This window comes from Pseudoalteromonas sp. OOF1S-7 (assembly GCF_022347765.1).
Taxonomy (GTDB): domain Bacteria; phylum Pseudomonadota; class Gammaproteobacteria; order Enterobacterales; family Alteromonadaceae; genus Pseudoalteromonas.
In genome coordinates this window covers 1-57,671 of the sequence record NZ_JAKRFZ010000025.1, presented here as the reverse complement: position 1 = coordinate 57,671, position 57,671 = coordinate 1, and the positions used below count along the sequence as shown (strand labels likewise).

The window sequence follows — 57,671 nt, the reverse complement described above, 5'->3', positions numbered from 1 at the left end:
TGCGATTGGCACCGGCGTCCAGCTGGGCATAGCTCAGTGTCTGCCCGTCGGGCATCTCAATGGCAATGGCCTCGGGCGTCAGCTGAGCCTGGTGGCTGAATTGCTGATGCAGGCTCAGCTCTGTGTCATAACTGACTGGACTGTGTGATGTCCCCAACAGCCACTGCTGCTCAGCATCGCCTGAGAAGGGCAAATCGCTCAGCGCACAATCCAGTCCATGCTGGCTAAGATAAGCCAGTGCACGCTGATACCTTTGCGCGATGGCATCAATCTCTGCCTGGTTAAAATAACGATGGTTAAAATCGATTTGCAGTTCCAGATCGGTGTCATTGTTATCCCATACCGTCAGCGTAAAAGGGATTTTTTCGGCGTTGGCATTAAGGTAGTGGAATCGCGCCGGCTGATTTGAGAAATGAATATCGGCAAAATTCAGTGTCAGGTAGTTAAAGCTAAAATCAAAAAAACTGCCCTGCTCACCACTGTGTTGCTGGTCTTTCAGTAACTGACCCAGAGGATACTGTTGATGCCGATAGGTGGCCTTTTGCGCCTGCGCAACCTGCTTCACCAGCTCGCTCATGACACGCAGGTCCTGCACTGAGATCAGCAATGGGCTGATGCTGGTAAACACCGACAACTTTTGTTTTTGCAGTGCGGTTTTACGGTTATGACTCGGGTTACCGAACAACAGTGCTTTTTGATTGGTATGCAACGAAAAGTAATAGGCTAATGTGGCCAGCAACACCTGTGCAGCACCCAGCTTAGCGTGTTTGGCGTGCTGGTTGAGATTATCAAATACCGCTCTGGAAAGTGGATAAATGGCACGGGTACTGCGCTGCTGGTCCCCCTCGCTATGGTGACGCGGAGCCAGTCGCTCTCTCTGGTAACTGGCGAGATAATCTTGCCAGAAGGTGGCATCTTTTTGATATTTAGTACTGTCCCGATAGGCATTATCCAGCTGAGCGATTTCTTTGAGTGATAACCTGGCATCGTCCTGTATTTTTTCGCTGTTGTACAAAGCGGCCAGTTGCTTAACCCATATCGCAAAACCAAATCCGTCCATTGCCAGGTGGTGGCTTAGTCCAACATACCAGTGCTGCTGCTGAGATATTCTGAGCAAAAACCCTCGGGCCAGTTGTGTGTCAAAAATCGCTTGCGTTTGTGCAAAGCGCGCGTCAAGCCAGGCTTTAGCACTCTGTTCAGCATCTGGTTCGTTGCTAAAATCGATCACAGGCAGGCTGTCATCTACGTCTTGACTCAGATAAACGGCAAACGTTCCGCTTTGCTGACTAATGCGCATCGCAAACGCTTCGTGACTGCGCACCAGAGCCTTATGCGCCTGTACCAGTTCAGTACAGTCAATGTTGTCACACACGATATAGCCACCAATATTGTAAATGGCACTATCCGGGAAATAGAGCTGATCTAATAGTATATCGCGCTGGGAGGCGGTTAATTGCCATTGAGAATGTGTCATTTTACGCTCCTACCTCTGCCAGGAAATCGTTTTTGGCAGCCTGGTTTAACTGTAATTTGTCGAAATATTGTGTGTATGAGGCCTGCTCTACAACCTGACCGCTTTCCATCACAATGACTCGGTCGGCCAGCTCGAAGTACTTGTCATCATGGGTGATGGCGATTACCAGCTTCTGCTTTGTTTTCAGGCTGGGCAAAATGCGTTTGTAAAACACCTCTTTGAAAATTGGGTCCTGATCGGCAGCCCACTCATCGAACAAATACACCTGTTTGTCTTCCAAAAAGGAGACTAATAACGCCAGTCGCTTGCGCTGACCATCGGATAAGGACACCGTCGAGAAGTAACCATTTTCTATCGTCACTTTGTGGTCCAGGTGTAATAACTTCAGGTAATGCTGGATCTGCTCCATGGTGTCGTTGTCCAGCTCTTTGAGGATTTTTGCGAACAGGTAATAATTTGAATAAATTGCGCTGATCTCTTGTCTGTAACTTTCGATATTGCCGTTGTCGAGTGCAACGTCGTCAAAGTAGATGTGTCCGCCTACGGCCTGATAGTGCAAGGTCAGTAACTTGCTGAGGGTCGACTTCCCGGAGCCATTAGAGCCAACGATGAAGACAATTTCGCCACGGTTCAGTATCAGGTTAATGGGACCAACGGCAAAGCCAGCCTCATCCTGATCACCGGGATAAGCAAACTCCACATTATCAAATCGTAAAGTTTGCCAGTCGGGGACTGGTGAAACCTGATACTCGATTTGCTCTTCCGGCAATGCATTGAGTAGCGCGTTGAATTTTTTGTATGAAATCGTCGCCATCATTAATTGCGGCAGGGCGTTAAGAAGTACGCTAATGGGGCCGGTGACATACAGCAACGCCATGATCACCGCGACCAGTTCGCCACTGCTGATAGAGTGGTAATTTACGAACACAAAGCACAATGCTCCGATAACAAAGAAACAGAGTAAATCACCAAAATTGATAGTGGATATCAGGACAGACTGTGCCGTTTTCTCATTTTTAAGAATATTGGCTTCGTTATTAAGTAATGCATCCTGATGGAAATAAGCCCTTTTCTGAGCATCAAGCTTTAATTCCTTTGCACCGGATATCAAACCATTAACCCCTTCCTGAATAGCATCTCGATATTCCCGGGCGCGAGTAAGCAGCTTATTGCCAAAAAACATGGGGATTTGATAGGCCAAGATGCCAAACGCGATGGCAATCATCACCATTTTAAATACCGCGTCGTTGAGATAGACAAGGAATCCCAGCATACCAACCAGAGTCACCAGGTTAATCAGTAGCAGGGGTAATGCGCGCGCACCATTGATGATCCTGGGCACATCCAGATTCACCGACGCAACCAGTTTAGACGACCCCATTTTCTCAATTACGTGCAATGGCGTTCTGGCAATTTTATCGTAGAAGCTGACCCTGAGCTGCCTGGCAACATCGGTTGCAACGCGCTGCAGTAAGATCTCTGAAAGGCTTCTGATGATCAGGATAAAAGTACAAGCCAGGAAAAATAACGCCGCCAGTTTATAGTTGGCTACTTCCAGTAAACCGTAACGTGCATGTGGTATTTCTGCTAGCTGCAGACCGGGTGCCGGACGTTCAATACTCATTAATACGAAGGGGATTAACCCCGAATATAAAATCCCCGAAATGGCGCCCAGCAACACAGAGATAAACACACGATTGGGGTAGCTCTCACTAAATATTTTTAATAAATTCACGGTTTACTCCTGCCCTGTTTTTGGAATGAGTGTTAGCTTGTGGGTGGCCTTTGCGGGCAGTTCAAATGAAATGTACTGACCCTGCGCAAACTGAGCGACCATATCGTCATAATGCTGGCTGGCGACCTGACCAGACTGTCCGGTGGAATTCATAAACTGATAACGCCCGCCCATGTCGATAACTTGTCTGAATCCCGCACCATAGTTTTGAATAAAGCCACTGTCTTGTTCGTAAAACCCCGCAGCAACATTAACCGTATTACTGGAACCACCGGTTGCCACTTCTCGCGAGAACACGGTGTTGAGGTGCTTCACTTTGCCAAACGGCATATGGTCATAGCGGGTCGTCTGAAACTTGCCCCATTGCCAGTCCTCGATTTCATCGCCGTGTAGCTTGCTGTTCATGATTAATGTCCTGTCCAGTGCGCTGAGCAAAACTGTGTCACAGGACTCAATTTCCAGTGTGTTGGAGTCATCACAGAGCGGGGAGTCTTGTAACAGCAATTCGGCTAGTTGGTCATAGCTCAGTCGCCCGCGCAGCCCGAGCAATTGTCCCGTGGCCGCTTTTTCATTCCATGCGGGGATCAGTTCGTCATTTAACAGCACCCGATAAATCTGCCTGGACCAGGTATAGAAAAGCGTCGCGGCGATGCTGTCGGCTGTTGCTTCCCCCTGCCAGGATGACAGTTGATCCAACGCTTCTTGTTGCCAGAGGTCTTCAGCCTTGACCGTTTCCATGACCGCTTTAAGCCGGGTGACTGTCAGATCCTTTACATCCATTTGCATTAGTTTGATGTAATCAAGATCCAATGGCTGTTCGTCCAGCAACTGCTCAATGCGATTGGCACGTGCCGGATCCGCAAAGCTGGAAGAAACATGATAGGGGTAATCCTGCGCGACATTGCGATTGTTGGCATTGATGATGTAGCCTCTTGGCGGATTCAACTCGCTCGGCATCTCATCTTTTGGAATAAAACCCTGCCATACATCTCCGTGAGCGGCACGTGTAGCCGGTAATATCCCAGTCCCCTGCTGTCGAATCGGAATATTGCCAGCACCGGTAAAGCCAATGTTATTTTGTTTATCGACATAAAAAAGGTTCAGGCTGGGTGATGCGATTTGATCGGCAGCGGCCTTAAACTCAGACCAGTTTTGTGCCCGGTTTATGTGGAAAAAGCCATCATAAGTCGAGTCTTTTGCTTGTAGCGCTGTCCAGCGTAAAGAAACAGCCTGAGGCAAACCGGTCTTGCTGATCACCGGACCTGTCAACGTTTCTTTGATCTTCAGTTCAACATCCCGATAGGCTGGCTTAAGTACACTTGGAAAGTCGCTTTTAACCTTGATGTATTCCGTGCGAGAAGTAAAAGGCAACCATTGCTGTTGATAGCGATAGAGATTAGGGTCATCCGGATGCACCTGCTCTACAACCAGGTCTTGCAAGTCAGCTTCCATATTCGTGCCACCCCAGGCAATCTGATTATTCTGACCAAAAACAATCACGGGCAATCCGACCAAACTCATCCCCTGGAGCAGATTATCTGGCACATCTTGGGAAACGGCATACCACAGAGACGGGATCTGAAGTCCCAGGTGCGGGTCGTTTGCAAGTATGGCGTATCCGGTCGCACTTTTTTCGGCAGACACGACCCAGGCATTACTCCCTATGTGTTTCCCCCCCACCTTATAATCTTTTTCTAGTTGTTTAATGGTGTGATGCAGTCCGGATAAACTCGCAACCGGCCCTTGCGCAAGCGGCTCAACAGGCTGTGATATGTCTGATTCGAAAAACTGAGTAAACAAGGTTTTGGGTAACGTTCTCAGGGCAACACTGCGTTGGATCTCTTCTTCCAGATTGCCCGACATGCTGAGCGAAAACATCTTCATCCAAGCCAGGGAGTCCTCGACACGCCAGGGCTCAGGCGTGATCCCAAGCATAGTAAACTCCACCGGTAATGTAGGCTGTTGGCGCAGGAAATCATTGATCCCTGCCGCATAAGCTTGTAACGACGCCAAAGCCTGCTCAGACAAATGCGCCTTGCTGTGCTCAGCTACCGCATAAAGCCCCAGTGTGCGTACCCAAACGTCGTAATTGAGACTCTCTTTACCAAAAACCTCACTCAATTTTCCGGCACTGAGTCTGCGCTGTAATTCCAGTTGCCACAGCCGATCTTGTGCGTGCAGATACCCCATCGCAAAATAAGCATCCGCCGCTGAGCCAGCCTCAATATAAGGCACACCATGTGTGTCGCGTGTTATCACAACCGGCTCATGAACTGTTGCCGCAACTGTGTTTGCACCTGTCGGTGGTAAGGCTGAAAGTACCTGTTGCTGGTATGCCACATAGGCACACAGTACGGAAGGTGCCAAAATAAACGTGCCAAACCGGCACAACAAAGGGTGTCGTGTAAACCAATTTTTAATTTGCATGTATTTATTACCAACGGAGGGTTAAGATCTCACGCATGAGATCATTGCTACTGATAAAACGCTGTTGCAGGTCAGGGCTGCCCCTAAAGCTGACCGGGATCAGCTATCCACTCTAGTATTTAACCTGTGTCAGTTTAGGCTTGGAGGCTGAGCATCATGCTCGACGGCCATCATCTGGTGACTTTCTACAAATGCCTTTATGTCATCAAGCAAGCGCGAACGTCGGCCCGCTTCTGAGATATAAACGCCTTCTCTCATATCGGCAGAACCCAGGTTGTATCCTTTCTCAAACGCCCACTCAATGATGCTCATATCTATATTCATATCTTGACTCCACCGCTTGTAAACTGCGTTTTAAATTTATTCTGCTGTGCTGTGTGTCGATTTAAGACTTCACACCAGAGCAATTACTTAGTATGGTTCACATGGTGCATCGTTAACCTTTGAGTGTATACCTGTTAGATCTACCAACTAAGGTGTTCACCCTTTACCTTTAGCGTCGTAAAAGGCTCCTAACCCTATGAATAAAAATAAATTAGACCAACTGATGTTGGCTAACGTTAACAGTCGTGAAGCGCTCAATTCTGAAACTTTTGAGTACAAATCCCTGTTCTTATCTGCTGTCGCTCCCGATCCACACAATGCACGATTTCTGCCCGCGAAATTTATGGAGGATGAACATGCCAGGCAATTTACGTCTCGTTGGCTCACTAAAAACCAGCTAGTAGAAATGTATGACTCAAGAGATCACGTACTGATAGGAAAGAATTGCATTGTAAACTGCTTTAATTATGGCTCCGCACAGTGGAAAAAAGCCAATCAAACGCTGGAGTCTGTCCTTGAGCTGGCAGAGAACATCTCCGTTGCAGAAATCATTCAGGTTCCCACTGTGTACCCTTTAGAACACGGCAAGTACCAAATTCTAACGGGGCACCGACGCTTTTTTGCCATGGTTTACAGTAAAGGTTACGACTCAAGCGCTCAATTTAAAGTGTACGATGCTAAGCCATTGCTATCGAAAGTGAAGCAGTTTCAGGAAAATGCCAGCCGAGATGACTTACCCCAATACGGTAAACTGCAAGCGTTTTTAAGTGCTATGCAGGAATTGGAGAGCCTCAGCCTGGCAAAACTCAAAATCGGCGAAAAGAAGCTGACCGTCAAAGAGATGGCAGCTAATCTGGGGATCTCCATGGGAAGCTTTGACAACTACAATGTTCTTACTCGGTACAAATGTGTCATTGAGGCATATGAACAAGGGTTGATCAGCCTGCCTTTTATCAATGTCAAAAAAATCGTTAAGCAAGTTGAGAATCAATATTACAGTGAGTTTGATAAAACATTGTTAACAGTCACCGATAAAGCGGAGATCAACAAGCGGATAAATGCCAAACTCACCGGAGAAAAATTACCCGTCAAACCTCGTGAAAAAGCCTTCAGAATAAAGCCAATCCAAAGTATAGAAACAGTAAAAATGCTACTGACTCACAATATTACCGAAGTCGTTGATGAGATTGACTGGCACGCGCTTGAATGGGGTAATCGTAAAGCGGTCTCTGACATACTGACTAAGGCTATCGAAATTTTGGACAGTAAATGCAAAGCCTCTGAAGACTGACATGACTGTCGGTAAACAGTGGCACACACTGGCGGCGGTTCCGTCAGAGTTCCAGGCGTCAATTGTCTCCAGCCGACAGATACCTGTACTGCAACAGTGACCCGGATTTTTGTTAAATTCTTATCTCGCCATGACCTGCTATGCGGTTTTGAATCCGTGATATTGTAAGAATTTATATCTTGACCTGACACAGGAATGACTCACTACAAAATTTTAAATACACATAAAATTCAAAAAGATAAGATAAAAAGTATGCCACAACCCTTCCTTTTACATTTATCGAAAATAAATATAACACTTGTAAATCAAAAGCCCTTCTCATCTTTCTGTTGAGTTTTTACATGACTATATATATAGTCTGAATGCTTGACATAATCCTAATAACAACAAATTCAGGACAATGAACGAAGTCAGCTTCTCTAGAACAGTTAAATCGATCACTCTTGGCTCCTGGAAACTTGACCCTAAACGTCAGGTACTCACTGACGGAGACATCGAAAAAGAGCTTGAGCCCCTGCTCTTTCGCATTATCAGCTATTTGATTTTAAACTCAGATACTATCATCACTCGGCAAAATCTGGTGGAGGATGTCTGGTGTCAGAAATATGTTGATGATAATGCAATAAACAGAGCAATGTCTGAACTCAGGAAAACCCTGAAATCGGAGAATCAGAAAGGGATGATAGTTAAAACCCACTACAGAAAGGGTTATAGCTTAGCCATTGAGCCTTTTGTTGAGTATCATCAAACTGAATCTACTGAGAATACAAAACTTAATCCTGCCGTTTCAACCGAGATAAAAGCAAAAGCCATCACCGCTGAACCGCCTCACAGGCGTAAGAAGACCTCCTGGGTGTTGGGTGCTCTGTTCAGCACTCTGGCCGTTTCTATCAGTGTCGCGTTGCTCAGTCAAAACAATGATCCAGACAACGTGCCGGTTAATGCCATAGAAAAGCAGGTACAGGAAACGGTCTTATCATGGGTCAATGGCCGCTATACAAGGCCAAATATCTCACCCAATAAAAACTTTGTTGCCTTCTCAATTATTCAAAAAAATAGCCAAAATTACTCTCTCGTCGTAAAAACTTTGCAAACAGGCCACGAAAAGCGCCTCGCTGAGGACGGGACTAATTATTTCCCGATCGGCTGGTCAGCTGATTCTAATAAAGTTTTTTACCGGGCCATTAACGGTGAACAATGTGAGGTATGGCTGATCAATGCCAGCTTTGACGGAACCAATCAGTATTTATTTGACTGTAGCTTGCAAGGCTTCACCGGTGCAGGTGTCAGCGACGGCAGACTCATTTATTCCAAAAGCGGCTACCGTGATCGGGATGAACTCGCAGCACTTGCCAGCCGAGATATCTCAACAGGTCAGGAATATCAGATTACTTCGCCAAATTTGAATTCTTATGGCGATAGATTTCTTACTTATCTACCTGATTTAGAAGTTATTATTTTTGAAAGACATCACTATCAGGGCAGCGAATTATATATGACAGATCTTGATGGTGGTAACCAGGTCAAACTGTATGATACGGACAATCGGATCTGGTCGTTGTCTTATGAGAAGAAACACAACGCTCTGATCTGGTTTGATAATGTAGAAAATATTCTGTTTACTTATTCACTGGATAAGAAAAAGGTTATCTCAGCGGCAAAACTACCCAATACGGTAAAATATGCAAGCAATCAGCCTCTTTCTCACGATGAATTGCTAGCGGTTACCTATCCATTTTTACAAGATGTATACACATTAAGCCCGCAAGGTGGCGAGCTGCACCCTCTGATTAACAGCGAGTTTGATGACATTCACGCTGCTGACTTTGAAGACAGCGTGATTTTTTTACGCCAGCAAGGTGGCCTGCGCAGTATTTATCGTAAATCTCCCGATGGTCAGTACGAAGCCCTAGCTCTGCCTGCGTCGAATTATGAATCAATTCATTACAGTGCGCAAAGACAAGAATTACTGGTCCGTTACAACAATAAGCTTGAAACGTATGACGCCAAGACGTTAGAACTTTCCGATTCAATTAGTGTTGACGGCACTATAGTATCGGCAGAGTACCTTGAAGAGGATAACATTGGGTATTCGGTTGTGGATGCAAAAACCCTGAGAGGAAAAGCCTTTATGCACTCTCTGGATTCTGACAAAAGTATTGCCTTACCTATCGAACGTCCGTTGTGGTTTGGACAACTGAATAGTCAGTTTTATGCCAGCTTATCGTCACATGACGAAGTATCTTTGTACGATATCAATACCGGCGAAAAGGCTGACCGAATTGAGCTCTCAAAAGCCAAGTACAAGCACTCAATAACCGCTGGAAATGGTGCTTTGTACCACTCCGATGGTGAAACCGTGTTCAGGATTAATTTTGGCGAACAACAGCCCAAACAGGAAATATACAAAGTTGACAGCTCCAGTTTTGTTATCGACAGGATCCGCTTTTCTCAGAAAACGAATGCCCTTTACCTGGATATCATTGAAGTGGTAGAAAACCAACTCGTCAAAGCCGACATCACAGCGCCACTGTGATCTGGCATACTGGGGAGAGTCCTCCCCAGCAAAAAAATTGATAACTAACATCATTTTAAAAGCCAGCCTGTGTAACTAAATCAGATTATTGATAATGCACTTTACTATTGCCTGCTGTCGGTTTGTGCTATCTGTTTTTACAATACAGTTTGATAAGTGAAAATTAACCGTACGCTCTGAGATACCCAGTATCTGGCTGATTTCCCAAGAAGTTTTCCCTTCACAGGCCCATATTAAGCAGTCTTTTTCTCGTTTCGTAATATGTAGTTTTTTGACTCTGCAGCGTAACGCGGCCTGAAGCAGATAAGGTGAGATAATGGTCCAACACCAGTCCACAAACTCAATACTCTTCTGTTGGCAAAAACTGTCCGGAATATCGAATACCAGCCCACCATAAATGCCGGTCACACCACGCATTGGCATCACATATACTTGACCTTGCTGACGGCTATGCGTAAGTATGCCGGACAATGGCAGCAAACGAATACCAGATTTACAATGCTCATAAATAGCATGGTCAGACATTTCGTCAGCCAACTCGGTTGAAATTTCACCATAGATATTCTCTTCATATGACGACGCTGATACCGGACAGAAATCGATAAAACCCAGACAGTCGTAGCCCGACTCTTTTGATATAGATTTTAGTGTATTCGTTAATTCTTCAGCGATACTAACTTGTTCGAATTTGGCAATCATCTGTTTAATTTCATGTTGAGTGTCAAACAGTCCAAGGATGGTATTTTGTTGCATTGTTATGTCCTCAAGTGGCCCCGTTAAGCAGAGCATGTTTAATCATTTGATGGGTCCATATTGCCCCAGCAACAACACACAATCAAACCGCCACGAAATTTATTATATCAAACAATTTCAATCATTTAGCAAAGTTCCTTATGACTAAGTAGCGGCTAAATATTGATTAATAGCACCTCGCGGAGAGTCCCGTAATCTATCCATCTCATAGCTTTTTTGTTAATAATTATTCCCATCAGCAATTCGCTTTCCTGCTGCGTAGTCAATGTCATTTTCCCCTGCATACGCGCGCAATTTGTTTTCGCAGACACACCCGAACAGCACCTTTTCGTGCTCTTACAGGAGTCATGGTAAAAGATATGTAACCCTGAATATTTAAGTCTTGCCGATTGATTGTGAGCTTGCCTGGTTATTGCAATATTTGTGGCTGCGGGTGTAAACATCGGGCACGAGCCATTGAGCCAGGCTGAGCCATGCCGGATCAATTGCACAGTATGGCTCGCCGCACCGGTTTGGCGCAGTGAAAGATAGTAATACCAGTGCTACTCAATGAAAGAAATGCGGGACACGGTCCTGTAAGAGATGCAATCAAAAGTGGTGTTTCAGACTGCTCATCAGCGTGGCAAACAAGGCGCACAATGATCAAGCCAGGCCCCCCTTATCTCTGTTCAGATAGTAATCTCTCGCGACAACAGACTCACTAAACAACAAACAAGTCGGGCACCATGCCAGTATATTTAAAAATGTCTAGAAGGTAACAAGGTCCACATATTTGCATGTGGACCCTTTGAGAAGCACGAATTAACGCGAAGGAGAGAAAAGTGATAGCCAGCCACACGGGCTATTTGTATTTGGAGTGGCTAATGCTCCGTACTGTTGTCAGGAGCGCTCTGAGGGCTTATAAACATGCCTGCACAGACTGATGCAGAGCGAAATTGCCGCCGCCAATGGTCTGCTGTAGCTGACCATATTCTTCTTTTTTCAGTTGCATTGAGACGAGTAAACTGTTTTTAGCAATATCATCAACCCTAACCTCGATAGGCCGCGCATCCGAACACAACCACAAACTGGAGTTTGTCTGAATCTTCTGAAAAGCTTTTGTATGTTCGATCTCTTTTGGCTCAAAGTAGTGAGCGCCAAAAACCCGCCGACTTTGTATCCGCAGTAACAACTCACCAGGGGCAAACACTTTGCCCGGCTTGGCATTTGGGTTGACATAGTCAACATAGCCATTTTCGTTGGAAACTAGAGCTTTAGTCTCTTCGCTACCTTCAGTGACATACTGTAACATTATCTTTTTTTTTGCTACTTCACTTCCCACACTGATAGCCAGCTTTAAAACTCGCCCGGTTTCCCTGGAGTAATGATATTCGTTGGCTGGTTCTTGTAATACGAGGTTACCCGGAACAGACTGTAACCCCACCCCCATTGCCAAGACTAAATAGGATCCCATCAATTTAAAAACTCCTGTTGTTTTCTACAATTGGATTAACCACTTATTTTTTTAGGGTTAATCAAACCAACCTGAGTAATACTATCTGTATCTGTACCACCTGCAATCAGCTTTGTTTGGCGGTTATCTTTAATTTCGTTATTTGTTAAGTTTTTCAGTTTCTTTGTTTTAAGTGTAAGCATCGTGCTGGTCTCATTTTAATTTGTATCGAATTTAATTTTCAAAGTTGAACACCGTTTTGGTGATGCAACTATCATTGACCAGAGAGCGCAAAAAACCTAGTTATGAAACCTTATACTTAACGATAACAAACAAACACAAACCATTGATTATTAAGCATATAAAAACACATTACCGAGACCTTTTCATGCTGTAAGATTTGTATTCCCCGGAACAGCCCAACATCAAGTTCACAATATAAAATTAAGCCCGAAAAACCCTCTAATGACAAAAAATAAAATGGAAAATTTTGAGCAAAGCCAATTTAAACTCCACTTTAATGTATAAATTTGACAGGCCACCCCCAAGCGATAACTTATATTCACGTTTCTGACGGGTTTATTTTCCGGAGTCAATATCCCATATTTTTGTTTGGTTCAATAAACCACGTTAATTTGGCTAGTCAAGACACTTACTGATACATTTGAATACCCTTTCAAATAATTCACTATAAAGCAGAGGTGTCACGATAGTAACAAGTGATTTATTGCCTTAATACTCCAGCCACATGGTATACAGAGATCAGACGCCTTAAGAACAATAAATAGAGCAGCTACAGAGCCAAGCAGGCTACGCAAATAATGCAGAAGGTATAGCCAAAACGACCGCTACATTAAAACGATAATACGCAATGACTCGGTGAAACGACGACCCTCAACAACCAGGTGTGCAATAGTCAACTGTTTGCCTGGTCAACGGAAATAAACGTTGCGATAGGGTATAAGTGATAATGAAAGATGTGATGAAGTACTAATTCAACGAATTGGAATCCAAAAGTAACGACACAACGAGGCTGCTGCCAGTGGTCGGTTATCGAGTACCCAAGCATAAAGTGGTTTACTGGATTGCGATTGTGACGGGAAGTTATCTTAAGATGTGTACAACTTATTCTGCGGGTGTTTGGGTGATCTCGCCCCCTCTTTAAAGGTCAAAGCGTATACGGGGAGTGAGTCTGTTTCGCACTACGAGCAGCCGGGCCTGTCTTACGGCAAACAAATCATAAACTGCCAAGTGGTCGCAGAGACTGAAAAAGCCTCTTGCCAACCTTAACTGTTCTAGCTCAGACTAGACCTGACAAAGCCACGTTTAGACATCTCTGTTGCCTCTCATCAAGGCTTGATATTGTTTATGACCTGTTACCATAGCGATGAGGCTCAGGGTGCTGTTGGATCTTTTTGTGTAATGCTGTCCGTGTCTATTTGCCTGGCGACTCCCCCAACGACAAACTGAGTTCTACCAGGACCAAAGAGTTCTTTTGCAGTAAGGTGTTTTAACTTTTTAGCTTTCAACTTAAGCATGACCAGAATTCCTGTTGTAATAACACATTAGATTTATCTTAAACTTATCGCGCTCACCCATCCGGTGACATATCTAACCTTAGCGAATCCCCTATCAATACACTAATTATCAAAGCTTATCGTTTTTCATAACAATTAATTTTAGTTTATTGATTTATATAGATATAAAATCAAATCAGTCAGTTTGAAAAAACCTAATATTTCATACAGTGGCTAATATCGAGTGAAAACCACTCAATTTTCGAAGGTGTGATTACGTTCGCATGCAGCCTGACAGATGCTTCAGTACAGTAAGTCTGTATAGTGGGTAAAGGGAGAACACGGCACTACAAGGGCATACTATGGCGACAAATACGGGGAGAGTATGGTTCTGCAGGGCGCAGAGTAGCTGGAAGGACCAGCTGTGTTAGACGACAAGCAGACCAATTTCACTTAACACCCGTTCGATTTGAAGGAGCAAATAGAGCACCAGCTGTGGTAAACATTGCTCATTCAGAGCCTTTACCTTAAACACAGCTTCACAAATTTTTGCCTCGCCTGATCTATTTAGGGGCCTCGGTGATAGCTGGGCGCGTCAACGGTGTTATCGAGCATACTTTCTCACCTCACAGCAAATTGCATCAGGAGAAGCGCGAATGCCTGAGGATAAGGCACAAAAAAACCGATATCAGAACACTGATGTCGGTTTTTTATCAAAGTCAGCCAACTGATTACCCAAGCTTTTCCAGGCTGTTCAGTCCAGACCTGTTGTGCAAGTTAGCGACATGATGCGAAAATTACTGCATCTCATCACTAAATTGTAAAGCAGGGCGAACTACCTCAGCATCTGACTCTAGGGCGCTCAGCAAAGCAAGGAAGTTTTTATTTACCACAGACATGGTAATGTTCTGTTTCTGCTGTGCTTCAACCTCGCCAGTCACTTCAGTGGATGTTACCCCTTTTAGTACCAATAGCGCTGCATCACCACTATTTAATTCAACCAGCGCAGAGAATGTCTGGTCGTTGTCAGGGTGTGCCAGTTTGAATGCCTGCTGGACAATTTCAGGTGCCACTGTATAGCTTTGACGTTTAAGTGCCGCTTCGCTCTTCACTTCAACAGATTCTGCTGCTGCGATATCGCTCAGTGCTTTACCTTCCTCAAGCTGTGCAAACAGGGTGCTGGCTTTCTCTTTGACAAGCTCTGACGCTTTTTCGTTCTCAAGGCGGGTCTTGATCTGTGCGGTCACCTCTTCCAGCGGCTTCACAGTCGCCGGCTTGTGGTCAAGCACACGTACTACAACAATATGTTCGTTACCCGCTTCCAGCACTTCTGAATTGACTCGGTCTTCGATTAGCTCTGGCGTGAAAATAGCATTGGCAATGGTTGGGTCATTAAGCGGTGCAGGCAGTGCCATACGCGAGACCAACTCAGTACTCTTCAGCTCAATATCCGCGACAGCTGCGGCATCTTCCAGAGAGTCTGCCACCTCAAATGCCAGTTCTGCGATTTGTGATTGTTTCTCATAAAATGCATTGGCTTTAGCGTTGCTTTCAAGCTCGGTACGCAATTCAGCCGCGACCTCTTCAAATGCCTTAGACTGTTGTGCCTGTAAGTCCGTTAGCTTGATGATGTGGAAACCGAACTCAGTTTCGACAACAGGTGAGATATCACCGACATTCGTAAGCGCGAATGCTGCTTCTTCGAACTCTGGCTCCATCATGTCACGCTCGATCCAATCCAGATCACCTCCGATTTCTGCAGAAGCAATATCGTCAGACTCTGCTTGCGCCAGCTCGGCAAAGTCTTTGCCACCTTGTAGTTGCTCGTACAGCGCAAGCGCTTTTTGCTTAGCCGCATCGGCATCGTCAGTGTTTTCAATCAAAATATGGGCAACACGACGGCGCTCTTCTTCCAGGTATTGTGCCTGGTTTTCTTCGTAGTAAGCGCGTACTTCTTCGTCAGTAACTGGTTTATCCAGTGAAATATCATCAGACTTCAGTTCCAGATATTGCAGCGCAATTTGCTCAGGCGCCTGAAACTGCTCCTGATTAAGCTGATAGTAGTCTGAAATTTCAGCGTCCGTTACGGCTACCTCACCTTTCACGGTCTCTTTGCTCAGTAGCATGTAGTCAATATCACGTGTCTGCTGCTGCAGTGCCACCGTTTGTTTCAGTTCATTATCCAGCACAAAATCAGAGCCAGCAACCGCAGAAACCAGCTGGTTACGCGTCATTTCTTCACGCATGTACTCACGGAAAGAATCCGGTTGGAAGTTCATCTGGCGGATCAGCTGCAGATATCTGTCGTTACTGAATTGGCCACCCAGCTGAAAATAAGGCAGCTCAAAAATGGCTTGCTTCACTTGCTCATCACTGACTCTCAGCCCTAACTCAATGGCTAACTGGTTTTGTAATTCTTGTTGTACCAGGCGGTCAATGACTCCACTGCGGATCTGAGCCATGTAAGCCGGATCTGCTGAAATTTGTGTAAAGTATTCTCCAAACTGACGCTCCAGCCGTGCGCGCTCATTTTCATAGGCGCGGGAGAATTCCATTTGTGTGATCTTGACTCCGTTAACTTCTGCTACGGCCTGCTCTGTGGTTTGACCTAGGTAACCACCGATCCCTGCCAACGCAAAAGACAAGATCACTACACCAAGAATAATTTTGGCTGCCAGGCCCTGTGAGCCTTCTCTAATCTTTTCTAGCATTTATTCTATCTCTTATCTAAGTCAAAGCACGCTCAGTACTTTGGGTTTATATGCGTATCCAAGCCCGCTGAACACAATACTCCAGCGCCCTGTCTCGTCTCTGTACCTATTTATATGGATAAGTGCGGCATTTGCAAGCACTGAAGTGCAAACAACCAAAGCTTATATGCGAAGCATCGCATTTAGCCCAATCGCCATTGGTCAAGCCAATGTGCGTCATTATCCTGTCGGTATAAAAAAAGCGTATCTTAGCAGATACGCTTTTTTTCTTGAAGCTTATCTGGCCCAATCACACTATTTTAACATAGGCCATTGGACAGACTGAGCGAAATCTGCTTAGTTTACCGCGTCTTTCAGAGCTTTACCGGCCTTGAAAGATGGGATGTTAGCTGCAGCGATTTCGATTGCCGCACCAGTTTGTGGGTTACGACCAGTACGTGCTGCACGCTCACGCACTGAGAAAGTACCAAAACCGACTAGGGCAACTGAGTCACCGTCTTTTAGCGCACCAGTTACTGACTCAATGAATGAATCCAGAGCACGACCAGCAGCCGCTTTAGAAATATCAGCATCAGCTGCGATATGATCGATTAATTGAGATTTATTCACAATATCATCCTCTTACATTGTTATTATCAAGAGCGATGAGGGCTTACCACTAACATCACTTTTGTAGTTAACTCAGAGAAATCTGACGATTCTCTATTTCATCTAATGTCTCAAAGCCTAGTAACCACGCGGGTTGCGGGCTACCGGGCTAATCCAGTGCTTAAGTTAGCATACCATATAGATTTGAAAACCCTTTTTACGCACTTTTATGTACTTTTTCTGCTTTATCCGGCCGACTTTTGCGACTCAATGGTAAAACTGTCTACCGGATGAGCGAGCGCCAGAGATAAAACGTCATCAATCCAGCTCACCGGATGAATTTCCAGTCCTTCCAGAACGTTTTGCGGGATCTCTTTCAGGTCACGCTCATTCTTTTTCGGAATAACTACCGTTTTGATCCCACCACGATGTGCTGCCAGCAGCTTCTCTTTCAGTCCACCAATGGGCAGCACTTCGCCTCGTAACGTGATCTCTCCTGTCATTGCAACATCGCTGCGTACCGGGTTACCAGTCAGGCTTGAAACCAGGGCAGTCACCATCGCAATACCTGCACTTGGACCATCCTTCGGTGTCGCGCCCTCAGGCACGTGCACATGGATATCACGTTTCTCGTAGAAGTCTTCATTGATCCTGAGCTTGTCAGCACGATTACGCACTACAGTCATGGCAGCCTGAATCGACTCTTGCATCACATCGCCTAGTGAGCCGGTGTAGGCTAATTTGCCTTTACCTGGTACCGCCGCACATTCGATGGTCAGTAAGTCACCGCCAACTTCGGTCCACGCCAAACCGGTCACTAAACCGACACGATCGCCATCTTCCGCTTTGCCATAATCAAAACGTTGAACGCCGAGGTAGCTTTCCAGGTTTTCAGCATTAATCACAACCTTGTCTTTCGACTTACTCAGCAAAATACTCTTAACCGCTTTACGGCATAGCTTTGATAGTTCACGCTCAAGATTACGTACACCCGCTTCACGGGTATAGTAGCGAATAGTATCAATGATCGCGCTGTCTTCAATTTCAATCTCATGTTCCTTTAATCCATTACGCTTAATTTGCTTAGGGATTAAATGTTGCTTAGAGATGTTGAGTTTTTCATCTTCGGTATAGCCCGACAAACGGATCACTTCCATCCGGTCAAGCAGTGGACCCGGGATATTAAAACTATTGGAGGTCGCCACAAACATCACATCAGACAGATCATATTCGACCTCAAGATAGTGATCGGCAAAACTGCTGTTTTGCTCCGGGTCGAGTACTTCCAGTAAAGCTGAAGCAGGGTCGCCGCGCATGTCCGACGACATTTTATCGATTTCATCCAGCAGAAAAAGCGGGTTCTTCACGCCAACCTTGGTCATACTCTGGATCAGCTTACCCGGCATAGAGCCAATGTAAGTACGTCTGTGACCGCGGATCTCCGCTTCATCTCGCACCCCACCCAGTGCCATACGAACATACTTACGACCCGTAGAACGCGCGATAGACTGTCCCAAGCTGGTTTTACCCACCCCAGGTGGGCCGACCAAACACAGAATTGGTCCTTTTAATTTGTTGGTGCGCTGCTGAACCGCCAGATACTCTATAATACGCTCTTTGACTTTCTCCAGACCATAGTGATCTGCATCCAAGATTTTTTGTGCATTGGCCAGATCCTTTTTAACCTTGGAGCGCTTTTTCCACGGCACACCGATCAACGTATCAATGTAAGAGCGCACCACGGTTGCTTCAGCCGACATAGGCGACATCATTTTCAATTTGTTCAGCTCAGAAGTGGCTTTTTCTTCTGCCTCTTTGGGCATTTGTGCTTCTGCGATGCGCTTTTTCAGCGCTTCAAACTCATCCGGCACATCATCCAGCTCACCCAGCTCTTTCTGGATGGCTTTCATCTGCTCATTGAGATAGTACTCGCGTTGCGATTTTTCCATCTGCTTTTTAACGCGTGAACGGATCTTCTTCTCAACCTGTAGCAGATCAATCTCACCTTCCATCAACGCCATCAGATACTCTAATCGCTCAGTGACGTTGTATAGCTCCAGAACCTTTTGCTTTTCAGGTACTTTGATTGGCATGTGCGCTGCCATGGTATCAGCCAGACGGGCCGTTTCATCAATACCGGAAACAGAGGTCAGTACTTCTGGCGGGATTTTCTTGTTGAGTTTTACATACCCTTCAAACTGGCTGATGGCACTGCGAATGAAAATATCCTGCTCAGGACCTTCAACGTTTTCAGAGGCAATAAATTGTGCTTCAGCCAGAAAGTACTCATCCGTAACCAAAAACTTTTCTATCTTGGCGCGTTGGGTACCTTCGACCAGAACCTTAACGGTGCCATCAGGTAACTTAAGTAATTGCAGCACGGTAGCGACGGTGCCAACCTGATAGATATCATCAGTGTCAGGGTCATCTATAGACGCTTCTTTTTGCGCCACCAAAAAAATTTGCTTGTCATTTTCCATCGCGGCTTCTAGGCATTTTATTGATTTTTCTCTACCTACAAACAGCGGGATCACCATATGAGGGTATACGACCACATCACGCAGTGCCAATACGGGTATCTCGACTCGATCCATTCTCTCAAGCGTCATTATATTCTCTTCGCACTTCATTAATTTCAAGGATTAGGGAGGTATATGGGGATTGCCTTTAAAAAGTTCAACCTATATACCAATCCGTATCGATTTCCAGTTTGAGTTTATACCAATTTGCTTAATTAAGTGTTCTATTTTGAGGCGAGAAAATAGGCTCGGTAACAAGGCAAAAATTTTGCTATTTAGTTGTTCTAAATGAGAAATTTTTAACGCTGTTAGCGTCATATTTGCTCCGTCAAATTGAACAGGTATTAAGTAAAATTGGTATTGTAGATTGCTGGTACAACTAAACTGTAGACAAAAAAAGGAGCCTGAGGCTCCTTTTTGCGATAAAACCAAGTCGTTACTCCGACGCAGCTTTATCCTGACTGTTATTCTCGTAAATCAAAATTGGGTCAGATTCACCCTTAATGACGGTTTCATCTACCACAACTTTACTCACATCTTCTATCGATGGGAGTTCATACATAGTATCCAGCAGGACACCTTCAACAATCGAGCGTAATCCGCGCGCACCGGTTTTTCTGTCCATTGCTTTGCGAGCAATGGCTTTAAGTGCATCTTCACGGAACTCCAGTTCAACCCCTTCCATCTTGAACAATGCACCATATTGCTTAGTTAATGCATTTTTAGGTTCATTCAGGATCTGGATCAATGCGTCTTCATCCAATTCGGCCAGAGTCGCAACTACAGGCAGACGGCCGATAAACTCTGGGATCAGGCCATACTTGACCAGATCTTCTGGCTCAACATCCTTGAACGTTTCACTCAGCGAGCGCTCACTGTCTGATGATTTCACCTGCGCACCAAAGCCGATACCTGTGTTGGTATGGCTGCGTTGCTCGATAACTTTATCCAGACCCGCAAATGCGCCACCACAGATAAACAGGATCTTTGACGTGTCTACTTGTAAAAATTCTTGTTGGGGGTGTTTACGTCCACCTTGCGGAGGTACCGATGCAACAGTCCCTTCAATAAGCTTCAACAGCGCCTGTTGAACACCTTCACCAGACACATCTCGCGTAATGGATGGGTTATCAGATTTACGTGAAATTTTGTCAATTTCATCGATATAAACGATACCACGCTGTGCTTTTTCTACGTCGTAGTCACACTTCTGTAAAAGCTTCTGGATAATATTTTCAACATCCTCTCCCACATAACCTGCCTCGGTTAGTGTGGTAGCATCCGCCATAGTAAAAGGCACATCCAGTAAGCGAGCCAGTGTTTCTGCAAGGAGTGTTTTACCACTTCCGGTTGGGCCGATCAGCAGAATGTTACTCTTACCCAACTCTACATCGCCTTTCAGGCCTTGGTTTTTCAATCGCTTGTAATGGTTGTAAACAGCAACTGAAAGCACTTTTTTAGCGTGCTCCTGGCCAATCACGTAGTCATCAAGGTGATTACGGATCTCCCTTGGTACCGGCAATTTATCAGACGAATCGTGTTGCGGCGCTATATCCTTGATTTCTTCTCTAATGATGTCGTTACACAGTTCGACGCATTCATCACAAATGTACACTGACGGACCAGCGATCAACTTGCGTACTTCATGTTGGCTCTTACCACAAAATGAGCAGTATAAGAGCTTACTATTCTTGTCGCCGTCTGTAGGAGTGTCTGACATTCAGCTACCTCTTAAATTTGGTCAGTTATCTACTGAGATAACACAATACATATTTTAACTATACCAAAGAATTTTGTCTTTAGCATAGCCGGGTCAGTTGCATTTATCTAACTACAATCAGAAATGTACCAACCCGATACAGATTACTTGATGTTTCTGCTGCTATGAACGGCATCAACCAGGCCATAATCTACGGCTTGTTCGGCGTTCATAAAGTTGTCACGGTCAGTGTCATTGGCCACCACATCGTAAGGTTGGCCAGTGTGTTCAGCCATCAGACGATTCAACTTTTCTTTGATCGTTAGGATTTCTTTCGCATGGATCTCAAAGTCCGACGCCTGACCCTGGAAGCCACCCAGTGGTTGGTGGATCATTACGCGTGAGTTTGGCAGACAATAGCGTTTGCCTTTGGCGCCACCAGAGAGTAAGAATGCACCCATGCTGGCAGCCTGACCAACACACACAGTGCTGACATCTGGTTTGATAAAATTCATCGTGTCATAAATCGACATACCCGCAGTCACGGAACCACCTGGCGAGTTGATATACAGATAAATGTCTTTTTCAGGGCTTTCTGATTCCAAGAAAAGCAGCTGAGCAACGATCAGGTTTGCCATATGGTCCTCAACCTGACCGGTCAAAAAGATGATCCGCTCTTTGAGCAAACGAGAGTAAATGTCATAAGAACGCTCGCCTTTCGCTGTTTGCTCAACAACCATAGGGACTAACGCGTTAAGAGGATCAAACATACCGTCATTCATTTTATAGATTCCTTATAAACAGGGAAGTGCACTGCAAAAACCTGGCCGCCTGTCAGTTTCATACGAAGGACAAGCACAATTTGTTTACTCAAGTTACAACAAGCTTATAGACGTATGTTTATACAAAAGAGGCTGATAAACAAAAATATACGCACAACCGTGTTGCTTTGAGCAAAGAAACAAAAATGGCTCGCAGCACTGCAAAACACAGAGCAATACGAGCCATTTAAACGTTAGCTTAACAGTAAGTCAATGATTTCGTCTTTGACGAGATCAAAAGGGCTTACTGAGCTGCCTGTTGTGGGTTCATGATGTCGTCGAAAGACTTCTCAACATCAGCAACCTGAGCTGCTGCCAGAATCGCATCTACTGCTTGCTCTTCCATTGCAACGTTACGCATTTGCTGCATAAGCTGGTCGTTGCCTTTGTAGTAAGAAACTACTTCGCTTGGATCTTCGTAAGCAGAAGCCACAGTTTCAATGAGCTCTTCAACTTTTGCGTCATCTACTTTGATGTCGTTCGCTTTAATCACTTCGCCTAACAACAGACCCGTTTTAACGCGTGTTACAGCTTGCTCGTGGAACAGCTCAGCCGGTAGCTCTGGCATGTTCTTAGCATCGCCACCGAAACGTTGTGCAGCTTGCTGACGTAGTGCATCAATTTCCTGGTCGATAAGTGCTTTAGGTACTTCAACTTCGTTAGTTTCTAGAAGACCTTTGATCGCTTGATCTTTGATCTGAGCTTTAACAGCCTGACCAAGTTCACGCGTCATGTTTTTCTTCACTTCTTCTTTCAGTGCGTCAACGCCGCCTTCAGCAACCCCAAACTTAGTTGCGAATTCGTCAGTCAGTTCAGGCAGCTCCTGAACTTCTACTTTCTTCACAGTGATCTTGAACTGTGCTGCTTTACCCTTCAGGTTTTCAGCGTGGTACTCTTCTGGGAAAGTCACATCAGCAACGACTTCTTCGCCAGCTTTCTTACCGATGATGCCATCTTCGAAACCAGGGATCATACGACCCTGACCTAGCTCAAGAGGGAAGTCTTCAGCTTTACCACCTTCGAACTCTTCACCTTCAACAGTGCCCAGGAAGTCGATTGTTACACGATCTTTCTCGCCTGCAGCTGCGTCGCTGTCAGTCCAGCTTGCGTGTTGCTTGCGCAGCGTTTCCAGCATGTTAGCCAGGTCATCTTCAGTCACATCAACGACTGGCTTCTCTACTGAAATCTTTTCAAGGTCTTTCAATTCAACTTCTGGGTAAACCTCAAAAGTCGCATCAAATTCTAGATCTTTACCTGCTTCAAGTGATTTAGGAGCAAAGGTAGGTGCGCCAGCTGGATTGATTTTCTCAGCGATAATTGCTTCGATGTAGTTGCGTTGCATCAGCTCGCCCGCCACTTCCTGCATGACAGCAGCACCATAGCGCTTTTTGATTACAGATACTGGTACTTTACCGTGACGGAAGCCGTCGATACGCTGTGTTTTAGCCAGTTGTTGTAAGCGTTTTTTTACTTCAGTCTCAACGTTCTCAGCTGGAACTGTGATAGTCAGACGGCGCTCAAGACCTTGAGTCGTCTCAACAGAAACTTGCATGATATAACCTCAATTTTCATTTTTGGCGACTACGCGCCTTCCTTACAAACAAGTCGACTTTTTACCAGATCAGATGACAGCAGACCATCATATTTGCTCAATCTCTATTAAGCAGATCACCGCTAAAAACATCCCAACATTTGATGTTTAAGAATCAGTGCTGATCTCTGTCAGACTTGCTGCCTGCCCAGACAGGGCGCTATGTTAAATAATAGACGCGGCATTATAACCTATAAAACGGGAGAGTCGAGCAATCGGGGCAAATAATTGATGTCGCTAAGGACAAAATTAAAGGAACAAAACAGATTTAGAAAAAATATAGAAAAGAGGAAGTGGTCGGCGATGCAGGATTTGAACCTGCGACCCCTTGGACCCAAACCAAGTGCGCTACCAAGCTGCGCTAATCGCCGAATATATCAAATTTGAAAGTGGTCGGCGATGCAGGATTTGAACCTGCGACCCCTTGGACCCAAACCAAGTGCGCTACCAAGCTGCGCTAATCGCCGAACATATAGGTTTTGTAGATGGGGCGACTGACGAGGCTTGAACTCGCGACAACCGGAATCACAATCCGGGGCTCTACCAACTGAGCTACAGCCGCCACTACAATGTGGATTTTAAAAATGGCGCACCCGGAAGGATTCGAACCTTCGACCGACGGCTTAGAAGGCCGTTGCTCTATCCAACTGAGCTACGGGCGCGGCGCAAAGAATGCTTCTTCGTGCATACCACCAACTTTCGTTGATAACTTTCTTTTTAGAAAAGAAAGTGGTCGGCGATGCAGGATTTGAACCTGCGACCCCTTGGACCCAAACCAAGTGCGCTACCAAGCTGCGCTAATCGCCGATGAGTGTTATTTCAGAGTTTCTCTTGCGAGCCCCTCGTTGACAACGGGGTGCATAATAGTGATTTGCCCGGATGAGGTCAAACATTTTTTTTAGAAATCATGCCGACTGACTATTTTTACTTCAAAACGTTTAATAAATATAACAAAACGATTGGTTTTCCAGCAATTCTGTCTTCCTCTGGGGTAATAAAGTGGTCCTGTCGCGGATCCAGCTTGGCTATTTAGGGGATTTTTGCGAAAATAGTAGCGGCTCTATGAGTTTTGCTATCAGCCCCGGCGCTGTTAGTTATGACTCAGATAGCCTCTTTAATTAGAGTACCCTCTTTAATACACTCTATGAATCGTTCAAGTAATTAACCCTTAAATTTAAAGGTCAGTCATGACGGCAAACATCATCGACGGTAAAGTGATTGCGAAACAAGTTCGCAATACCGTAGCCAACCGCGTTGCAGCGCGGATCAATCAGGGGCTCAGAGCGCCAGGACTTGCAGTTGTACTGGTAGGCCAGGATCCAGCCAGCCAGGTTTACGTTGGCTCAAAGCGCAAAGCGTGTGAAGAAGTAGGCTTTGTTTCTAAGTCCTACGATCTACCCGCGGACACAAGCGAGGCGCAATTGCTGGAGTTGGTCGAAACGCTCAATCAGGACCCGCATGTTGATGGTATCCTTGTCCAGCTGCCATTGCCTGACGGACTGGATGCCGAGAAAGTGTTGGAGCGTATTCACCCGCACAAAGATGTTGATGGCTTCCATCCCTATAATGTTGGACGTCTGGCACAGCGTATGCCAGCATTGCGTCCCTGTACACCAAAAGGGATCATTACCCTGCTTGACTCAACAGGTGTCAGATATAAAGGCATGCACGCTGTTGTGGTCGGCGCCTCCAATATCGTCGGCCGTCCAATGTCACTTGAGTTGTTGCTGGCAGGCTGTACGACGACCGTTTGTCACAAATTTACCCAAGATCTTGAAGCGCATGTGCGCCGCGCCGATCTACTGGTCGTTGCCGTCGGTAAACCAGAATTTATTCCTGGTGACTGGATCAAAGAAGGTGCCATGGTCATCGATGTGGGCATTAACCGGCTAGAGTCTGGCAAACTGGTCGGTGATGTACAGTATGATGTTGCTGCACAACGAGCAAGCTTCATCACGCCAGTACCAGGTGGTGTAGGACCAATGACTGTCGCGAGCCTGATCGAGAATACGCTCGAAGCCTGCGAAAACTACCACAGTTAACCTTCTCATAGCAGGTGTGCACGGCACCTGCTTATCCCCTCGCCATATTTTCATTGTCAATCTTGGATTCAATCTAGCATGTCCCAGGATCTGGGCTATTATTGAGCTGCGCTTGCTACCAATAAAGGACCATGATGACCGCATTTATCCAGCCACAGCAGCACGCCTTTACGCTGCAATGCTATACACCAGGTACACTTAACGATGAAGACACACTGAGGCTGGGCCAGTTTCGCAGTGCGGTATGGCACGCGCAAGGACATACCATCTCACACTGTGCAACTCCTGAGTATTGGCTTGAGGACGCAGACAATGAAGCATATATCTGGCTAGTAAAACATCAGGGCAATATCATTGCGACGGCCAGAATGAATCTCTGTACTCACCTTGCACACCTACCCGAGCAACAACTTTATCAGCCGCTGAGCGACCGGTTGGCTATGCCTTTAGCAACCTGGGGCCGGCTTGCCGTGGCCGCACAGTGGCGAAGCCAGGGACTCGCCAATCAGCTTATTGAAACACGCCTGATGCTGGCTAAAGAGCTAGGATGCCGGTGTATTGTATTAGACTGTCCGGTGTCACGTGTAGCAGCTATGCAGGCTCATCACTTTAACGTGCTACTCCCTCCCCAGGCCGGAATTTTGTTCCCTGATATTCAATTTGTCGTAATGGGTCGCTGGCTTTAACACTGCAACTTGGTTGACTCAGGCGGAGAAAGTGAACTGACAACAAAGCTGTGGGGGTGAAGGTCTGAAAAGGTGATGACATCACCCAAATTAAGTACCATATTGGTATTTGGTGTGATTTTAAGCTGGTTTACGAACACCCCGTTTTTGCTGATATCTCTCAGGACCCACTGCTCGTCACACCAGGTAATAACGGCATGATGGCGCGAAATTTCGATCCCCAACACCTGAGTATCCACCTCACACTCAGCACGACCAAAGCGATGTCGTGGCTTGAGAGGGATGTGCTCATTGGTTTGTGCTAATAAAAGGTGTGCCATGCCTGTGCCTATCTAAATGTCCTGACGTAGCACCTTGCTACAGTGCGTATCTCGGAAAGAAAAAATACTCTATTATCCTACATGTGATTGTAATCGTTACTGCACAAGGATGACATTACGTCGTCTTACACCTCGGATTTGTGGCCAGAATGATTCTGTGAAGAGATCCAGCACTGGCATCTGAACAGATATTATCTAAAGTTACAGGAAGGTTTCCTTCAGGAAATACAGCAGTGTCAGAAGCAGTTAAAACAAGACAGTGCCGTTACCAGCATGGCAAGTACTCTGGCTACACTCTGATTATACATATACTATTTATTTGCGGTGTTTTCGCCGCTTTTATTGTGCGTGCGACAAGTCCGGTACCTGTCACGATTTTGGCTGATGACAGCTACCCACCTTACTCCTATGTTCAGGATGGTAAGTTAGTGGGCATTTACCCAACGCTGATCCAAGAGGCTGCCAAACTTATCAAGGAAGAGTATCTGGTTGAGCTTCGCCCCATTCCCTGGAAAAGGGGAGTTGCTGCGCTTGAAAATGGCGAAGCGTTTGCACTGATGCCACCTTATATTCACCGTGACACACGCCCTTTTATCTGGCCATATTCGGTGGCCCTGAAACAGGAAGAAGTCGTCGCATTTTGCAACCCGGGTGTCACACTGCAACATATCGAGCAACGTGATAACGAATTACCACCCATTAATATTGGCTTGAATGCCGGGTTTCTAATCCTCGACGAGGTGCTCAAACAAGCAAGAAAAGCAGGACGCATTATCGTCTGGGAAAACAAGAATACCCGCGCCAATATCGTCAAATTATATAAAAAAAGAGTCGACTGCTATATCAACGACAGGCTCTCGACTTTGATTGGTATTAGTGATCTGCAAGAGCAACTGCCCGGCATGACAGCTCAATCATTTGTAGAAGATCGCGTGGTACTAAGTCGTAGCGCCCATATCGGATACCTGAAAGGATATGAAGGAAAATACCCGTATAAAGCTGACTTTATCGCAAAAATGGATGAAGCCTTGAATACGGTTTTACAAAAAGCGACACCCCCCTGACTAAATCGAGCCAAGGTTACCCTTGAACAGCATTAAATTGCACAAAAAAAGGCAGCGTCGGCTGCCTTGTTATATCGGATCTAATACTTACTCAGCAACAACCTGCCAGTCGATGCTTGCACCGGCTTTAATTGGTACAACCTGAGTATCTCCAAGCGGATAAGATTCTGGCACTTGCCAGCTGCTTTTTTCCAGTGTGATGGTATCGGTATTGCGAGGCAATCCGTAAAAATCCGCACCAAAGTGACTGGCGAAACCCTCAAGCTTATCCAGTGCCCCGGCTTCTTCAAACGCCTCCGCATACAACTCAATGGCAGCGTGGGCGGTGTAAGCACCGGCACAACCACAGGCGGCCTCTTTTTTATCTTTAGCATGAGGTGCCGAGTCAGTACCCAGGAAGAACTTTCTACTCCCGCTGGTTGCCGCTCGTAGCAGTGCCTGCTGATGAGTATTACGCTTGAGTATTGGCAGGCAATAGTAATGTGGACGAATACCACCGGCCAGCATGTGGTTGCGATTATATAGTAAGTGATGCGCTGTAATCGTAGCAGCAACATTGTCTGGTGCTGATTCAACGAACTCAACTGCATCTTGTGTGGTAATGTGCTCAAGTACTATTTTCAGCTTAGGAAAGGCCTCGACTACTTTTCTGAGCTTAGTATCAATAAATACCTTTTCACGGTCGAAAATATCAATCGAGGAATCAGTCACCTCACCATGTATCAGCAGCAACATACCCACTTCCTGCATTACTTCAAGAACCGGGTAGATATTTTCAATGTCGGTTACGCCTGAGTCTGAATTGGTGGTTGCGCCCGCAGGATATAACTTTGCAGCGACAATATGACCACTGGCTTGTGCCGCACGGATCTCTTCAGCACTGGTGTTGTCGGTCAGATACAATACCATCAAAGGTTCGAACTGCCCGTTTGGCTTCGCAGCAAGAATTCGCTCTCGATACGCCAGCGCACTCTGCGTGCAGGTTGCAGGTGGCACCAGGTTAGGCATAATGATGGCCCGTCCCATATAGCGACTGATATCGCGCACTGTGTCAACGAGAACCGCGCCATCACGAAGATGCACATGCCAATCGTCCGGACGAGTGATTGTTAAGGTCTGTTTACTTGTCATTGCTCTTTCCCACTACTGAATTTGCCCGATCATAGGCTGAGCCAACGGGTTAGTAAAGTTTTTACGCCCAACCAGTCCATTCCGGTACTATTATATGTCGTAAAAGTGTCATCAGGTTTACAGCTAATAGCAATTTAATTGCAACATTGACTGTAACGCATGATTTAAGAGCGTTAACATAGTAGAAGATTAAGTAATCAGGCCCAAGCCATGCCAATACTGTCAGAAGCAAAACTAGAATCAAAAACCGAACAGTTAAGCATCATTAACCAATTTTCTTCATCACTACTGCAGATCACGCATCTTGATGAACTCTTTGACTATGTTACCAGTCAGGTCGTAAGCAAACTGGGGTTTGTCGACTGTGTTATTTATCTCAGTGATCCGGCTGGCCAGTTTCTCGACGTAGTTGCCAGTATGGGCGTTGCGCATAAAGACATCAGCCATCAGGTAAGCCAGCAAAAGATCCCTATCGCTGCCGGGATCACTGGGCATGTAGCGCGGACCAAGCAACCTTTTCTTTCTGGGAACGTTGCCCTGGAGCCCATGTACATTGCTGATGCACGACCGGCGCTATCCGAGCTGTGCGTACCTTTGGTATATGAAAACTCCTTACTCGGGGTGATTGATTGTGAGCACCCGGAAGCAGACTACTTCACGCAGGCGCATTTGCAGATCCTTTCAACCGTGGCACATTTACTCAGCGCCAAAATTCATCAGGTGCGAACACTCGATCACCTCACCGCCACAGTAGAACAACTTCACCAGGCACAGCAGCTGGAAAAGTGCCTGCTAAAAATCGCCAATATCACCTACCAGTCACGCAACCTGGAAGCGTTTTATGATGAGCTATACGGCATTATCTGTTCGCAGCTCCCAGCAGAGAACTGCTTCATTGGATTGTACGACACCCAGCAGGATGTTCTGGAGATCGATTATTTGATAGAGGCCGGTGTTAAATGCAGTGCTCACCAGAAAGTCTCTAAAGAGCAAATCAAACACACCGCATCCTACTACATTATCAAGCAACAACAGCCCTTGTTATGTGACCACCAGCAATTTTTGCGCCATATCAGAAAGCAAAACTTCAGAATGGTTGGCCGTTCGCCGCGCTCCTGGCTCGGTGTACCTTTCGTGGTCAATGACCAGTATCAGGGTGTGGTTGTGCTACAAAGCTACGACAATGACCGGGCATTTAGTCAACACCATAAAGCCATTTTAACTTATATCAGCCGCCAGCTCAGTATGGCAATCGACAGGCGCCTTGCCCGCCAGGCACTGGAACACAGAGCACTGCACGACGACCTGACAGGTCTGGCAAACCGTTATCTGATGCTGGAGCGTATTAAACATGCCATATTATCTTTAAGAAGAAGTCAGCCAGTCCGCCAACACTGTCTGCTATACCTTGATTTGGACAGGTTTAAGAGCATTAATGATGCGCTTGGACATGATGTGGGCGATCATTTTTTGGTCGCCATCGTTAATCTTATCCGGGCCAGTATTCGTAAAACAGACACCTTCGCACGCCTGGGAGGTGATGAGTTTGCCATATTCATGGAGAACATCAGCGACAAACGTCAGGTTGAAATGGCGCTGGAACGGATCACAGGCGCTATAGCCAGGCCCATTCAAATTGATGGTCATTTATTACAAGCTTCCAGCAGTATTGGCGTTGCATTTACTTCGAGCGACTCAGATAGCGCCATTACCCTGCTCCAGCAAGCCGATGCCGCTATGTATGAAGCTAAGTCGGCGGGGCGCAGTCAGATCCGGTACTTCAATAATGAAATGCGTAAAAAGCTCAAACAGCAAGCCGACATAGAAAACGATTTACAAAATGGGATCAAAAATGGGGAGTTTGAGTTGTACTATCAACCCATATTTACGCTGGCTCAACCTAGGGTTGTCAGTTTTGAATCCCTGGTGCGCTGGCACCATCCGAAAAATGGCCTGGTCACACCAGATGACTTTATTCCCATTGCTGAACAAACAGGTCAGATCATAGAACTTGATTTACACTTGCTGGAGCTTGCAGCAAAACAAGTGTCGCAGTGGCAGAATATTGGGATCGAGGCGGTGAGCCTGACTGTGAATGTCTCGTCACGCCATTTTGCCAGCCTGGAGTTTGTCGAACAAATCGCGTCCTTATATCGCACCTACGGCCTGAGTCAGGGCGCACTCAGCCTTGAAATTACGGAATCCGGCCTGATTGAAAATATCAACCTGGCCACTAAAGTTATCAAAGGCTTATCACCCTTTGGGGTTAAACTCTACCTGGATGACTTTGGTACCGGCTATTCTGCGCTTGGATACCTGCACCAACTGCCCATTCATGTGCTAAAAATAGACAAAAGTTTTATCAACCAATTGAAGGATGAGGAAAACCCATTAGTTGATGCGATTTTGTCGCTGGCAAAATCTCTGGACCTGGAAGTTGTGGCCGAAGGTATTGAAACGGAAAAGCAGTTTCAACTGCTCAGCACCAAAGCGTGTCAATACGGCCAGGGTTTCTTAATTTCTCATCCTCTAAAAGCCGCACAGGCCTTAGCCTTTTTGCAAAAAAACCAAATTAAAGCTGTAACAGAAACAGACCTTTGAAGAAGCGCAATGCGCCAGGGTCAAAACAGACACGTCCGTTCCGCTCTGTGCTGGTTAGCCATTTCAGCAATAAATGATTGAAGCACAGTCATAGTGAGTTCAGTCACCCTGTGTTCATGCAAACGGACTGACAGGAAGTACACCCGCAATACTCAACCGCTGACGGTGAGCACACCGTGTTGACCCATATGATTTCTGCTGAGACTAAGACGGTCAAATGCGAAAACGGACCTGAATTTTCCTCATTGATGCGCCCTCATATGCAACTTGAGTAAAATTAAATTGTAATTTTTTTAAAAAAAGTCAAATAAAGAATGACAACGCTGTCAAAAATAGTGCTATAGTAATTTTGTAAATATTTAGTCAATCGCTGCTGGATTTATAGACGTCTAGACGTTGAATAGCTAGGATTCACAGCGTAATATGGGTGTAATCTGAGTTTTACTCACGTTTAGAATGAGATTTGTTGATGATGATAGATATAAAGCACTTGAAAACCATAGCGACCCTGAAAGAAACCGGATCACTGGTCAATACAGCGCGTGAGTTATTCCTCACTCAGTCAGCACTCTCTCACCAAATCAAAGACCTGGAAAACAAACTGGATTGCCAGTTATTTGAGCGAAAGACCCAGCCTGTACGGTTCACTCCCCAAGGTATGCTGTTGTTAGAGCTGGCCAGTGATGTATTACCTAAAGTGGAAGCTACCAAATGCCGCCTAAAAGAAAGCCTGAATCAGCCTATCTCACAGCTGCGACTCAGTGTTGAGTGCCACGCCTGCTTCCACTGGTTACTGCCGACTATCAAAGAATTCAATAATTTCTGGCCCGACATTAAAGTCGATTATGAACGCGGTTTTAGCTACGACGCCATTCCGGAATTGCTTAGCGATGAACTCGACCTGGTTCTGACTTCCGATATTCGAGAACCAGATCAGGTTGAGTATGCCCATATCTTTGACTTTAAGCTGAAACTGATAGTAGCGCCCGATCATGAGCTTGCTAAAAAGGCCTATGTCACGGCACTTGACCTGAAAGACGAAACCATCATTTCTTACCCTATCCCCAAAGAGCGTCAGGATATTTTTAAACACTTCATCCAAAACGCTCGCTTTGACGGTACACTGAAAACCGTCGACCAGGGATTATTGATCTTTCAATTAGTTAGTGCTGGAATGGGTGTCGCAGCCCTGCCTGACTGGCTGGTTACCCCATACGAAAGCCAGGGGCTGATCAAGTCCATACCGCTGGGTGCACTTGGATTGAGCCGCCCTATGTATCTGGCAATGAAAAAGAATATGAGGGATAACCCGGTATACCGGCACTTCCTGAACACGTGCAAGCAATCAGTGAGCCGGTAATCAGCAGAACACCGGATTTACATTAAGCAATTACCGGACAATAGGAGTAAACTAAGCACAAACTAAGTAAACGGACAATTTTTATGTTTGAGATAAAAAAGGTCATTGGCTCACTGCTGATGCCCTTACCATTGACGTTGTTATTACTTGCGCTTGCTTTACTGTTTATTGCGAAAACGAATCGGACATCTTACATGCTCAGTTGGCTGTTCACGCTATGCCTCTGGGCAGTCAGCACGCCTTTTGTTGCTGACAAATTGATAAGTCCCGCTGAGGCAAAGTTGCGACCCTTCGCCATTAAAAAGCACCAGGAGGTGGACTATATCGTTGTGCTGGGGTGTGGTCTTAGCCCGAATGCCAGACTGACAGCCAATATGCAGCTATCCGGGTGCGCATTATCTCGTCTCACTGAAGGCCTCAGACTCAGTCGTCAGTACCCGCGAGCCTACTTGATTGTTTCAGGGGCTGGATACAATAAAACTACCAGTAGCAAACTGATGGCCGACACTGCCATTGCACTAGGCACGCCAGCAAATAAAATAATCCAAAACCCAAAAGCCAGAGATACTGCCGATGAAGCATTGCTGCTCGCTACCAAACTGGTTGACAGTAAAGTAGCACTAGTCACATCTGCCAGCCATATGGCGCGCGCTCAGGACCTGTTCGCCGCTCAGGGTATAGATACGATTGCAGCACCTGTACAATTTTACAGCTTCACAAACTCGCCGGAATATCGGCGCTTTATTGCAAGCGCAGATGTATTAAAAGCCGTCACCACCTACGCGCATGAAGTGCTGGGGCAACAGTGGATTGCGCTGCGCCGCATGATTGACCCACAGGCATTATAAACTAGTCCAAAAGTCGGACACCTTGCACCGAATCAAGTACAGATTTGCGATGAATCAGAGCTTAAAAGCGCAAAAAATTGAAAAATACCTCAAAAATAGGTATAAATATCGTTTAATCTTAACCTGCGTATCCGCGTATAACACGACTGGGATTTACGATGAGTAAACTAGATAAAACTGAAGTTTTAAGTGCATTTGAAGCCGCATATGAAGCCGCCCACGGCAAAAAGCCAGAGATCACCACTAAGCCTGGTTGGTACAGCATTGACGGCGGTAAAAATATGCGTCTGGCAGATGTAGCGGCTTTGACCGAAGCGCTAACTTCAGGAGCAGCCGCGACAGAACAACCTGCGCCAAAGAAAAAAGCAACAAAGAAGGCCGCAGCGCCTGCTGTTAAAAAAGCAGCGCCATTCTCGGTTGTTAAAGCCAATGACGATGGCTATACCGCTGAAGAAGCGTGGATCATTGAGCTGGCAGAAAAGGACCATGATTGCCGCCTACCGCGTGGCGTTGTCTAATCGCCTTTTCGCATGAGCCAGTATCTGCTGGCTCACTCCCTTCTAAAGTTTCTAAAATTCAGTCACCTGCCACTAAAACTTTGCTATTTCCTGATACCTTCAGCTATGCTTTTGTGCAATAAATCATCACTGAGCAGTTCAAGCAATGTACCTTCTCTACCGTTGTTATCATTTTTTACTGAAATCGATTGTCAGATTTATCGGTATTCCAGAACCTCGGCTGTATCAGGGAAAACAAGGACTGGACGATGCCATTCTCGACTTGTCTTTGCCAGCTGATACTCAGGTTATGGTTGTCACTGACAAAGTGTTAAACGAACTGCAGGTCATTAAACCGGTGCTCGAAGCATTGCGCGCCCGAAACTTGTCTCCCGTGGTGTATGATCAGGTGCAGGCCAACCCGACAATAACGAACATTGAACAGGGATATCAGGTTTACAATACACACCGTTGTGAAGCCATTGTCAGTGTTGGCGGGGGATCTGTGCTGGATGCTGGAAAATTAATTGGCGCCCGTGTTGTCAGGCCACACCGTTCAGTCGATGCCTTTTCTGGCTTGTTTAAGGTATTTAAAACACTGCCGCCAAATATTGCGATACCAACGACTGCTGGCACAGGCTCAGAAACCACCGTTGTAGCGGTGTTTAACGACGATAAACAGAATAAAAAGCTCGCAGCGGCTGATTTTTGTTTGGTTCCTCAGCGTGCGGTTTTACTCAGTCAGCTTACCACAACCTTACCTGCAAAGATCACAGCGGCCACCGCCATAGATGCACTGACCCATGCCATAGAGGCCATATTGAGTATTAACGCCACTGAACATACCAATCGCAAGGCACTTGAGGCGTGTGCTCTCATATTTACTCATTTGCCAATCGCTTATCAGCATGGCCAGGACCTGGATGCCAGAGAAAAGCTATTGTATGCCTCGTTTTTAGCTGGACAGGCATTCACCCGAACTTCCGTAGGCTATATTCATGCCATTTCACATCAGCTTACTGCCAGATATGGCACCCCACATGGCCTGGCCAATGCCGTACTACTATTACCTGTGCTGCATTGGTATGGCAGCAGAATACACCCTCAGCTAGCAATGATCGCCCGTCATTGTAGCCTGACTTCACTGGATTACCCCGTTGAGCAACAGGCGCAAGACTTCATCTCCCATATCACCCATTTACTGATTCAGCTGAACATTCAGACTCAGTTAAATGAGGTGCTCAGCGACGACATTCAGTCTCTGGCAGCCATGGCTCTCGATGAGGCACATCCCGACTACCCGGTACCGCACTTTATGGCACTTCCGGATTGCCAGCACATACTGACCCAGATCCGGGCCTGATCTGGGGAAAGTTAACCCGCTACCGTGTTATCAGTGCGGAGCTGCTGACGAGTCACAGTGCCCCAAAAAGGGTCTTGATAGATGTCTTCTTTCATATTTTTTATGCCGGCAGACGCGATTGTTCTGCGCCAGAATTGTGTAGCATACTGTGCACCCGCGATCTGCTTAATGGTCCAAAGGCCAGGCAGCTGAGCCCAAATAGCCTGGGCAAACCGGGCCCCGAACCCTGCTTTACGGTATCGCGGCACAATGTAAAACTCACACACCTCGAATTCATCTTCCTGATGCTGCGCAATCGCCGCAAGCCCGACTGGTGTTTCGTTTTCATACCATAAATAACCTGTCACCCTGCCCTCTAATAAGGTATCTAATGCGAATAGACCATCCGCACCTGGGCTTTTATCGGTTAGTACCGAAAACTCAGCCTCGTAAGCCTGAGCCAGATTCAGATAAACAGACAAGTTATGAGTATCAACCGGAGTAAGCATGTGTCGCTTCTGTTACTTATTAAATAATACACAACAATAAGTATATTACTAAAATAAGGATGCAATGTGCAGATCACACCGGCATACGAAAAAAGGAGTCAGATTACTGACATGGCACACCAGCTTCATCACTGGGAACAATGTCCTTTTCAAGCAATGCATCGGCATACCACTTTTGCATCGCGGGACACGCCGCCACTTTATCCATATAGGCTTTTACTCGTGGCCCGAGTTCAACCCCATAGGTCATGAAGCGTATCGCAACTGGCGCAAACATGGCATCGACGATACTCCAGCTGCCAAATAGCCAGCCACCTTGTGCAGCAAACTCGCCTAACTGCTCGTCCCAAATTTGACCGATCCTGGCAAGGTCTTTTTGTGCAGCAGCCGATAATTGCACGCATCGTTTCGCCCTGATATTCATTGGCATTTCTGCTCTGAGTGCCAAAAAGCCACTGTGCATTTCAGCACTCAACGCCCGCGCTCTGGCACGCAATTTAGGGCAGCTAGGCCAGGCCTCCCCTGAAAGATAAACATCATTGATGTATTCACAGATTGCCAAAGATTCCCAGACGACTAAATCACCATCCACAAGTAAAGGCACTTTATGTGTGGGGCTAAGCCCGGATAGTGCCTGATAAAAGGCCTCAGTCTCCAACTTGAGTGGCACTTCCTCAAAGTTTAGTTTATATCTTTCAATAAGTAACCAAGCTCTTAGTGACCAGGTCGAGTAGTTTTTGTTGCCAATATAGAGTTTCATATTTATCCTTTATCCATTGTCTGTTTTTGTTAGCAACTCCACTTTAGGTTGCTTTTTCGATTCGAACCAGCGGATAATTCTGATACCAAATATCAGTAACTCTTATGAATATGGACATAGAATCTCTGCGCAGTTTTATCGCCTGTGTCGAAAATGGCAGTTTTACCCGAGCGGCCAGTCAACTACACCGGACGCAATCAGCAATCAGTATGCAGATGAAAAAGCTCCAGCAGGACGTGGGTAGGCCCTTATTTGAAAAATCCGGCCGTACGCTACATCTGACCCAGGACGGACACACTTTCATGCGATATGCCAGGCAACTGGTGCGCTTACACGATGATACCCTGGCACACATGCGTTATAGCGAACGCACCACACTGCTCAGAATAGGGTGTCCTGACGATTACGCGGACACTATTTTACCCAAGCTTGTCAAACAACTACATCAACACTGGCCAAACCTGGAACTGGAGATTCACTGTATGTCCAGTAACCGAGTAAAAGATGCACTGGACCAGGGGGAGCTGGATTTAGGCATCATCACCCGCAGTCCCGGCTCTGAGGAAGGCCTACTCTTGTTCCATGACCAAGGTGTCTGGGTTGGAACATTGCAGCCAATATCACCATTACCCCTGGCTATATTTCAGCGCGACTGTCGCTTTCATCAGGCAGCCACCGAAGGACTAATGAAACAGGAGCGACCCTTTAAAGTCATCGCAAACTGTGGCAGCGCTTCAGCTTTGCGTGCACTGGTAAGAGCCAGGTTGGCAGTAGGGGCATTGGCAAGAAGCAGTGCACAGGGCCTGGATATCATTACACATTCTGACTTACCTTCTCTGCCAGCCATTGAAGTGGTGCTGATCAGAAGCAATACTGCCGCCAATCCAATCAATGAAATTGAATTACACGCTCTCTGTGATGCCATCCAACTCGTTGATTAATCCATTAATCTTTACTCACATTCACTCTACATGCGCTTACACTTTATGACAGGCCCCAAACAGACTCTCACAAGGAGTCTGCATAAACTTGTTGGCAAGTTAATCAAACGGAATGACAGCAATGAAATCTTTATCTCTCCTCTCACTCGTTTTTGCAGTTTCAGCCTCTTTCGCGACACAGGCTGCACAACAGGATGAACAACACCGCGTAGGTGCTCAGCTATTCGGCGGCAGTGCCTCTTATAAGAACTCAGATCAGGATGGGGATGGCGTTACGCATGTCTATGCCTACTATAACTATCAATTTGATTCTACCTGGGCGCTGGAAGCCGGTATCAATACAGGTATGGAAGCAGATGAATGGAAATGCAGAGACGACAACGACGACAAATTTACCTGTACACGCAATGACAAAGCACTATTTGAAATCGGCGCAAACGAATTGGATTATGACAATCTGGTGCTTGCGGTAAAAGGTCAGTATCAGCTCACAGACAACAATTACTTGTATGGTAAAGTTGGTGCGCATTACTATGATTACGAGATTGGCTACAAAGGTAAGACTATGGTTGAGGAAGATGGCGTTAGCTTTTTAGCTGAGGCAGGATGGCAATACGACTGGGACAATGGTCTGTCAGTTAATGCCGCTATCCAGTATATGGATATGGGTGACCTTGATGCCTCAAGCCTGGGTGTGGGTATCAGCTACCGCTTCTAGAACAAAAACATTAAACGCGCAGCCAATGGCTGCGCGTTTAATGTTAACTCTGTAACAGTTGCTGCTGCAAAATCTGCACTTCATCACGAATACTCGCCGCTTTTTCAAACTCCAACTCCCGCGCATATTGCATCATCTGGGCTTCCAGCTGCTTGATCTGCTCTGTCAGTTCAGCCACACTCTGGCCCTGCTTGGCAATCGTTCGCTGGGTCGGCGCTTTCGAAACCTTAGCCGCTGGCTCAGAAGACACTTCTTCGCCTAAGTCCATTACATCAGTGATCTTTTTAACCAAGGCTTGAGGTTTGAGACCGTGCTTCTCATTGTAGGCATGCTGAATCGCACGACGTCGCTCCGTTTCATCAATGGCTTTACGCATAGATTTAGTGATCACATCGCCATACAAGATGGCTTTACCATTGATGTGCCGGGCTGCCCGACCAATCGTCTGGATCAGAGAGCGCGCCGAGCGTAAAAAGCCTTCTTTGTCCGCATCCAGGATCGCCACCAAAGACACTTCGGGCATATCCAGTCCCTCTCTCAATAAGTTAATACCAACTAACACATCAAAAACACCTTTGCGCAGATCGCGGATAATTTCCATTCGCTCTACGGTATCAATATCCGAGTGTAAATAACGTACCCGGACATCATGATCATTGAGGTAATCGGTCAGATCTTCGGCCATGCGCTTAGTCAGCGTAGTCACCAATACACGCTCCCGGAGTTCAACTCTTTGATAGATTTCCGAGAGCAAATCATCAACCTGAGTCGCCACAGGCCGCACTTCCAATATGGGATCGAGCAATCCAGTCGGACGGATCACCTGCTCTGCCACTTCGCCGCTCGAACGCTCGATTTCGTAATCACCTGGCGTGGCCGAAACATAAATTGTCTGCGGTGCTATCGCTTCGAATTCCTCGAATTTGAGTGGACGGTTGTCCATTGCAGAGGGCAATCGAAACCCGTATTCCACCAGGTTTTCTTTTCGGCTGCGATCTCCTTTATACATGGCACCTATTTGTGACACAGTTACATGAGACTCATCAATGATCATCAACGCATCGTCAGGCAAATAATCCAGTAAGGTTGGCGGCGGCTCGCCAGGTGCACGACCAGACAAATAACGACTGTAGTTTTCAATACCTGAGCAATAACCCAGTTCGGTCATCATTTCAATGTCGTATTGCGTGCGCTGCGCAACCCGCTGCTCTTCAACCAGGCGGTTATCGGTCAACAATTTGTTGCGACGCTCCTTAAGCTCCAGTTTGATTTTTTCAATCGCATCTAAGATTTTTTCGCGTGGTGTCACATAGTGGGTCTTAGGATAAATCGTAGCGCGCACTAAGTGTTTTTCGACTGCACCGGTAAGCGGGTCGAACATGCTTATGCGCTCTATTTCTTCATCGAACATTTCTACCCGGATCGCATAGGTATCCGATTCTGCTGGGAAGATATCAATCACTTCGCCCCGAACCCGATAAGTACCACGGCTAAAATCCATGTCGTTACGGGTATATTGAAGCTCCGCCAAACGCCTGAGCATGGCTCGTTGCTCCATGGTTTCACCCACTTTCAGTAGCAACATCATTTTCATGTATGAGTCTGGGTCGCCCAGGCCATAAATCGCCGATACAGACGCAACTATGATGGTGTCGCGGCGCTCTAACAAAGCTTTTGTCGCCGACAAACGCATCTGCTCGATGTGTTCATTGATTGACGCGTCTTTTTCTATAAAGGTGTCACTGGCGACCACATAGGCTTCGGGCTGATAATAGTCGTAGTAAGAAACAAAATACTCAACCGCGTTATTAGGGAAAAACTCTTTCATCTCACCATATAACTGCGCGGCCAATGTTTTATTGTGCGCCATAATGATGGTTGGCCGATTCAAGGTATGGATAATATTGGCCATGGTAAAGGTTTTACCTGTACCTGTCGCCCCCAACAGGGTCTGATGGGCCAGGCCTGCTTCTAATCCATCACACAACTGGGCAATGGCGGTAGGCTGATCGCCATTGGGCGAAAAGTCGGAGACCAGATCAAATACATCACTCATACAGTTTTCTCCTGTGGTTGGCTTACTTGCATCGCATTTAGGGTGCTTGTAAACCATTTATAGGCCAACATTGCCGTAAACAGGTTACCAATTGCAGCACCAATAAACAGCCCCTGAATGCCCGCGATATGTGACCCCAGGTAGGCACAAGGCACATAAAACACAAATAACCGCACAACGCTCAATACCAATGCGCGCATCGGTTTATGTAATGCGTTAAACGACGAGTTGGTGAGGATGATCACCCCTTGCAGACCATAACTCAGTGGCAAGGTGTAGATAAATAGCTTAATAATGTCGATCACCTGAGGCTCATCACCAAATGCCTGGCTGATCCAATGCGATGCTGCAATAAGCAATATATAAATGCCAAATTGCCACGCCATGACAAACTTTAGTGTCGTACGGTACGCATCTTCAACTCGCTGATATTTCTGAGCTCCGAAATTTTGGCTAACAAATGGCGGTAAGGTCATAGAAAGCGCTAACACTACCAAACTGGCAATGGATTCGATACGACTACCAACACCAAATGCAGCCACAGCTTCAGCACCGTAAGTTGCGATAATCGCAGTCATAACAGCCATCGCGATCGGCGTGAGCATATTCGCTCCCGCGGCAGGTAAACCAATCTTGAGTATTTTACTGGTCGCCTGAATAATGCTTTGTTGCGGACTGGATATCTGTAGTAAGCGCTTTTTTACTGCTAATAAGTACAGAATGAACACCACACCGACCCCCCAGGCTATCACACTGGCGATCGCCGCACCTTTTACGCCAAGTTCTGGAAACGGACCATAACCAAAAATAAGCAAAGGGTCCAAAATAGCATTGATAAGCCCGCCTAAGCCCATGATCAGGCTTGGGGTTTTAGTATCACCACTGGCTCTGAGGATAGAGTTGCCTATCATCGGCATAATCAAAAATACAGCCCCCGCAAACCAGATAGAAATATAGTCATAGATATACGGCATGGTTTGCGGACTCGCGCCCAGTAAAGTAAAAACAGGCTCAATCAATACATATCCAATGGCAGATAAGATAGCCACCATCACCGCAGAAACCAACAAAGCGACAAACCCGTCAAACTTTGCTTCTTCCATCTTGTTAGCGCCCAGTGCCTTTGCAATCACCGCGGACGTACCAATACCAAGACCAATCGCAAGACTGATCACCGTAAAAGTAACAGGAAAAGTAAAACTCACTGCCGCCAGCGGCTCGGTACCGAGCAAACTTATGAAGAAGGTATCGACTAAGTTAAAACTCATCAGAGTGATCATGCCAAAAATCATGGGGACGGTCATACGTCTGAGCGTAACCGCGATTGACCCATTGAGAATATCACTACCGGGATTTGATTGACGAACTGCGGACATAGTTTGCTTTACCTCATTTGGAAGCGGGTATTCTAAAGGATCCCCCTCTGTGATGCACTTAATTAAACATCCATTTATACCTACATACGATATGCAAGACGTACGGAGTAAATGACGACTCATGATGTGCTGTGAGCTCAGGTCAGCGCACGAATTATGTCTCCACACGAGGCTGGCCAACACGAAAAGCGAACTAGCCAGGCTTCTCGTACTACCTACATCCGGACACGGCATTAAAAATTGTTTTATTGGGGTATTTCACACCAACTCAAACATATTGACGAAAAAGTCGGCTTTTTATCGTAACAGGATTTGATTCGGGTCACTTTTTGCACATAGTTGGTGCTGGTGCGAAATAAAACCGTCATATTGTGCATTTCTCACTCCAGTATGGTGCAAATTACATAAACACCTGAATAATAACAATTAAATATTTTTCATCAAAACACTTGCATCGTCGCTATGCCCCGGAATATATGGCTTTGTAAGACTTTTTAAAGTTTAATAAACAATGTTATCCACAGATTCAGTGGATAACTTATCACAGCCTTTAAAAATAAAGGCCTAGCTTGCGATCCGGGTCAAGGATCGTAACGCATGCAATGATCCTAGAGTAACCGGGCTGGGATCGGGTAACGATTCTAAGCCGGATCACACGTCGCTAGAACAAAACAGGAATATTGCAAATTCAAGGCCGCATGATTGAAAAACACATAAACCACTGATAAAAAAGAAATTTAATTATTACACAACATTTATATGCAATAAATCTGTATATATTGGGTAATTTTTGTGCAATAAATTCCAATTACACTGGATTGTTATTCGATCATTTCAGAGATCTTCGTTGGATCTCACAACGTACCAATTATTGATCACAGAGAAAGTGCAAAAAAAACTCGCTTCGCACAAAAATAAGCCATAAACACTAAAAAATATACATTTCGTGACTAAGCAGAATGCCCTTATCTAACAACCTCAGTTACAGTCAACAGTCCCAAGAGGCTCATCAGGCAGTTAAAAAAGGCGCAAATCGCGCATTAATTCAACGAACGAGCTGCTTTTTTACAATTCAATGATTTTTATTGTTGACACCTTGCCTAGCGGTCATTAATATTTCGCCCCGTTGAGAGACATGCTTCCCCCTTAGCTCAGTTGGTTAGAGCGACGGACTGTTAATCCGCAGGTCCCCCGTTCGAGTCGGGGAGGGGGAGCCAATCTTTCAATATAAACGATTCCCCCTTAGCTCAGTTGGTTAGAGCGACGGACTGTTAATCCGCAGGTCCCCCGTTCGAGTCGGGGAGGGGGAGCCAATTTTTAGTGGCTTATCGTTTTACTCTAGAAGTTCCCCCTTAGCTCAGTTGGTTAGAGCGACGGACTGTTAATCCGCAGGTCCCCCGTTCGAGTCGGGGAGGGGGAGCCATTTAGAGTAATGTCATTTTTGTTCCCCCTTAGCTCAGTTGGTTAGAGCGACGGACTGTTAATCCGCAGGTCCCCCGTTCGAGTCGGGGAGGGGGAGCCAACTCTCTATTCTCTTCCAAGTTATCTTTATTATCCCTTTATAACTTTTTGGCAATTGTTCGAATATATTAGACTTTTTACGATGAATGCTCTACCCTACAGGCATTCTAGGCGGCTATTTCACTCCTCAAAAAAGCTGTTGATGCAAGTCAGTCGACGAACGGAATTTAATCCCACTTTCAGGTAGATGAATAACAATGGCAGGTTTTAAAAAACTCATATTTCTCCAGCTCATTTCCTGGATTGTTTTTTCTGCGCTTGGTAGCTTCTTGATTGCAAGTAGCTTTGATAATGCCGTCAGCAGAGCCCAGCAAAATGCACAGAGCATGGTGAGTAACTATATTCAGGAAAAAACCATGGCGGATGTCACACCAGAGCACATACGCTTGTCTTTGGGTAGTGGCAATGTTTTTTCTTCTTTTATTGTCCGCGATTTTGCCGGGCAGACCGTGCTAAATATCAATACACAAAGCGAAATGCCAGTACTAGCGGGCATCATTGCCGAAACCATGAACTCAGTCCGACCACAATTTGCGGTTAATACCAGCAAAGACATAAAAATTGAGTTTCTGATCAATGTACAGAGTCAGGCACAGCTATTACAGCAAGCACTGATTTTCATGATTATTGTTTCTGCACTGATGGCCTTTTTCCCTATCTTCTATATGAAGACCATTTATCGCAAGCTCAATCGTAATGTCAGCATGACCGTTGCTGATGCCGTTGATATCTACATTACTCAAAATCAGGTCTCCGAAAGCATAGATCAGGATTTTAATACCAATAAAGTCGCTGAGCTGGGTGCTGAACTGGCGCCCTCTTTCAACCGGCTGGCACACTTTTTAAAGAGCAAGCAGGAAGACATTAAATCGGCAGCTCAGTCCATCAAACAAGAAGCTTATAAGGATGTGGTGACCGGTCTTGGCAACCGCAATATGTTTGTTGAGTACTATGAACATCAGATTGAATCCGCGAGCGATAAAAGCTTTGGCTCTCTGGCTATGGTACGCTGCAGTGAACTACAAATGATCAACCAGACCCGGGGTTACCAAAAGGGTGATCTTTATATAAAAGGCATTGCCGACATAGTTAAACATGTTAGCGGCACGTATACAGGTAGCCAGGTATTCCGTCTTAACAGCTCTGACTTTGCTGTGATTTTGCCAAATATTCCGTCTAAAGAAGCTGAGCGTTTTGGTGAGACTCTGCAAGCCAGGTTCACTCAGTATCAGCAAAACCAGGAATTAAGTTCAGTTGCCAATACCGGTATTGTGCCTTACGAATCGGGTAAACCTTTGGGCGAGCTGCTATCCGTCGTGGACAATGCCATGAGTATGGCACAAAGTAAGCAAGCAAACGCCTGGCACCTGCAGCGCGAAACGGATCTGGTGAACAACGTCGGTGCCGGATTTGGCAACCAAAACTGGCGACGTGTCATCCGTGAAGTCATCGAAAGCCGCCGCGTGATGCTGATGATGCAAAACATCATGCCGATTGGCAAAAATGTTAAAGCCTACGCTGAAATACAGGCGCGTTTTAAAACCGAAGACGGACAGATGCTGCCAACCGCCTCATTCCTGGCAATGGCCGAAAAACTGGATATGGCGGTGGAAATCGACCAGCTTATCATCGATACCTCAATCGAGATGATTAAGTCGCGCAATTTCAATGAAAAGTTCTTTGGCATCAATGTCACAGCCTCCAGTGCACACAGTGATCAGTTTGTCATCTGGCTTGAACGTCGACTGTTAAAAGAAGCCAATCTGGCTTCTAAGCTTATCTTTGAGGTCAGTGAATTCGGCCTGCAGCAGAATATTAAAGCCAGTAAACGCTTTATCGACATGGTGCACCGGGTTGGCGCCCGTATTACCGTTGAGCGATTCGGTGTTGGACTCACTTCCTTCAAGTTCTTCCGCGACCTGAAACCCGACTTTATTAAGATGGACGCCAGCTATACCCGTGGCCTTGAAGAAGACAAGAACAACCAGTACTTCATGCGACTGATGGTCGACCTGGCCCACCGTATTGGGGTCAGTGTGTTTGCCGAAGGGGTCGAAAGTCAGGAAGAAAAGCACATTGTCGAAACCCTATGCCTGGACGGCGTGCAGGGTTATTACATCGAAAAGCCAAAAGAAATTTAATACTCTGATGACAATAGGGCAAGCCCAATGCCCTATTGTCAACTTTACTAGCCATTTTTAACAAACTTTCCCCTCAGTCACCCGGCTAAATACTGTGATCTCTGGCCCGAAATTGTTAGAATTCTCAGTCTATTCTGGTTCTCTGTAAAATCATTCACACTAAGGGGCAAGCATGACAGAGTATATTCTGTTGCTTATTGGCACAGTGCTGGTAAATAACTTTGTTTTGGTGCAATTCCTCGGCTTATGCCCGTTTATGGGCGTCTCGGGTAAACTCGAAACCGCCATAGGTATGTCACTTGCAACGACATTCGTACTCACGTTGGCATCCGTGACCAGTTACCTGGTCAACCAATACATTTTATTGCCCCTGGATCTCACCTTCTTACGCACCATGAGCTTTATTCTGGTGATTGCTGTGGTGGTGCAGTTTACAGAAATGGTGGTCCGCAAGACCAGCCCAACCTTATACCGTCTACTCGGCATCTTTTTGCCACTGATCACCACCAACTGTGCGGTGTTAGGTGTTGCGCTACTGAATATCAAAAATGACCACACTTTTATCGGTTCTGCTGTGTATGGCTTTGGTGCCGCGGTGGGTTTTTCATTGGTACTGGTGTTATTTGCTGCACTGCGAGAGCGACTGGCCATTGCAGATGTGCCAGCGCCGTTTAAAGGCGCTTCAATAGCCATGATCACAGCCGGACTGATGTCACTGGCCTTTATGGGTTTTTCTGGATTGGTGAAGTTCTAAGATGACACTGTTTTATGCACTGATAGCCATTGGCGCACTGGCGCTGATATTTGGCCTTATTCTCGGCTACGCAGCCGTAAAGTATCGAGTGGAAAGCAACCCCATTGTTGACCAGGTAGATGCCATCTTGCCACAAACCCAATGTGGTCAGTGTGGCTATCCCGGCTGTCGTCCCTATGCAGAAGCAATTGCTAACGGAGATGACGTCAATAAATGTCCACCTGGTGGCGAAGCAACGGTGAAAAAACTGGCAGACTTAATGGGTGTTGAAGCCAAACCATTGGCAGGAGGCGAAGAAGCTGAACCCATTAAAAAGGTTGCTTACATACGCGAAGATGAGTGCATTGGTTGCACCAAGTGTATTCAGGCCTGCCCGGTTGACGCCATCGTCGGAGCAACCCGTCAGATGCACACCGTCATTGCCGATGAATGTACCGGCTGCGACCTGTGTGTAGACCCCTGCCCTGTCGATTGTATTGATATGATCCCGGTGGCACAAACCATACAAACCTGGAAATGGCAGATTGATGCCATTCCCGTGAAGCAAATCGACTAAGAGGTTTAAGTGGAAACTTTACTTGAACAAATTGAACACGGTAAATTGTGGCAGTTTCCCGGCGGCATCCACCCTCCGGAACAAAAATCTGTGTCAAATCAGGCGAGTATTGGTCGTATTCCCCTGCCCGACTATCTGGTGCTACCTCTGAAACAACACATAGGTGCCAACGGCCAGTTGCTGGTCAACAAAGGAGACACCGTGCGTAAAGGGCAGCCGCTCACCCGCCCTGGCGCAAACTGGTCACTGCCTGTACACGCCCCAACGTCCGGTGTGATCAGCGACATCAAGCCGATGCCATCGGCGCACCCTTCCGCTTTACCTGAGCTTAGCATCGTTCTGACCCCCGATGGTGAGGACCAATGGTGCGAGCTGAGCCCGGTGGCCGATTATACCCAACTCGATAACCAGGCACTGATCGACATTATCCACCATGCTGGTATTGCCGGCATGGGCGGCGCCGGCTTCCCCACTTATGTCAAAGCCGACAGTGCCAGGCATAAACCCGTCGAATTTTTGGTGGTTAATGGCGTAGAGTGTGAGCCTTACATCACTGCCGATGACCTGCTGATGCGTGAACATGCCGAGCAAATTGTGCAGGGCATCGAAATTATGCAGCACCTGCTGTGTCCACAATACGTTTTGGTGGGCATTGAAACCAATAAACCTGAAGCCATTCAGGCAATGACCGCCGCAGCGGCTCACAACGATAAGATCCTGGTCCGTGGCCTGCCCGTCAAGTACCCGTCCGGCGGTGAGAAACAGCTGATCCAGGTGCTCACCTCAAAGGAAGTGCCCAGTGGTGGAATACCTGCCGATGTTGGTGTCTTGGTACAGAACGTCGGTACTTTGTTTGCCGTCAGCGAAGCCGTATGTAAAGGCAAGCCGCTGATCGAGCGTGTGGTAACGGTGACCGGAAATACTATCCAGACACCACAAAATGTCTGGGCTCTGCTCGGCACCGAGATTAAACACTTACTTACCTGTCAGGGCTTTGAACCTGTATCCGAACAGCGTGTCATCATGGGTGGACCTATGATGGGCTTTACCCTGCCAACAGTACGTATTCCGGTGGTTAAAACCACCAACTGTATTCTTGCACCTGATAACCAGGAGCTGGCTGTTGCAGGCTCTGAACAGGCTTGTATTCGTTGTAGCGCTTGCGCCGACGCCTGCCCACAAACCCTGCTGCCGCAACAGCTGCAATGGTTCGCCAAAGGCAAAGAGTACGACAAACTGGAAGAGCACAACCTGTTCGACTGCATTGAATGTGGTGCCTGTGCCTATGTCTGCCCGAGTGAAATTCCACTGGTGCAGTACTACCGGGTTGCCAAAGCCGAGATCCGCGAACAGAAACTGGAAAAAGTGAAAGCGGAGCGTGCAAAGGAGCGTTTTGAGGCACGTAAAGAGCGCCTAGAGCGGGAGCAGGAAGAGCGGCAGAATCGCCATAAACGTTCAGCGCGCAGCAATACTCGCAGTGCAGAGCAAAGCGATAAAGTCAGCGCCGCAATGGAACGCGTCAAGCAGAAAAAAGACAGCCAGTCTGCTGTACAAGCCGCAATTGAGCGGGCCAAAGCTAAAAAATCGGCCGATGGCACGCTGGAGCCGGATAATTCAGAAGTGGCACTGGAGCGTGCTAAGCGCAAAGAAAAAGCACGTCAGTACAAAGCTGAAAAAGACACGCAAGCGACACCTGAAATGCACGCAGGCGGAGCAGGCTCACGTAAAGATGCCGTTGCCGCTGCGATTGCCCGTGCTAAAGCCAAAAAAGCAGCACAACAAAACGACGCAACGGAATCTTCAGCAACAGCGCCCGCAGCAAGTGACGATCCGCGTAAAGCCGCCGTCGCCGCAGCCATTGCTCGCGCCAAAGCGAAAAAAGCAGCCAAAGAAACTGAACAGCCAGACGAGGCACAACCCGTCGAGGCAGACGCTGAACCGGAAGATCCCCGTAAGGCCGCCGTGGCTGCTGCGATTGCCCGCGCTAAAGCAAAGAAAGCCGCAAAAGAAGTCGAGCAGCAGGCGGAAACAGAAGCACACGAGGAAGCCGCCACTGAGCCGGACGATCCACGCAAGGCCGCCGTGGCTGCTGCGATTGCCCGCGCTAAAACAAAGAAAGCCGCAAAAGAGGCCGAGCAGCAAGTAGACGCTGAACCTGACAATGCCGCCGCTGAGCCGGACGATCCGCGCAAGGCCGCCGTGGCTGCCGCGATTGCCCGCGCTAAAGCAAAGAAAGCCGCAAAAGAAGCCGAGCAGCAGGCGGAAACAGAAGCACACGAGGAAGCCGCCACTGAACCGGAAGATCCCCGTAAAGCCGCCGTAGCCGCCGCGATTGCCCGCGCTAAAGCAAAAAAAGCCGCGAAAGAAGCCGAGCAGCAAGCGGATATAGAGCAGGCCAGCTCAGCGCCTGAGCAAGAATCGCCCGCGAATAATGCGCCCCTGAGCGCCGAAGAAAAACGTCAGGCGGCGATTAAAGCCGCTGTGGCGCGCGCAAAAGCTAAAAAGCAGGCCGCCGCCAAAGACCAAGAAGGAAATGATCTGTCATGAAATTAACCATGGCTTCATCGCCCCACAATCACAGCCACAAAACCCTCAGCCGCCTGATGCTGACGGTCATCGCCGCCTGTATCCCCGGCATCCTGGCGCAAAGTTACTTTTTTGGTCCAGGCACTGTGTTCCAGCTGGTACTGGCACTGCTGACAGTCAGTCTCAGCGAAGCCGCGATGATGAAACTGCGTGGCCGACCTGCATGGCCAACGCTCAGTGATGGCAGTGCCTGGCTGACCGCTGTGCTGCTTGCCGTGAGCATTCCGCCTCTGGCGCCCTGGTGGATCACTGTGATTGGCTGTGTGTTTGCCATTGTCATCGTCAAACAATTATATGGCGGCCTGGGCTTTAACCTGTTCAATCCAGCTATGGCTGCGTACGTTTTACTGTTGATCTCATTTCCGGTGCAAATGACCAGCTGGACACCCATTATCGAGATACAGGCAACGCCGCTGTCAGCTTTGGATCAGCTGGCACTGATTTTTATCGAACAAACCCTGTCGGGCGTCCCACTGGCTGAAGCCCGCCAGGTGGTTGATGGCACCACGTCAGCCACACCACTGGATCATGTCAAAACGGCCGTATCACAAAATCTGACCGTGCTTGAGGCCAGCAATAATGCTGCCTTTGGCGACTACGCCGGGCAGGGCTGGCAATGGGTTAACCTGGCTTATCTGCTGGGCGGCCTGTACCTGCTAAATACCAGAGTCATTAATTGGCATATCCCGGTCGCTTTTATCGTGACACTGGCCGTGTGCAGCGGCTTAGGTTACGCGCTGTCCCCTGCCACACAGGCAGGAACACTGTTCCACCTGCTCAGCGGTGCCACTATGCTGGGGGCATTTTTCATTGCTACCGATCCGGTGTCGGCCAGTACCACTAATCGCGGCCGCTTGATTTATGGGGCGCTGATCGGTCTGCTGGTTTATCTGATCCGTCATTTTGGTGGTTACCCGGACGCCGTCGCCTTTGCTGTGCTGATCATGAACATGGCGGTGCCTTTGATTGATTATTATACGCAGCCTCGTACATACGGGCATGGAGCAAGCTCATGATCCTGTCATCAATGAAAAAGAACGGCCTGATCCTGACTGCCTTTGCACTGGCCACTACCGGCAGTGTGGCACTGGTGCAAAGCTTTACCGCGCCAGAAATAGCCAAGCAGGAGCAACGCCACCTGATGCAGTTACTGACTCAGGTCATTCCCGAAGCACAATATGATAATGAGCTCTACCTGGATTGCACCTTGAGCAGCGCGCCAGAATTGGGCCCGAACGGCCCCCATATAATCTACCGAGCGCGTTTACAGGGGGATCCCGTTGCCTTACTGGTGCAACATATTACGCCTCGTGGCTATAGCGGCAATATCGACATTCTGAGCGCTGTCTATAACACAGGTGAAATTGCCGGTGTACGCGTCACACGCCATGAAGAAACGCCTGGTCTTGGCGATAAAGTCGAGCTGGCAAAATCTGACTGGATAACCCGTTTCAGCGGTACGACCGTAACCCGGCAAAAAGACCCGGCCTTTAATGTCCAAAAAGATGGCGGGCAGTTTGACCAGTTCACCGGTGCGACTATCACACCGCGCGCCGTCGTTCAGAGCGTGAATGCCGCAGCCTGGTACGTTCGCAGTAATTTTGACACGCTCTTCGCAGAACCAAACCACTGTCAGGAGGCAACCGATGAGTGAATTTAAACAACTCGCCCACGAAGGCATGTGGAAAAACAACCCGGCTCTGGTGCAGTTGCTGGGCCTGTGTCCGTTGCTGGCCGTCACCAGCACCATCACCAATGCCTTGGGTCTGGGGCTGGCTACTTTGCTGGTACTGGTTGGCTCTAATGTCACGGTTTCCCTGGTACGAAACTGGGTGCCTAAAGATATCCGGATCCCGGTATTTGTGATGATCATCGCCGCCTTTGTAACCATAGTGCAGCTGTTGATGAACGCCTACACTTTTGGTCTGTACCAGTCACTTGGGATCTTTATTCCGCTGATTGTGACCAACTGTGCCATCATCGGCCGGGCTGAAGCCTATGCCTCAAAAAATACGCCCCTGTTGTCTGCGTGGGACGGTATCATGATGGGGCTGGGGTTTGGTGCTGTACTGGTATTACTGGGTGCCATGCGCGAGCTGATTGGTCAGGGCACGCTGTTCGATGGGGCCAACCTGTTACTCGGTGACTGGGCAACCGCACTGCGCATCGAAGTCATCGAGTTCGACAGTCAGTTTCTGGTGGCCATTTTACCACCGGGTGCCTTTTTAGGACTGGGGTTAATCATCGCTGCCAAAAACTACATTGATGCACGTAAAGAGGCCCAGGCTGAGCCCGTCGCCAGCCCGGAAAAAGCCCCCCGAGCTCGGGTCACCAGCTTAGATTAATGCGCAGCGGGAGAGCCGTCACTCTCCCGCCAGGTTCAGATAGGATCAACAGCAAGTAAGTACTATGAATAAAGCAAAACGACTCGAAATTCTCACCCGTCTGCGGGATGACAACCCTAACCCGGAAACTGAACTGGAGTACACCTCACCGTTTGAGCTGCTGGTCGCCGTCACTTTATCAGCCCAGGCCACAGACGTGAGCGTGAATAAAGCCACCCGTAAGTTGTTCCCAGTCGCTAACACACCACAGGGGATTATTGATCTGGGTGTGGATGGCCTCAGGGACTACATCAAAACCATCGGCTTATTTAACTCCAAAGCCAACAACGTCTACAAAATGTGCCATATCCTGATGGAACAGCATGGTGGCGAAGTGCCGGAGAATCGCGAAGCGCTGGAAGCCCTGCCCGGTGTGGGTCGCAAAACCGCCAACGTGGTGCTCAATTGTGCCTTCGGCTGGCCCACTATCGCCGTCGATACCCACATCTTTCGCGTATCAAACCGCACCAAATTTGCCATGGGCAAAGATGTGGTTGCGGTTGAAGAAAAGCTCGAAAAGGTAGTCCCCAAGGAGTTCAAAGTGGATGTCCATCACTGGCTGATTTTGCTGGGCCGCTACACCTGTGTGGCCAGAAAGCCTAAGTGTGGCAGCTGTATTATTGAAGACTTGTGTGAGTTTAAAGAAAAAACCTCTGGCTAACCTATTGCGCCAATAAGACCATGGCTGTTCAGTAATAAACTGCATATTCATTGTCTTATTGGCATGCTAAGCTCATCTCATTAAGTAATGGATTTCTTAAACTCTGATGACGCTACCACAACTGTTCACGGCCCTGGTGCCTATTCTCAGCGTATTTATCCTGCTGGTCCTGTTCAGACTGCCTGCTAAGCGAGCAATACCATTTAGCCTGTTGGTGACTGCTTTATCGGCTTATTTTATCTGGCAGGTGCCTTTAGGGCATATCACCGCCGCCACACTGGAAGGGCTGGTCATCGCCCTGACCATAGTGTGGATTGTTTTCGGCGCGATTTTTTTACTGAAAGTGCAGCAGCAAACCGGCGCTATCCATACTATTAAACACGGCTTTGCCGGGATAAGCCCCGACAAACGGGTGCAGCTGATCATCATTGCCTAGCTATTTGGCAGTTTTCTGGAAGGTGCCGCGGGGTTTGGTACACCTGCCGCCATTGCCGCCCCTTTGCTGGTTGCCCTGGGCTTTACACCCCTGAGCGCCGTGGTGCTGGCACTGGTGGCCGACTCCAGTGCGGTCTCATTTGGTGCCGTTGGCACACCGGCGATTGTCGGGATTGGTCAGGATGCGACCAATATCGATTACGCCGACGTTAAGCACATTGCCTTAACCGCCATTGGTATTGATATTATTGCCGCCGCCCTGCTGCCTCTGATTATGGTTGTGCTGTATTGCCGCTTTTTCAGCGACTCACCCAGCTGGCGCGCCGGGTTCGTTATGGCGCCTTTTGCCGTTTTCAGTGCGCTGGCTTTTACCCTGCCCGCCTATAGCGTCGCCTGGTTTCTGGGGCCGGAATTTCCCTCTGTACTGGGCGCGATGGCAGGATTGGCCATCGTCTGCCCCTTAGCACGCACAGGGTTCTTATTGCCAAAATCCGAAGCCTTAACAGCACCTCAAGTAGAAGAGACGCACGTCCCCTCACTGGGCTTACTCAGAGCCTGGTTACCATACGTCTTGGTTGCAACACTCCTGGTGCTGACCCGGATCCCTGCGCTACCTTTTAAGGCCATGCTGCAAAGCGTGAACTTTGAATGGGATCAGATCCTGGGGTCAGCCATTTCTGTGAATGTGATGCCCCTGTACCTCCCTGGCAGTGTGTTTGTTGTGACCGCGCTCATTGCACTTTGGCTGCAAAATGGCAAGATGGCGCAGCTGCGCGTAGCCCTGAACAACAATATCAGTATGTTATTCCCCTCTTTGATTGCGCTGAGTGCATCGGTGCCTATGGTGCGTATCTTTCTTCACTCTGACGTCAACAACGCCGCCCTCCCAGCTATGCCCATGGCATTGGCCGAGACGGTTGCCATACATTTGAGTGATCTGTGGTTATTTATCGCGCCCTTAGTGGGCGCGTTGGGGGCGTTTATCGCGGGTTCGGCGACCTTTTCTAACCTGATGTTTGCCAGTTTTCAGCAAGCATTGGCGGCAGAAGCGGGGCTTGAGATGAAGCTAGTACTGGCCTTGCAGATGCTCGGCGCGAATGGTGGCAACATGATTGCGGTGGTGAATGTGGTTGCCGCCGCCAGTGTTGTCGGCCTGCACGGCAAAGAGGGGGATATTATTCGCTACACCCTGGTTCCCATGCTCTATTACTGCCTGGCGGCCAGCCTGATTGCCTGGCTGCTTTAAAGTACCGCATTGCGAGAGGTAAAACGCAGGATCAATGGCTATTTAACTTATCTGTCAGTGTCATATGATAATTAAGCAGCGTAATTTTTGCCTGTATCACCGCAGACTCATCAGCCTGAAACTGTTCGAGCAGGCGCTTTAGTTGTGCCTGATCCGCGCTCATTGTTGCCAGAGACTCCAAGGCACTCAGACGTACCAGTTCACGCTCGCTGTGCCGGGCTGTAGCGACAATATCCCGCATCTGGCTGAGCGGCTCTGTGCCTGGTTCAAACTGCTCGACGCTTTGCGCTATAAGGTGGATAGCAAAACTCTGAGACAGCTCACCTTTGTGCTCAGCTTGTGTCAGTAAATCAGTAAAAAATTGCACGGAGGCAATCTGTGGTATGGCTTCCAGATAATGCTCTACCTCATCAAACTGAGCATACACATCGCCCTGTGAAGCACGCAGATTTGTCAGCAGATGCTGTTCAATGAGTCTGGTAATATCCTGATTGGGATAACCAGCCAGATCCGGGTAAATACCGCTGTCTAACCCTATTTCCTGCGCTATTGAAAGTAGCCTGGCCTTGTTTTCGTCATTGTTTGCAGGTTCATCATTGCGCACTGGGGGTGCGGGCGAAGCACTGGTGTAAAGCCGTTTTTCGGGGACTGGTTGTTCCAGGTTTAATGGCAGTGAGCGGTCCTCTGCCTGAGGTGCAGGTATAGTGTCGGGGCTTTCAATGTCGCCTACTGGGGTATCGTGATGAGGTACTTCTTTATGCAGTAGCACGGCAGCCACAAGAAAGCCGAGCATAAAGCACAACATGTTGATCATCAGGTATTTTGCTTTCATCATTAAATCCCGGCCTTAATGCTAAGGCTGACCTTATTGCGCCAGCCCCAGGTAGCGCTTAATGAATATCGAAGCGTACGCCCTGACAGCCATTGTTATGATAGGCCGTGCCCGCACTCTTGATTGACCAGAATACTTCGCCGCGCGTCGAATTAGCATTGGTTGGGGTGAAAGTACGTTTGCAGGTTTTGGTTTTTTTATTATCCCAGACCGGCTTGCCGTGCTTCAATTTTACGAAGGTATAATCCAGTTCCATTCTGTATTCTTCGTTGATATTGGCGCTCAGGTCAGGATAGAAACCGTGACCATATCCTGACGTGAGGTTTTGTTTTCTTTTTTCACGAAACACAACGGTGTTATCACTCAGACGCTTGATCTTTAACTCAACCGTGGTGACGGTATAACCACCGCGGTTGCAATAGAAAATCATTGACTGGTTGCCACGCGTGGTATTCGCCCAGTTGTAGGGCGCAACGTCTCGCCAGATCTCGCAGTCTTGCTTTTTACCGGAGAAATAACCGCCATCCACTCCTGCGATACTCACTTGCGTGTTAACCAAGGTTATGGCGAGTGCTGCGGCACCTGTTTTTAAAGTTTTCTGTAAATTGCTCATTCATTATCCCTTTGTGTGATTTTTATGTGCATATCCAGGTCAAAAGCGGCGATTTTGCCACATAAATTACCCAAGCGAAATCATACCAGCAAGGAATGAACTATTCACATTTTTTTAATGTTTCTGCACTATCGACTTAGCCTCAACAGGAACTGATCAACCAGTGCCGCTTGATCTGCCAGTGCCTGCTCTGTGTTTCGCATCGCTGCTGTGGTGTTGTCTGCACTTTGCATTGATGCATTCGCCAGCCCAGAGATACTGACCGCTTTGTCGTTGATCTCATTACTGGCGCCCGACATTTGATCTGTTGCAGTGGCGATTTCGTAATTTAGCGCCGAAATATCTTTCACCATGTGCTCTATCGATGCCAGATTTTCTTTGGTTTGTTCCGCCTGCACCACACACTGAGTGGATTTATCGACTCCGTTTTGAATGGCTTCTACCGCACGTTCAGCGCGTTGTTTAAGCCCTGCAACTATGTCATCAATCTCTCTGGTCGAGTCCTGAGTGCGTTGTGCCAGGGCTCTGACTTCATCGGCCACCACTGCAAACCCTCTGCCCTGTTCACCAGCCCTGGCCGCTTCTATCGCAGCATTCAACGCCAGCAAATTGGTCTGCTCAGAAATGTCCCGGATCACATCAACAACGCCGCCAATATGCACCGTTTGTTCATTCAGCTGTGCAATATCGCGCTGAGTTCGGCTCAACTCTTCGCATAAAGTGCGGTTGGTCTGCATACTTGCTTGCACGACAGAATTTGAATCCAGCACCGAGCGTAATGCGCCTTCAGAGCGGTTCGCAGCATCGCTGGTATTGCTGGCAATATCCGCAATCGCTGCGGTCATTTCATTCATGGCCGTAGCCAAAGATGCTGTCTGGCTCTGTTGCTCCTGCAACAGCTCAGTATTACTGTGGCATTCCGACACCGTTGCCTGCGCGTGCTGATCGACCAGCTGGCTGGCATCCTGAACCCTGCCAAGTACGGCGCGTAATTCAGACCCCCGTGCCAGCAGTGCCAGTTCAATGGCCGCGACATCATTGACTTTATTAAGGTAAATCTTTTGCATGAGCGGGTTGTCGTAAACTTGCTTGGCTTTCTCACTCAACCGGCGCACCGGGGATAATCGCTGATAAGTCAGTGCAAGTATGCCAGCTAGCAGTAATGTCTCCAGAATATAGTTCCATGGCGCAGGCAAACTGGTAAATACCATGCTCAAAATATAAGACACCACCAGGATCAACATCATCTGCACAGACAAAGACATAGACGAACGCGTTAGTTTTGTCGGATCAACGCCCTTATCGAGCTGCTGGTAAATGTTTTCTGCCCGCTGTACGACATCCCGTTCAGGCTTGGTTCTGACTGACTGGTATTCAGCAGTCTGACCCTGCTGATCTTTGATTGGCGTCACATAGGCATTGACCCAGTAATGGTCACCATTCTTACAGCGATTTTTGACTATGCCCATCCAGGGCTTGCCAGAGCCTATAAACTGCCAGAGATCTTTAAAGGCGGCTTTGGGCATGGTTGGGTGACGTACCAGATTGTGCGGCTGACCTTCTAGCTCGCCTAGCTCAAAGCCAGCAACATCACAAAAGCTTTGATTTGCATATGTGATCCGCCCTTTGGTATCTGTGGTAGACAGCAGGTTATAAGAGACCGGATAATCATTTTCCTTATCCGTATAATCGGTACATCTTTTGGCCATGATACTCACCTAAAAAACGCGATACTAACCCATTTTTCGTAGTTGAGCTTGTTAATAAAGCCTTAACCTTGTTTTAAATCAAATAATTTAAGTAAATGAAATATATGAAAAAATTCATTAAAATATTGATATTTAAGATCGATAAATATGAGCAAGAATAGAAATGGGAAAAAATGAGTGTTATTGAATGAATTGGTACTAGTGAGAAGAGTGGCGTCCCCTAGGGGATTCGAACCCCTGTTACCGCCGTGAAAGGGCGGTGTCCTAGGCCTCTAGACGAAGGGGACACTGAAAGTGTCACTAGGACTAGTTGTTTATACTCTTACTATATGAGTTTGGTACTTACTAAAAAGTAAGTGGCGTCCCCTAGGGGATTCGAACCCCTGTTACCGCCGTGAAAGGGCGGTGTCCTAGGCCTCTAGACGAAGGGGACACTAAATGTGTCACTAGGACTAGTTGTTTATACTCTTACTATACGAGTTTGGTACTTACAAAAGTAAGTGGCGTCCCCTAGGGGATTCGAACCCCTGTTACCGCCGTGAAAGGGCGGTGTCCTAGGCCTCT

General features: G+C 47.3%; 43 protein-coding genes, 11 tRNA genes and 1 pseudogene (1 of these 55 running past the window's edge). 25 read left to right on the top strand and 30 right to left on the bottom strand.

Going from position 1 to position 57,671, the window contains the following annotated elements; genetic code table 11:
- The 4 genes from MHN33_RS22600 to MHN33_RS22585 all read right to left on the bottom strand — a co-directional run.
- Positions 1-1,474 carry the 5' portion of a non-ribosomal peptide synthetase gene (locus MHN33_RS22600; protein ID WP_239401584.1) on the bottom strand. Its footprint begins 4,970 nt before the window's first position, so only the first 1,474 of its 6,444 coding nucleotides appear in the window; its start codon is at positions 1,472-1,474; the stop codon falls past the left edge of the window.
- Position 1,475: 1 nt separating this feature from the next.
- Entirely contained in the window at positions 1,476-3,209 is a 1,734-nt protein-coding gene (locus MHN33_RS22595) for a cyclic peptide export ABC transporter (protein WP_239401582.1), read from the bottom strand.
- A gap of 3 nt (positions 3,210-3,212) precedes the next feature.
- Positions 3,213-5,636 carry a penicillin acylase family protein gene (locus MHN33_RS22590; protein WP_239401580.1) on the bottom strand — a complete coding sequence of 808 codons (2,424 nt, stop codon included), beginning with the start codon at positions 5,634-5,636 and terminating at the stop codon, positions 3,213-3,215.
- A 129-nt stretch (positions 5,637-5,765) separates the two neighbouring features.
- The gene (locus tag MHN33_RS22585) at positions 5,766-5,960 is read right to left on the bottom strand and encodes a hypothetical protein (protein WP_239401578.1); all 195 of its coding nucleotides are present in this window, start codon (positions 5,958-5,960) and stop codon (positions 5,766-5,768) included.
- 196 nt (positions 5,961-6,156) lie between these two features.
- On the opposite strand from MHN33_RS22585, the gene MHN33_RS22580 reads away from it, so the two are divergent.
- Together MHN33_RS22580 and MHN33_RS22575 are read left to right on the top strand one after the other, a co-directional pair.
- Complete coding sequence (locus MHN33_RS22580) at positions 6,157-7,251, top strand: hypothetical protein (RefSeq protein WP_239401576.1); 1,095 nt, start codon at positions 6,157-6,159, stop codon at positions 7,249-7,251.
- 400 nt (positions 7,252-7,651) lie between these two features.
- Positions 7,652-9,787, top strand: coding sequence for a winged helix-turn-helix domain-containing protein (locus tag MHN33_RS22575; RefSeq protein ID WP_239401574.1), 2,136 nt, complete (start codon positions 7,652-7,654; stop codon positions 9,785-9,787).
- Between the two features lie 75 nt (positions 9,788-9,862).
- Here MHN33_RS22575 and MHN33_RS23955 read toward each other — a convergent pair whose 3' ends face one another.
- The 15 genes from MHN33_RS23955 to MHN33_RS22500 all read right to left on the bottom strand — a co-directional run bounded on the left by MHN33_RS23955 (position 9,863) and on the right by MHN33_RS22500 (position 24,225).
- Positions 9,863-10,540, bottom strand: coding sequence for a helix-turn-helix transcriptional regulator (locus MHN33_RS23955; RefSeq protein WP_275442994.1), 678 nt, complete (start codon positions 10,538-10,540; stop codon positions 9,863-9,865).
- 898 nt (positions 10,541-11,438) lie between these two features.
- Positions 11,439-11,993 carry a hypothetical protein gene (locus MHN33_RS22565; protein ID WP_239401572.1) on the bottom strand — a complete coding sequence of 185 codons (555 nt, stop codon included), beginning with the start codon at positions 11,991-11,993 and terminating at the stop codon, positions 11,439-11,441.
- A 35-nt stretch (positions 11,994-12,028) separates the two neighbouring features.
- Complete coding sequence (locus MHN33_RS22560; RefSeq protein WP_239401570.1) at positions 12,029-12,175, bottom strand: hypothetical protein; 147 nt, start codon at positions 12,173-12,175, stop codon at positions 12,029-12,031.
- 1,191 nt (positions 12,176-13,366) lie between these two features.
- On the bottom strand, positions 13,367-13,510 hold the full coding sequence (locus MHN33_RS22555) for a hypothetical protein (RefSeq protein ID WP_239401568.1): 144 nt from the start codon (positions 13,508-13,510) through the stop codon (positions 13,367-13,369).
- A 776-nt stretch (positions 13,511-14,286) separates the two neighbouring features.
- Positions 14,287-16,200 carry a SurA N-terminal domain-containing protein gene (locus MHN33_RS22550; protein WP_239401566.1) on the bottom strand — a complete coding sequence of 638 codons (1,914 nt, stop codon included), beginning with the start codon at positions 16,198-16,200 and terminating at the stop codon, positions 14,287-14,289.
- Positions 16,201-16,536: 336 nt separating this feature from the next.
- Positions 16,537-16,809, bottom strand: coding sequence for a nucleoid-associated protein HU-beta (gene hupB, locus MHN33_RS22545; RefSeq protein ID WP_125721987.1), 273 nt, complete (start codon positions 16,807-16,809; stop codon positions 16,537-16,539).
- A 224-nt stretch (positions 16,810-17,033) separates the two neighbouring features.
- Positions 17,034-19,397 carry an endopeptidase La gene (gene lon, locus MHN33_RS22540; RefSeq protein WP_239401564.1) on the bottom strand — a complete coding sequence of 788 codons (2,364 nt, stop codon included), beginning with the start codon at positions 19,395-19,397 and terminating at the stop codon, positions 17,034-17,036.
- Positions 19,398-19,743: 346 nt separating this feature from the next.
- Positions 19,744-21,027: an ATP-dependent protease ATP-binding subunit ClpX gene (gene clpX / locus MHN33_RS22535; protein ID WP_239401562.1), complete on the bottom strand. Its 1,284-nt coding sequence runs from the start codon at positions 21,025-21,027 to the stop codon at positions 19,744-19,746.
- Between the two features lie 143 nt (positions 21,028-21,170).
- Positions 21,171-21,788, bottom strand: coding sequence for an ATP-dependent Clp endopeptidase proteolytic subunit ClpP (clpP, locus tag MHN33_RS22530; RefSeq protein WP_239401560.1), 618 nt, complete (start codon positions 21,786-21,788; stop codon positions 21,171-21,173).
- A gap of 283 nt (positions 21,789-22,071) precedes the next feature.
- On the bottom strand, positions 22,072-23,379 hold the full coding sequence (gene tig, locus MHN33_RS22525) for a trigger factor (protein ID WP_239401558.1): 1,308 nt from the start codon (positions 23,377-23,379) through the stop codon (positions 22,072-22,074).
- A 333-nt stretch (positions 23,380-23,712) separates the two neighbouring features.
- Positions 23,713-23,789: transfer RNA gene (locus MHN33_RS22520), tRNA-Pro, on the bottom strand.
- Between the two features lie 19 nt (positions 23,790-23,808).
- Positions 23,809-23,885, bottom strand: a tRNA-Pro gene (locus MHN33_RS22515).
- A 19-nt stretch (positions 23,886-23,904) separates the two neighbouring features.
- Positions 23,905-23,980 (bottom strand) — tRNA-His (locus MHN33_RS22510).
- Between the two features lie 23 nt (positions 23,981-24,003).
- Positions 24,004-24,080: transfer RNA gene (locus MHN33_RS22505), tRNA-Arg, on the bottom strand.
- A gap of 68 nt (positions 24,081-24,148) precedes the next feature.
- Positions 24,149-24,225 (bottom strand) — tRNA-Pro (locus MHN33_RS22500).
- 380 nt (positions 24,226-24,605) lie between these two features.
- On the opposite strand from MHN33_RS22500, the gene folD reads away from it, so the two are divergent.
- Together folD and MHN33_RS22490 are read left to right on the top strand one after the other, a co-directional pair.
- Positions 24,606-25,460 (top strand): bifunctional methylenetetrahydrofolate dehydrogenase/methenyltetrahydrofolate cyclohydrolase FolD, encoded by an 855-nt coding sequence (gene folD, locus MHN33_RS22495; protein ID WP_239401556.1) that lies wholly within the window; start codon positions 24,606-24,608, stop codon positions 25,458-25,460.
- Between the two features lie 134 nt (positions 25,461-25,594).
- On the top strand, positions 25,595-26,146 hold the full coding sequence (locus MHN33_RS22490; protein ID WP_239401554.1) for a GNAT family N-acetyltransferase: 552 nt from the start codon (positions 25,595-25,597) through the stop codon (positions 26,144-26,146).
- Here MHN33_RS22490 and MHN33_RS22485 read toward each other — a convergent pair.
- Positions 26,143-26,466, bottom strand: a complete 324-nt coding sequence (locus MHN33_RS22485; RefSeq protein ID WP_239401552.1) for an FHA domain-containing protein — start codon at positions 26,464-26,466, stop codon at positions 26,143-26,145. The two genes, MHN33_RS22490 and MHN33_RS22485, sit on opposite strands and share 4 nt — an antisense overlap.
- 233 nt (positions 26,467-26,699) lie before the next feature.
- Here MHN33_RS22485 and MHN33_RS22480 point away from each other — a divergent pair, with 233 nt between their 5' ends.
- Positions 26,700-27,530, top strand: coding sequence for a transporter substrate-binding domain-containing protein (locus MHN33_RS22480; RefSeq protein ID WP_239401550.1), 831 nt, complete (start codon positions 26,700-26,702; stop codon positions 27,528-27,530).
- Between the two features lie 87 nt (positions 27,531-27,617).
- On the opposite strand, the gene pyrC is transcribed toward MHN33_RS22480, so the two are convergent.
- On the bottom strand, positions 27,618-28,661 hold the full coding sequence (gene pyrC / locus MHN33_RS22475; RefSeq protein ID WP_239401548.1) for a dihydroorotase: 1,044 nt from the start codon (positions 28,659-28,661) through the stop codon (positions 27,618-27,620).
- A 210-nt stretch (positions 28,662-28,871) separates the two neighbouring features.
- On the opposite strand from pyrC, the gene MHN33_RS22470 reads away from it, so the two are divergent.
- The 5 genes from MHN33_RS22470 (at position 28,872) to MHN33_RS22450 (ending at position 35,330) form a co-directional block, all read left to right on the top strand.
- Entirely contained in the window at positions 28,872-31,262 is a 2,391-nt protein-coding gene (locus MHN33_RS22470; RefSeq protein ID WP_239401546.1) for an EAL domain-containing protein, read from the top strand.
- 472 nt (positions 31,263-31,734) lie between these two features.
- Positions 31,735-32,622, top strand: coding sequence for a LysR family transcriptional regulator (locus MHN33_RS22465; RefSeq protein WP_239401590.1), 888 nt, complete (start codon positions 31,735-31,737; stop codon positions 32,620-32,622).
- An 83-nt stretch (positions 32,623-32,705) separates the two neighbouring features.
- Positions 32,706-33,470, top strand: coding sequence for an ElyC/SanA/YdcF family protein (locus MHN33_RS22460; RefSeq protein WP_239401545.1), 765 nt, complete (start codon positions 32,706-32,708; stop codon positions 33,468-33,470).
- 158 nt (positions 33,471-33,628) lie between these two features.
- Positions 33,629-33,988, top strand: coding sequence for a hypothetical protein (locus MHN33_RS22455; RefSeq protein ID WP_239401543.1), 360 nt, complete (start codon positions 33,629-33,631; stop codon positions 33,986-33,988).
- A 145-nt stretch (positions 33,989-34,133) separates the two neighbouring features.
- Positions 34,134-35,330, top strand: a complete 1,197-nt coding sequence (locus tag MHN33_RS22450) for an iron-containing alcohol dehydrogenase (RefSeq protein ID WP_239401541.1) — start codon at positions 34,134-34,136, stop codon at positions 35,328-35,330.
- 11 nt (positions 35,331-35,341) lie between these two features.
- Here the strand turns inward: MHN33_RS22450 and MHN33_RS22445 are convergent, their stop codons facing one another.
- Complete coding sequence (locus MHN33_RS22445; protein WP_239401539.1) at positions 35,342-35,818, bottom strand: GNAT family N-acetyltransferase; 477 nt, start codon at positions 35,816-35,818, stop codon at positions 35,342-35,344.
- A gap of 103 nt (positions 35,819-35,921) precedes the next feature.
- The gene (locus MHN33_RS22440) at positions 35,922-36,578 is read right to left on the bottom strand and encodes a glutathione S-transferase family protein (protein ID WP_239401537.1); all 657 of its coding nucleotides are present in this window, start codon (positions 36,576-36,578) and stop codon (positions 35,922-35,924) included.
- 104 nt (positions 36,579-36,682) lie between these two features.
- Between MHN33_RS22440 and MHN33_RS22435 the strand changes: the two genes are divergently transcribed.
- Positions 36,683-37,519, top strand: a complete 837-nt coding sequence (locus MHN33_RS22435; RefSeq protein WP_239401535.1) for a LysR substrate-binding domain-containing protein — start codon at positions 36,683-36,685, stop codon at positions 37,517-37,519.
- A gap of 121 nt (positions 37,520-37,640) precedes the next feature.
- Positions 37,641-38,237, top strand: coding sequence for a porin family protein (locus MHN33_RS22430; protein ID WP_239401533.1), 597 nt, complete (start codon positions 37,641-37,643; stop codon positions 38,235-38,237).
- 43 nt (positions 38,238-38,280) lie between these two features.
- Here the strand turns inward: MHN33_RS22430 and uvrB are convergent, their stop codons facing one another.
- Positions 38,281-40,293: an excinuclease ABC subunit UvrB gene (gene uvrB, locus MHN33_RS22425; protein ID WP_239401531.1), complete on the bottom strand. Its 2,013-nt coding sequence runs from the start codon at positions 40,291-40,293 to the stop codon at positions 38,281-38,283.
- Complete coding sequence (locus tag MHN33_RS22420) at positions 40,290-41,669, bottom strand: MATE family efflux transporter (protein WP_239401529.1); 1,380 nt, start codon at positions 41,667-41,669, stop codon at positions 40,290-40,292. Before MHN33_RS22420 ends, uvrB begins: the two co-directional genes overlap by 4 nt.
- Before the next feature lie 1,140 nt (positions 41,670-42,809).
- Here MHN33_RS22420 and MHN33_RS22415 point away from each other — a divergent pair.
- The 13 genes and pseudogenes from MHN33_RS22415 (at position 42,810) to MHN33_RS22355 (ending at position 53,953) form a co-directional block, all read left to right on the top strand.
- Positions 42,810-42,886 (top strand) — tRNA-Asn (locus tag MHN33_RS22415).
- Positions 42,887-42,905: 19 nt separating this feature from the next.
- A tRNA-Asn gene (locus MHN33_RS22410) sits at positions 42,906-42,982 on the top strand.
- Positions 42,983-43,015: 33 nt separating this feature from the next.
- Positions 43,016-43,092: transfer RNA gene (locus MHN33_RS22405), tRNA-Asn, on the top strand.
- Between the two features lie 22 nt (positions 43,093-43,114).
- Positions 43,115-43,191, top strand: a tRNA-Asn gene (locus MHN33_RS22400).
- A gap of 196 nt (positions 43,192-43,387) precedes the next feature.
- Positions 43,388-45,331, top strand: a complete 1,944-nt coding sequence (locus MHN33_RS22395) for an EAL domain-containing protein (RefSeq protein ID WP_239401527.1) — start codon at positions 43,388-43,390, stop codon at positions 45,329-45,331.
- Between the two features lie 172 nt (positions 45,332-45,503).
- Positions 45,504-46,085, top strand: coding sequence for an electron transport complex subunit RsxA (rsxA, locus tag MHN33_RS22390; RefSeq protein ID WP_239401525.1), 582 nt, complete (start codon positions 45,504-45,506; stop codon positions 46,083-46,085).
- Between the two features lies 1 nt (position 46,086).
- On the top strand, positions 46,087-46,641 hold the full coding sequence (gene rsxB / locus MHN33_RS22385) for an electron transport complex subunit RsxB (RefSeq protein ID WP_239401523.1): 555 nt from the start codon (positions 46,087-46,089) through the stop codon (positions 46,639-46,641).
- 9 nt (positions 46,642-46,650) lie between these two features.
- The gene (rsxC, locus tag MHN33_RS22380) at positions 46,651-49,188 is read left to right on the top strand and encodes an electron transport complex subunit RsxC (RefSeq protein WP_239401521.1); all 2,538 of its coding nucleotides are present in this window, start codon (positions 46,651-46,653) and stop codon (positions 49,186-49,188) included.
- Entirely contained in the window at positions 49,185-50,243 is a 1,059-nt protein-coding gene (rsxD, locus tag MHN33_RS22375; protein WP_239401519.1) for an electron transport complex subunit RsxD, read from the top strand. The genes rsxC and rsxD overlap by 4 nt, the downstream gene beginning before the upstream one ends.
- Positions 50,240-50,881, top strand: a complete 642-nt coding sequence (rsxG, locus tag MHN33_RS22370) for an electron transport complex subunit RsxG (protein ID WP_239401517.1) — start codon at positions 50,240-50,242, stop codon at positions 50,879-50,881. Before rsxD ends, rsxG begins: the two co-directional genes overlap by 4 nt.
- Positions 50,874-51,572: an electron transport complex subunit E gene (locus tag MHN33_RS22365; protein WP_239401515.1), complete on the top strand. Its 699-nt coding sequence runs from the start codon at positions 50,874-50,876 to the stop codon at positions 51,570-51,572. The genes rsxG and MHN33_RS22365 overlap by 8 nt, the downstream gene beginning before the upstream one ends.
- A 64-nt stretch (positions 51,573-51,636) precedes the next feature.
- Positions 51,637-52,272: an endonuclease III gene (gene nth, locus MHN33_RS22360; RefSeq protein WP_235410944.1), complete on the top strand. Its 636-nt coding sequence runs from the start codon at positions 51,637-51,639 to the stop codon at positions 52,270-52,272.
- Positions 52,273-52,378: 106 nt separating this feature from the next.
- Positions 52,379-53,953, top strand: a pseudogene (locus tag MHN33_RS22355) (L-lactate permease).
- 31 nt (positions 53,954-53,984) lie between these two features.
- On the opposite strand, the gene MHN33_RS22350 reads toward MHN33_RS22355, so the two are convergent.
- The 5 genes from MHN33_RS22350 to MHN33_RS22330 form a co-directional block, all read right to left on the bottom strand.
- Positions 53,985-54,788: a hypothetical protein gene (locus MHN33_RS22350; RefSeq protein WP_239401513.1), complete on the bottom strand. Its 804-nt coding sequence runs from the start codon at positions 54,786-54,788 to the stop codon at positions 53,985-53,987.
- A gap of 55 nt (positions 54,789-54,843) precedes the next feature.
- Positions 54,844-55,398, bottom strand: a complete 555-nt coding sequence (locus MHN33_RS22345) for a hypothetical protein (RefSeq protein WP_239401511.1) — start codon at positions 55,396-55,398, stop codon at positions 54,844-54,846.
- Between the two features lie 128 nt (positions 55,399-55,526).
- Entirely contained in the window at positions 55,527-57,107 is a 1,581-nt protein-coding gene (locus MHN33_RS22340) for a PAS domain-containing methyl-accepting chemotaxis protein (protein WP_239401509.1), read from the bottom strand.
- Positions 57,108-57,318: 211 nt separating this feature from the next.
- Positions 57,319-57,394: transfer RNA gene (locus MHN33_RS22335), tRNA-Glu, on the bottom strand.
- Between the two features lie 70 nt (positions 57,395-57,464).
- Positions 57,465-57,540, bottom strand: a tRNA-Glu gene (locus tag MHN33_RS22330).
- Positions 57,541-57,671 lie beyond the last annotated feature (131 nt).

Bases quoted from the DNA above. Each gene is read 5' to 3' on its own strand.
- MHN33_RS22440 (WP_239401537.1), bottom strand. From the start codon at position 36,578: ATGAAACTCTATATTGGCAACAAAAACTACTCGACCTGGTCACTAAGA.
- MHN33_RS22420 (WP_239401529.1), bottom strand. From the start codon at position 41,669: ATGTCCGCAGTTCGTCAATCAAATCCCGGTAGTGATATTCTCAATGGG.
- lon (WP_239401564.1), bottom strand. From the start codon at position 19,397: ATGACGCTTGAGAGAATGGATCGAGTCGAGATACCCGTATTGGCACTG.
- MHN33_RS23955 (WP_275442994.1), bottom strand. From the start codon at position 10,540: ATGCAACAAAATACCATCCTTGGACTGTTTGACACTCAACATGAAATT.
- MHN33_RS22590 (WP_239401580.1), bottom strand. From the start codon at position 5,636: ATGCAAATTAAAAATTGGTTTACACGACACCCTTTGTTGTGCCGGTTT.
- MHN33_RS22340 (WP_239401509.1), bottom strand. From the start codon at position 57,107: ATGGCCAAAAGATGTACCGATTATACGGATAAGGAAAATGATTATCCG.
- MHN33_RS22350 (WP_239401513.1), bottom strand. From the start codon at position 54,788: ATGATGAAAGCAAAATACCTGATGATCAACATGTTGTGCTTTATGCTC.
- MHN33_RS22555 (WP_239401568.1), bottom strand. From the start codon at position 13,510: ATGCTTAAGTTGAAAGCTAAAAAGTTAAAACACCTTACTGCAAAAGAA.
- MHN33_RS22365 (WP_239401515.1), top strand. From the start codon at position 50,874: ATGAGTGAATTTAAACAACTCGCCCACGAAGGCATGTGGAAAAACAAC.
- MHN33_RS22560 (WP_239401570.1), bottom strand. From the start codon at position 12,175: ATGCTTACACTTAAAACAAAGAAACTGAAAAACTTAACAAATAACGAA.
- MHN33_RS22580 (WP_239401576.1), top strand. From the start codon at position 6,157: ATGAATAAAAATAAATTAGACCAACTGATGTTGGCTAACGTTAACAGT.
- nth (WP_235410944.1), top strand. From the start codon at position 51,637: ATGAATAAAGCAAAACGACTCGAAATTCTCACCCGTCTGCGGGATGAC.
- MHN33_RS22470 (WP_239401546.1), top strand. From the start codon at position 28,872: ATGCCAATACTGTCAGAAGCAAAACTAGAATCAAAAACCGAACAGTTA.
- folD (WP_239401556.1), top strand. From the start codon at position 24,606: ATGACGGCAAACATCATCGACGGTAAAGTGATTGCGAAACAAGTTCGC.
- MHN33_RS22575 (WP_239401574.1), top strand. From the start codon at position 7,652: ATGAACGAAGTCAGCTTCTCTAGAACAGTTAAATCGATCACTCTTGGC.
- clpP (WP_239401560.1), bottom strand. From the start codon at position 21,788: ATGAATGACGGTATGTTTGATCCTCTTAACGCGTTAGTCCCTATGGTT.
- MHN33_RS22465 (WP_239401590.1), top strand. From the start codon at position 31,735: ATGATAGATATAAAGCACTTGAAAACCATAGCGACCCTGAAAGAAACC.
- MHN33_RS22455 (WP_239401543.1), top strand. From the start codon at position 33,629: ATGAGTAAACTAGATAAAACTGAAGTTTTAAGTGCATTTGAAGCCGCA.
- MHN33_RS22485 (WP_239401552.1), bottom strand. From the start codon at position 26,466: ATGGCACACCTTTTATTAGCACAAACCAATGAGCACATCCCTCTCAAG.
- MHN33_RS22435 (WP_239401535.1), top strand. From the start codon at position 36,683: ATGAATATGGACATAGAATCTCTGCGCAGTTTTATCGCCTGTGTCGAA.
- clpX (WP_239401562.1), bottom strand. From the start codon at position 21,027: ATGTCAGACACTCCTACAGACGGCGACAAGAATAGTAAGCTCTTATAC.
- MHN33_RS22450 (WP_239401541.1), top strand. From the start codon at position 34,134: ATGTACCTTCTCTACCGTTGTTATCATTTTTTACTGAAATCGATTGTC.
- uvrB (WP_239401531.1), bottom strand. From the start codon at position 40,293: ATGAGTGATGTATTTGATCTGGTCTCCGACTTTTCGCCCAATGGCGAT.
- rsxA (WP_239401525.1), top strand. From the start codon at position 45,504: ATGACAGAGTATATTCTGTTGCTTATTGGCACAGTGCTGGTAAATAAC.
- MHN33_RS22550 (WP_239401566.1), bottom strand. From the start codon at position 16,200: ATGCTAGAAAAGATTAGAGAAGGCTCACAGGGCCTGGCAGCCAAAATT.
- pyrC (WP_239401548.1), bottom strand. From the start codon at position 28,661: ATGACAAGTAAACAGACCTTAACAATCACTCGTCCGGACGATTGGCAT.
- MHN33_RS22460 (WP_239401545.1), top strand. From the start codon at position 32,706: ATGTTTGAGATAAAAAAGGTCATTGGCTCACTGCTGATGCCCTTACCA.
- tig (WP_239401558.1), bottom strand. From the start codon at position 23,379: ATGCAAGTTTCTGTTGAGACGACTCAAGGTCTTGAGCGCCGTCTGACT.
- MHN33_RS22565 (WP_239401572.1), bottom strand. From the start codon at position 11,993: ATGGGATCCTATTTAGTCTTGGCAATGGGGGTGGGGTTACAGTCTGTT.
- MHN33_RS22395 (WP_239401527.1), top strand. From the start codon at position 43,388: ATGGCAGGTTTTAAAAAACTCATATTTCTCCAGCTCATTTCCTGGATT.
- rsxG (WP_239401517.1), top strand. From the start codon at position 50,240: ATGATCCTGTCATCAATGAAAAAGAACGGCCTGATCCTGACTGCCTTT.
- MHN33_RS22345 (WP_239401511.1), bottom strand. From the start codon at position 55,398: ATGAGCAATTTACAGAAAACTTTAAAAACAGGTGCCGCAGCACTCGCC.
- rsxB (WP_239401523.1), top strand. From the start codon at position 46,087: ATGACACTGTTTTATGCACTGATAGCCATTGGCGCACTGGCGCTGATA.
- rsxD (WP_239401519.1), top strand. From the start codon at position 49,185: ATGAAATTAACCATGGCTTCATCGCCCCACAATCACAGCCACAAAACC.
- MHN33_RS22585 (WP_239401578.1), bottom strand. From the start codon at position 5,960: ATGAATATAGATATGAGCATCATTGAGTGGGCGTTTGAGAAAGGATAC.
- MHN33_RS22490 (WP_239401554.1), top strand. From the start codon at position 25,595: ATGACCGCATTTATCCAGCCACAGCAGCACGCCTTTACGCTGCAATGC.
- MHN33_RS22445 (WP_239401539.1), bottom strand. From the start codon at position 35,818: ATGCTTACTCCGGTTGATACTCATAACTTGTCTGTTTATCTGAATCTG.
- MHN33_RS22430 (WP_239401533.1), top strand. From the start codon at position 37,641: ATGAAATCTTTATCTCTCCTCTCACTCGTTTTTGCAGTTTCAGCCTCT.